58 protein-coding genes and 2 pseudogenes (2 of these 60 only partly in view) are annotated in these 54,635 nt (G+C 63.5%); 37 read left to right on the top strand and 23 right to left on the bottom strand.

Going from position 1 to position 54,635, the window contains the following annotated elements; all coding sequences use genetic code 11:
- Positions 1-356, bottom strand: the 5' portion of a protein-coding gene (locus BDK61_RS15875) for an amidohydrolase (protein ID WP_121303725.1). Its footprint begins 1,141 nt before the window's first position; 356 of the gene's 1,497 nt are visible here — the first part of the coding sequence; the start codon lies at positions 354-356; its stop codon lies off the left edge, out of view.
- A gap of 81 nt (positions 357-437) precedes the next feature.
- On the opposite strand from BDK61_RS15875, the gene hmgA reads away from it, so the two are divergent.
- Entirely contained in the window at positions 438-1,655 is a 1,218-nt protein-coding gene (hmgA, locus tag BDK61_RS15870; RefSeq protein WP_004963852.1) for a hydroxymethylglutaryl-CoA reductase (NADPH), read from the top strand.
- A gap of 24 nt (positions 1,656-1,679) precedes the next feature.
- Here hmgA and BDK61_RS15865 read toward each other — a convergent pair whose 3' ends face one another.
- Positions 1,680-2,030: a hypothetical protein gene (locus tag BDK61_RS15865; protein ID WP_004963847.1), complete on the bottom strand. Its 351-nt coding sequence runs from the start codon at positions 2,028-2,030 to the stop codon at positions 1,680-1,682.
- Positions 2,027-2,551, bottom strand: coding sequence for a DUF5817 domain-containing protein (locus BDK61_RS15860; RefSeq protein WP_007189056.1), 525 nt, complete (start codon positions 2,549-2,551; stop codon positions 2,027-2,029). The genes BDK61_RS15865 and BDK61_RS15860 overlap by 4 nt, the downstream gene beginning before the upstream one ends.
- A 92-nt stretch (positions 2,552-2,643) precedes the next feature.
- On the opposite strand from BDK61_RS15860, the gene BDK61_RS15855 reads away from it, so the two are divergent.
- Positions 2,644-2,982, top strand: a complete 339-nt coding sequence (locus tag BDK61_RS15855; RefSeq protein ID WP_004963841.1) for a cupin domain-containing protein — start codon at positions 2,644-2,646, stop codon at positions 2,980-2,982.
- A gap of 37 nt (positions 2,983-3,019) precedes the next feature.
- Entirely contained in the window at positions 3,020-3,817 is a 798-nt protein-coding gene (locus BDK61_RS15850) for a hypothetical protein (protein ID WP_121303724.1), read from the top strand.
- A gap of 21 nt (positions 3,818-3,838) precedes the next feature.
- Here the strand turns inward: BDK61_RS15850 and BDK61_RS15845 are convergent, their stop codons facing one another.
- Entirely contained in the window at positions 3,839-4,063 is a 225-nt protein-coding gene (locus BDK61_RS15845) for a hypothetical protein (protein ID WP_004963836.1), read from the bottom strand.
- Between the two features lie 81 nt (positions 4,064-4,144).
- On the opposite strand from BDK61_RS15845, the gene BDK61_RS15840 reads away from it, so the two are divergent.
- Positions 4,145-4,372, top strand: coding sequence for a DUF7860 family protein (locus BDK61_RS15840; protein ID WP_007189053.1), 228 nt, complete (start codon positions 4,145-4,147; stop codon positions 4,370-4,372).
- A 197-nt stretch (positions 4,373-4,569) separates the two neighbouring features.
- Here BDK61_RS15840 and icd read toward each other — a convergent pair whose 3' ends face one another.
- Positions 4,570-5,832, bottom strand: a complete 1,263-nt coding sequence (gene icd, locus BDK61_RS15835; RefSeq protein WP_004963830.1) for an isocitrate dehydrogenase (NADP(+)) — start codon at positions 5,830-5,832, stop codon at positions 4,570-4,572.
- A gap of 150 nt (positions 5,833-5,982) precedes the next feature.
- On the opposite strand from icd, the gene BDK61_RS15830 reads away from it, so the two are divergent.
- Complete coding sequence (locus BDK61_RS15830) at positions 5,983-6,825, top strand: isoaspartyl peptidase/L-asparaginase (protein WP_004963827.1); 843 nt, start codon at positions 5,983-5,985, stop codon at positions 6,823-6,825.
- Between the two features lie 42 nt (positions 6,826-6,867).
- Positions 6,868-7,764 carry a type II methionyl aminopeptidase gene (gene map, locus BDK61_RS15825; RefSeq protein ID WP_121303723.1) on the top strand — a complete coding sequence of 299 codons (897 nt, stop codon included), beginning with the start codon at positions 6,868-6,870 and terminating at the stop codon, positions 7,762-7,764.
- Positions 7,765-7,980: 216 nt separating this feature from the next.
- Here the strand turns inward: map and BDK61_RS23875 are convergent, their stop codons facing one another.
- Positions 7,981-8,178, bottom strand: a complete 198-nt coding sequence (locus tag BDK61_RS23875) for a DUF7835 family putative zinc beta-ribbon protein (protein WP_004518623.1) — start codon at positions 8,176-8,178, stop codon at positions 7,981-7,983.
- Between the two features lie 243 nt (positions 8,179-8,421).
- Between BDK61_RS23875 and BDK61_RS15815 the strand changes: the two genes are divergently transcribed.
- The 4 genes from BDK61_RS15815 to BDK61_RS15800 all read left to right on the top strand — a co-directional run bounded on the left by BDK61_RS15815 (position 8,422) and on the right by BDK61_RS15800 (position 11,360).
- On the top strand, positions 8,422-8,958 hold the full coding sequence (locus BDK61_RS15815) for an HIT family protein (protein ID WP_004963820.1): 537 nt from the start codon (positions 8,422-8,424) through the stop codon (positions 8,956-8,958).
- A 133-nt stretch (positions 8,959-9,091) separates the two neighbouring features.
- Positions 9,092-9,979 (top strand): Rieske 2Fe-2S domain-containing protein, encoded by an 888-nt coding sequence (locus tag BDK61_RS15810; protein ID WP_121303722.1) that lies wholly within the window; start codon positions 9,092-9,094, stop codon positions 9,977-9,979.
- Between the two features lie 46 nt (positions 9,980-10,025).
- Complete coding sequence (locus BDK61_RS15805; RefSeq protein WP_011224795.1) at positions 10,026-10,940, top strand: cation diffusion facilitator family transporter; 915 nt, start codon at positions 10,026-10,028, stop codon at positions 10,938-10,940.
- Positions 10,941-10,973: 33 nt separating this feature from the next.
- Complete coding sequence (locus BDK61_RS15800; protein ID WP_004963811.1) at positions 10,974-11,360, top strand: DoxX family protein; 387 nt, start codon at positions 10,974-10,976, stop codon at positions 11,358-11,360.
- A gap of 37 nt (positions 11,361-11,397) precedes the next feature.
- Here BDK61_RS15800 and BDK61_RS15795 read toward each other — a convergent pair whose 3' ends face one another.
- Both BDK61_RS15795 and deoC read right to left on the bottom strand, forming a co-directional pair.
- Positions 11,398-12,681, bottom strand: coding sequence for a tRNA (N(6)-L-threonylcarbamoyladenosine(37)-C(2))-methylthiotransferase (locus tag BDK61_RS15795; protein WP_121303721.1), 1,284 nt, complete (start codon positions 12,679-12,681; stop codon positions 11,398-11,400).
- A 50-nt stretch (positions 12,682-12,731) separates the two neighbouring features.
- Complete coding sequence (gene deoC, locus BDK61_RS15790) at positions 12,732-13,427, bottom strand: deoxyribose-phosphate aldolase (protein WP_007189048.1); 696 nt, start codon at positions 13,425-13,427, stop codon at positions 12,732-12,734.
- Positions 13,428-13,591: 164 nt separating this feature from the next.
- On the opposite strand from deoC, the gene BDK61_RS15785 reads away from it, so the two are divergent.
- On the top strand, positions 13,592-14,428 hold the full coding sequence (locus tag BDK61_RS15785) for a DUF63 family protein (RefSeq protein ID WP_121303720.1): 837 nt from the start codon (positions 13,592-13,594) through the stop codon (positions 14,426-14,428).
- A 6-nt stretch (positions 14,429-14,434) separates the two neighbouring features.
- Here the strand turns inward: BDK61_RS15785 and BDK61_RS15780 are convergent, their stop codons facing one another.
- Positions 14,435-14,848: a hypothetical protein gene (locus BDK61_RS15780; RefSeq protein WP_121303719.1), complete on the bottom strand. Its 414-nt coding sequence runs from the start codon at positions 14,846-14,848 to the stop codon at positions 14,435-14,437.
- Positions 14,849-15,081: 233 nt separating this feature from the next.
- Here BDK61_RS15780 and BDK61_RS15775 point away from each other — a divergent pair, with 233 nt between their 5' ends.
- Positions 15,082-15,591, top strand: coding sequence for a hypothetical protein (locus BDK61_RS15775; protein ID WP_121303718.1), 510 nt, complete (start codon positions 15,082-15,084; stop codon positions 15,589-15,591).
- Between the two features lies 1 nt (position 15,592).
- On the opposite strand, the gene BDK61_RS15770 is transcribed toward BDK61_RS15775, so the two are convergent.
- Positions 15,593-15,814: a hypothetical protein gene (locus tag BDK61_RS15770; protein WP_004963795.1), complete on the bottom strand. Its 222-nt coding sequence runs from the start codon at positions 15,812-15,814 to the stop codon at positions 15,593-15,595.
- Positions 15,815-15,900: 86 nt separating this feature from the next.
- Here BDK61_RS15770 and BDK61_RS15765 point away from each other — a divergent pair, with 86 nt between their 5' ends.
- Positions 15,901-16,626: a nucleoside phosphorylase gene (locus BDK61_RS15765; RefSeq protein WP_121303717.1), complete on the top strand. Its 726-nt coding sequence runs from the start codon at positions 15,901-15,903 to the stop codon at positions 16,624-16,626.
- Between the two features lie 117 nt (positions 16,627-16,743).
- Entirely contained in the window at positions 16,744-18,258 is a 1,515-nt protein-coding gene (locus BDK61_RS15760; RefSeq protein ID WP_121303716.1) for an HPP family protein, read from the top strand.
- Here the strand turns inward: BDK61_RS15760 and BDK61_RS15755 are convergent.
- Entirely contained in the window at positions 18,255-19,463 is a 1,209-nt protein-coding gene (locus BDK61_RS15755) for an NAD-binding protein (protein ID WP_121303715.1), read from the bottom strand. The genes BDK61_RS15760 and BDK61_RS15755 overlap by 4 nt on opposite strands.
- A 29-nt stretch (positions 19,464-19,492) precedes the next feature.
- On the opposite strand from BDK61_RS15755, the gene BDK61_RS15750 reads away from it, so the two are divergent.
- The 3 genes from BDK61_RS15750 (at position 19,493) to BDK61_RS15740 (ending at position 22,991) form a co-directional block, all read left to right on the top strand.
- Positions 19,493-20,773, top strand: a complete 1,281-nt coding sequence (locus BDK61_RS15750; protein ID WP_121303714.1) for a potassium channel family protein — start codon at positions 19,493-19,495, stop codon at positions 20,771-20,773.
- On the top strand, positions 20,770-22,590 hold the full coding sequence (locus BDK61_RS15745; protein WP_121303713.1) for a potassium transporter TrkA: 1,821 nt from the start codon (positions 20,770-20,772) through the stop codon (positions 22,588-22,590). Before BDK61_RS15750 ends, BDK61_RS15745 begins: the two co-directional genes overlap by 4 nt.
- A 122-nt stretch (positions 22,591-22,712) precedes the next feature.
- Positions 22,713-22,991, top strand: coding sequence for a ubiquitin-like small modifier protein 1 (locus BDK61_RS15740; RefSeq protein WP_004963775.1), 279 nt, complete (start codon positions 22,713-22,715; stop codon positions 22,989-22,991).
- Between the two features lie 18 nt (positions 22,992-23,009).
- Here BDK61_RS15740 and BDK61_RS15735 read toward each other — a convergent pair.
- Positions 23,010-24,308 (bottom strand): annotated as a pseudogene (locus BDK61_RS15735) (histidine kinase N-terminal 7TM domain-containing protein); the annotation flags it as partial.
- A gap of 67 nt (positions 24,309-24,375) precedes the next feature.
- Between BDK61_RS15735 and BDK61_RS15730 the strand changes: the two are divergent.
- Complete coding sequence (locus BDK61_RS15730; RefSeq protein ID WP_121303712.1) at positions 24,376-25,341, top strand: IS1595 family transposase; 966 nt, start codon at positions 24,376-24,378, stop codon at positions 25,339-25,341.
- 14 nt (positions 25,342-25,355) lie between these two features.
- Here the strand turns inward: BDK61_RS15730 and BDK61_RS15725 are convergent.
- From BDK61_RS15725 to gatD, 3 genes and pseudogenes are all read right to left on the bottom strand, one after another.
- Positions 25,356-25,619, bottom strand: a pseudogene (locus tag BDK61_RS15725) (histidine kinase N-terminal 7TM domain-containing protein); the annotation flags it as partial.
- Between the two features lie 150 nt (positions 25,620-25,769).
- Positions 25,770-26,663, bottom strand: a complete 894-nt coding sequence (locus BDK61_RS15720) for a GNAT family N-acetyltransferase (protein WP_121303711.1) — start codon at positions 26,661-26,663, stop codon at positions 25,770-25,772.
- Between the two features lie 93 nt (positions 26,664-26,756).
- On the bottom strand, positions 26,757-28,004 hold the full coding sequence (gene gatD / locus BDK61_RS15715; RefSeq protein WP_121303710.1) for a Glu-tRNA(Gln) amidotransferase subunit GatD: 1,248 nt from the start codon (positions 28,002-28,004) through the stop codon (positions 26,757-26,759).
- A 195-nt stretch (positions 28,005-28,199) separates the two neighbouring features.
- On the opposite strand from gatD, the gene BDK61_RS15710 reads away from it, so the two are divergent.
- The 3 genes from BDK61_RS15710 to BDK61_RS15700 all read left to right on the top strand — a co-directional run bounded on the left by BDK61_RS15710 (position 28,200) and on the right by BDK61_RS15700 (position 31,297).
- Positions 28,200-28,799, top strand: coding sequence for a DUF5789 family protein (locus tag BDK61_RS15710; RefSeq protein WP_011224806.1), 600 nt, complete (start codon positions 28,200-28,202; stop codon positions 28,797-28,799).
- A gap of 73 nt (positions 28,800-28,872) precedes the next feature.
- Positions 28,873-29,382: a hypothetical protein gene (locus BDK61_RS15705; protein ID WP_121303709.1), complete on the top strand. Its 510-nt coding sequence runs from the start codon at positions 28,873-28,875 to the stop codon at positions 29,380-29,382.
- Between the two features lie 349 nt (positions 29,383-29,731).
- Positions 29,732-31,297 (top strand): Na+/H+ antiporter NhaC family protein, encoded by a 1,566-nt coding sequence (locus BDK61_RS15700; RefSeq protein ID WP_004963755.1) that lies wholly within the window; start codon positions 29,732-29,734, stop codon positions 31,295-31,297.
- Between the two features lie 33 nt (positions 31,298-31,330).
- Here BDK61_RS15700 and BDK61_RS15695 read toward each other — a convergent pair whose 3' ends face one another.
- The 3 genes from BDK61_RS15695 to BDK61_RS15685 all read right to left on the bottom strand — a co-directional run bounded on the left by BDK61_RS15695 (position 31,331) and on the right by BDK61_RS15685 (position 34,021).
- A complete protein-coding gene (locus BDK61_RS15695; RefSeq protein WP_004963752.1) occupies positions 31,331-31,978 on the bottom strand; it encodes an ArsR/SmtB family transcription factor in 648 nt (215 codons plus the stop codon).
- A 69-nt stretch (positions 31,979-32,047) separates the two neighbouring features.
- Positions 32,048-33,280 carry a hypothetical protein gene (locus BDK61_RS15690; RefSeq protein WP_121303708.1) on the bottom strand — a complete coding sequence of 411 codons (1,233 nt, stop codon included), beginning with the start codon at positions 33,278-33,280 and terminating at the stop codon, positions 32,048-32,050.
- Positions 33,281-33,376: 96 nt separating this feature from the next.
- Entirely contained in the window at positions 33,377-34,021 is a 645-nt protein-coding gene (locus tag BDK61_RS15685; protein ID WP_121303707.1) for a DUF1405 domain-containing protein, read from the bottom strand.
- A 149-nt stretch (positions 34,022-34,170) separates the two neighbouring features.
- Here BDK61_RS15685 and BDK61_RS15680 point away from each other — a divergent pair, with 149 nt between their 5' ends.
- The 5 genes from BDK61_RS15680 (at position 34,171) to BDK61_RS15660 (ending at position 38,802) form a co-directional block, all read left to right on the top strand.
- Positions 34,171-34,536, top strand: coding sequence for a DUF5802 family protein (locus tag BDK61_RS15680; RefSeq protein WP_121303706.1), 366 nt, complete (start codon positions 34,171-34,173; stop codon positions 34,534-34,536).
- Positions 34,537-35,051: 515 nt separating this feature from the next.
- Positions 35,052-35,717, top strand: coding sequence for a helix-turn-helix domain-containing protein (locus BDK61_RS15675; protein ID WP_011224811.1), 666 nt, complete (start codon positions 35,052-35,054; stop codon positions 35,715-35,717).
- Positions 35,718-35,788: 71 nt separating this feature from the next.
- Entirely contained in the window at positions 35,789-36,682 is an 894-nt protein-coding gene (locus tag BDK61_RS15670; RefSeq protein WP_121303705.1) for a Vms1/Ankzf1 family peptidyl-tRNA hydrolase, read from the top strand.
- Between the two features lie 75 nt (positions 36,683-36,757).
- Positions 36,758-37,768: a DUF1611 domain-containing protein gene (locus BDK61_RS15665; protein ID WP_121303704.1), complete on the top strand. Its 1,011-nt coding sequence runs from the start codon at positions 36,758-36,760 to the stop codon at positions 37,766-37,768.
- Positions 37,765-38,802, top strand: a complete 1,038-nt coding sequence (locus tag BDK61_RS15660; protein ID WP_121303703.1) for a dipeptide epimerase — start codon at positions 37,765-37,767, stop codon at positions 38,800-38,802. Before BDK61_RS15665 ends, BDK61_RS15660 begins: the two co-directional genes overlap by 4 nt.
- Positions 38,803-38,846: 44 nt before the next feature.
- Here the strand turns inward: BDK61_RS15660 and BDK61_RS15655 are convergent, their stop codons facing one another.
- The 4 genes from BDK61_RS15655 to BDK61_RS15640 all read right to left on the bottom strand — a co-directional run bounded on the left by BDK61_RS15655 (position 38,847) and on the right by BDK61_RS15640 (position 42,461).
- On the bottom strand, positions 38,847-39,320 hold the full coding sequence (locus tag BDK61_RS15655) for a peroxiredoxin (protein ID WP_121303702.1): 474 nt from the start codon (positions 39,318-39,320) through the stop codon (positions 38,847-38,849).
- An 85-nt stretch (positions 39,321-39,405) separates the two neighbouring features.
- Positions 39,406-41,349 (bottom strand): ICP22 family protein, encoded by a 1,944-nt coding sequence (locus BDK61_RS15650; RefSeq protein WP_121303701.1) that lies wholly within the window; start codon positions 41,347-41,349, stop codon positions 39,406-39,408.
- A 56-nt stretch (positions 41,350-41,405) separates the two neighbouring features.
- The gene (locus tag BDK61_RS15645) at positions 41,406-41,918 is read right to left on the bottom strand and encodes a gamma carbonic anhydrase family protein (protein ID WP_004963719.1); all 513 of its coding nucleotides are present in this window, start codon (positions 41,916-41,918) and stop codon (positions 41,406-41,408) included.
- A gap of 111 nt (positions 41,919-42,029) precedes the next feature.
- The gene (locus BDK61_RS15640; protein ID WP_004963716.1) at positions 42,030-42,461 is read right to left on the bottom strand and encodes a universal stress protein; all 432 of its coding nucleotides are present in this window, start codon (positions 42,459-42,461) and stop codon (positions 42,030-42,032) included.
- Positions 42,462-42,642: 181 nt separating this feature from the next.
- Between BDK61_RS15640 and BDK61_RS15635 the strand changes: the two genes are divergently transcribed.
- The 6 genes from BDK61_RS15635 to BDK61_RS15610 all read left to right on the top strand — a co-directional run bounded on the left by BDK61_RS15635 (position 42,643) and on the right by BDK61_RS15610 (position 50,001).
- On the top strand, positions 42,643-43,209 hold the full coding sequence (locus tag BDK61_RS15635) for an HTH domain-containing protein (RefSeq protein ID WP_121303700.1): 567 nt from the start codon (positions 42,643-42,645) through the stop codon (positions 43,207-43,209).
- A 58-nt stretch (positions 43,210-43,267) separates the two neighbouring features.
- On the top strand, positions 43,268-45,196 hold the full coding sequence (gene thrS / locus BDK61_RS15630) for a threonine--tRNA ligase (protein ID WP_121303699.1): 1,929 nt from the start codon (positions 43,268-43,270) through the stop codon (positions 45,194-45,196).
- Between the two features lie 68 nt (positions 45,197-45,264).
- Positions 45,265-45,720 carry an NUDIX hydrolase gene (locus BDK61_RS15625; protein ID WP_121303698.1) on the top strand — a complete coding sequence of 152 codons (456 nt, stop codon included), beginning with the start codon at positions 45,265-45,267 and terminating at the stop codon, positions 45,718-45,720.
- Positions 45,721-46,007: 287 nt separating this feature from the next.
- Positions 46,008-47,015 carry a hypothetical protein gene (locus tag BDK61_RS15620; RefSeq protein WP_121303953.1) on the top strand — a complete coding sequence of 336 codons (1,008 nt, stop codon included), beginning with the start codon at positions 46,008-46,010 and terminating at the stop codon, positions 47,013-47,015.
- 49 nt (positions 47,016-47,064) lie between these two features.
- Entirely contained in the window at positions 47,065-47,967 is a 903-nt protein-coding gene (locus BDK61_RS15615; RefSeq protein WP_208644676.1) for a diacylglycerol/lipid kinase family protein, read from the top strand.
- A gap of 105 nt (positions 47,968-48,072) precedes the next feature.
- Positions 48,073-50,001: an SLC13 family permease gene (locus BDK61_RS15610; protein WP_121303696.1), complete on the top strand. Its 1,929-nt coding sequence runs from the start codon at positions 48,073-48,075 to the stop codon at positions 49,999-50,001.
- Positions 50,002-50,020: 19 nt separating this feature from the next.
- On the opposite strand, the gene BDK61_RS15605 is transcribed toward BDK61_RS15610, so the two are convergent.
- On the bottom strand, positions 50,021-50,887 hold the full coding sequence (locus tag BDK61_RS15605) for a PspA/IM30 family protein (RefSeq protein WP_121303695.1): 867 nt from the start codon (positions 50,885-50,887) through the stop codon (positions 50,021-50,023).
- A gap of 60 nt (positions 50,888-50,947) precedes the next feature.
- Here BDK61_RS15605 and BDK61_RS15600 point away from each other — a divergent pair, with 60 nt between their 5' ends.
- From BDK61_RS15600 to guaA, 5 genes are all read left to right on the top strand, one after another.
- Complete coding sequence (locus BDK61_RS15600; RefSeq protein ID WP_121303694.1) at positions 50,948-51,541, top strand: alpha/beta hydrolase; 594 nt, start codon at positions 50,948-50,950, stop codon at positions 51,539-51,541.
- A gap of 134 nt (positions 51,542-51,675) precedes the next feature.
- Positions 51,676-51,849 (top strand): hypothetical protein, encoded by a 174-nt coding sequence (locus BDK61_RS23520; RefSeq protein ID WP_004963694.1) that lies wholly within the window; start codon positions 51,676-51,678, stop codon positions 51,847-51,849.
- Positions 51,850-51,915: 66 nt separating this feature from the next.
- Complete coding sequence (locus BDK61_RS15595) at positions 51,916-52,107, top strand: hypothetical protein (protein WP_121303693.1); 192 nt, start codon at positions 51,916-51,918, stop codon at positions 52,105-52,107.
- A gap of 77 nt (positions 52,108-52,184) precedes the next feature.
- Positions 52,185-53,846 carry a CTP synthase gene (locus BDK61_RS15590; RefSeq protein ID WP_004963688.1) on the top strand — a complete coding sequence of 554 codons (1,662 nt, stop codon included), beginning with the start codon at positions 52,185-52,187 and terminating at the stop codon, positions 53,844-53,846.
- On the top strand, positions 53,846-54,635 hold the 5' portion of the coding sequence (gene guaA, locus BDK61_RS15585) for a glutamine-hydrolyzing GMP synthase (RefSeq protein ID WP_004963685.1). 128 nt of this gene lie beyond the right edge of the window; 790 of the gene's 918 nt are visible here — the first part of the coding sequence; it begins with the start codon at positions 53,846-53,848; its stop codon lies off the right edge, out of view. Before BDK61_RS15590 ends, guaA begins: the two co-directional genes overlap by 1 nt.

The following is a 54,635-nucleotide window of genomic DNA, read 5'->3' as shown; positions in this document are numbered from 1 at the left end:
GTCGCCGCCTGCAGCAGCTCGCCGTCCCAGTCGCTCTCGTCGTAGCCAAAGCCCAGAACCCAGCCCTCGCCGTCGTCGGCCGCCAGCAGCCGGTCGATGCAGTTGTCCGGGCCGTCTGCCCCGGCGAGGTCGGCTTCGACCGCACGCCGGCCGACGATGTCAAGATGCGTGTGGGCGTCGACGAAGCCGGGCAACAGCACGCCACCGCGACAATCGACGGTCTCAGCACCCGCTGTCAAGAGTTCGTCCGGGTCACCGACGGCGGTAACCGTGCCGTCCGTCACTGCAACCGCGGACGCCGGGTCGTCGCCGGATAGCGGCCGTACCTCACAGTTCGTGAATACGCGGTCGACCATACAGACTCCGGGCGCGGCGACTGCAAAACGCTTGGCCCGCCAAGAGCAACTGTTAGGAGTCCCGAAGCCACACCGGTCAGTATGACCGACTCCGACGTCGTTGCGCTCGCAGAGCGCGTTCGTGACGGTGAGTTGCGGCTCTACGAACTGGAAGACCACGCCGAGCCCGACGTTGCGGCGGCGGCCCGCAGACACCTGCTGGCCGAGGAGACCGACACGGACCTCTCTGCGGTCGGCGACTACACCTTCGACGCCGCCGACGCCGAGAGCAACATCGAGAACATGGTCGGCGCGGCGCAGGTCCCGATGGGTGTTGTCGGCCCGCTGCCCGTCGACGGCGGGGCCGCCGAGGGTGACCACCACCTCCCGCTGGCGACCAGCGAGGGCGCGCTGCTGGCCTCGGTTAACCGCGGCGTCTCGACCATCCGCAACGCCGGCGGCGCGACCGCCCGCGTCCTCAAATCCGGAATGACCCGCGCGCCGGTGTTCCGCGTCGAGGACGTGGCCGAGGCGGGCGAGGTGTCGGCCTGGGTCCGCGAACACGTCGATGTCCTCGCCGACGCCGCCGAGTCCACGACCAGCCACGGCGAACTGCAGGATGTGACACCCTACGTCGTCGGCGACAGCGTCTTCCTGCGGTTCTCCTACGACACCAAGGATGCGATGGGGATGAACATGGCGACCATCGCAACAGAGGCGGCCTGCGATGTCGTCGAGACCGAGACGCCGGCCGACCTCGTGGCGCTCTCGGGCAACCTCTGTTCGGATAAGAAGCCCGCTGCCATCAACGCCGTCGAGGGGCGTGGCCGCACCGTCGCCGCGGACGTGTTGATTCCCCATGAGCAGGTCGAGGACCGACTCGATACGACCTCCGACGCCATCGTCGAGGCCAACACCCGAAAGAACCTCGTCGGCTCCGCAAAGGCCGGTGCGTTAGGATTCAACGCTCACGCCGCCAACGTCGTCGCCGCCGCCTTCCTCGCGCTCGGGCAGGATATGGCACAGGTCGTCGAAGGGAGCAACGCTATCACGACGGTCGACGCCCGCAAGGACGGCCTGTACGCCTCGGTCACCATCGCATCGCTGGAAGTCGGGACCGTCGGCGGCGGGACGGGCCTGCCAACCCAGTCCGAAGCGCTGGACGTGCTGGGGTACAGCGGTGGCGGCGACCCCGCCGGGAGCAACGCCGACGCGCTCGCCGAAGTTATTGCCGCCGGCGCGCTGGCCGGCGAACTCTCTTTGCTTGCGGCGCTGTCCTCGCGCCACCTCTCCTCGGCGCACGCTGACCTCGGGCGGTAGTCCCGGCTTCGGGGCGGTCTGTCATCACTGCCGGCTCTGACTCACCAGAAAGCCGGCACCCGCAACGAGCACGACGACGCCGGCGAGCAGGAGTGCTTCCTCGCCCAACAACGGACCGAGCACGAGCAGCGCCCACGCGACGGCGAAGACACCGTGTGCGATGGCGAACAGCCGGCGGCCCCGGCGAGCGAACACGACCGTGCCCAGCGCGAACCCGAGCGTGAGAACGACCGCCGAGAGCGCAACCGTGCTCACCCGCAACGAGCCGACTGCGACGGGTTCGACGACTGGCGTGAGCAAGAACAGCAGTCCCGAGAGACCGACGAGCGTCCCGACTGCGACCGGTCCGGGCTCGAAATCCAGTGTTGCGGTCATAGCAGCCGGTAGTGCCCCCGACTCTCCGATGCCTCGCCGGCACGAACCAGCTTTTTCAACGCCTTCCGGGTGTACGACGCCGGGACGCCACGCTCCTCGGCGTAGCCCACGATATCGTCTTCGGTCGGCTCATCCAGTGCCCGCAACGCGTTCGTGACCGTCTCCTTACGGCTCGACCCGCCCGTCGCTCCCTGTTCGGCGCGGTCGGCAGCTGCCGACACGGCGTCGGTGTCCACCCCCGAATCTTCGAGATACGTCTCATCGTCCACGCCTGCGTCGTCGACCTGCCGCTCCATCTCGGCGTAGGAGTCCAACTCCGCGAAGGCGTCGCCCTCCCCCTGGCGGTTCGCAAGCATCGACGCCCGAACCTCTCGGGCGTGGGCCTCGTCGTCCGTCTCGACGAACTTCCGACGCTTCTCGTGTTTGCGGCGCGTGCCACACCGCGGGCACTGGGTCGTCTCCGGTCGCCCCTCGGTGACCCACAGCGCGCTGCACTCACTACACCCGACGACCGCATACATACCTCCCCGTCAGGGCCGGACGGTACTGAATCCACCGACGTCCGATGCCGGGGGACGAAGGCTCAGGTGCGGCGGACATGACATAGCTGAGCATGGAAGAAGTACCACAGGCGGCCTGTGAGACAGTCGAAGCAGTCGACGGCGTGCACCTGACACAGATGGCCGTCGGAGAGGAGATGAGCGTCCAGCAGTTTCATATCGAACCCGGCGCGGCCGTTCCGGAGCACAGCCACCGCCACGAGCAGGTCGGCTACGTTGTGAAGGGAACTTTTACCTTCCACGTTAACGGCGAGGAGTACGTCATTGGTCCCGGTGACTCCTACGTGGTCCCGAGCGAGGAACCACACGAGGCGCGCAACGACGGCGAGGAGCCGGTCCGTGGTATCGACGTGTTTAGTCCGCCGAGGCCGAATCCGGACTGGCAGGACTAACCACAACTGTTTGAGTCCTCCGGCCGTATGGTAACCAATGACGCGAGCAGTGGTTGCTATCGTGACGCTCGCGCTCGTACTCGCCGGCTGTTCTGGGTTCGTCCAGCAAGACAGTCCCGAGACGGTCACGCCGGCAGCGGTGCCGACCGACGGGGTCGGGTATCCGCCGGGCGTGAGCGACGACGCAGTGGTTCCGTCAACGCTGGCCAGCACCCACGAGCGGACGCTTGCGACGACGAATTACACGCTAGTCACTCGCCAGTGGGTCACTGACAGCAACGGGACAGTACTCCGGCGGTCCAACCACACCCGCTACGTCGCGGTGAACAAGACGACGTACGCAGGTCGGTTCCGCCAGAACGGCACGGAGTTGAACACGTTCACCACCCGCATTGACTACTGGACTAACGGTTCCATCGTTGCGGCCCAGTACGACGAGCGAGTGAACCGCCGCAGCCAGGTCAAGTGGTCTGTCCGCGACGACGGCCCGGTCTCGGACCTCTCGGAGCGCCGGACGATACGTGGCGTCGGAGAAGCCGTCGCTCTCTCCGTTGCAGACCGAAGTGACAGCGGCGTCGTCCTCGTCGGCACCCGCTTTCGGAACCCTGACAGACTCAACACACCGCTGTTCGTGAGCGACCCCCGCAACGTCTCCGTCCGACTTCGCGTCAATCACGATGGCACCGTTTCCGCGTTTCGGCTGGCCTTCGATGCTAAACGGAGCGACCGACAGGTTCGTGTCACCCAAGAGATGCGGCTCCGACACATCGGGTCGACGACAGTGAGACAGCCAGAGTGGGTCGAAAATACAACTCAGCGGTCGCTTCAGGACTAAGAGTCTGCCTGCAGCGAACACTCAAGCGCTGCCGAGCGCGGGAAACACTCGCCGCGATGCGAGGGTATAGCCGGCGTACAGGAGGACCAGGCCCATGTACACCTCCCAGGTAGCGAACGCGGAGACGCCGCCGGACAGGTCGGCGAGAGCGGCCTGTTCGGTGAGTGCCCCGCCAACGGTTAGCCCGGCTGCGAGCAGCGTCGAGAGCAGGAGTTCAAGTAGCTCTGGAATCGATTCTGAGACCATGTGTGCCCAGATATCATTCCGAACGCATTTGTAGCTCTTTCGATCCGAGAGAGCTTAGTAGGTCCACGAGGACGGACCTGTATGAGTCAAAACTGGAACGCGGACTACGCGACACTCGCGAAGCGCGGGTTCATGCTTGGGGCAGGGCTGTTCCTCCTCGGCATCGCGGGCGAAGTCGCCGGAAGCGCCGTTCTCGGGACGCTCCCCGCCTGGGGCGACACCCTGCTAGTCGACATGGAAATGCTCGGTATTCTCGTCGGACTTCTCTCGCCGCTCGTGTTTGGCGTAGTTATGCCGCTGACCGAGTAACGCTTCTCGGACGGCTGTGCTGCATAAGAAACGCAACTCCCAAGAGATAGCGCTATTCTCCAAATGATACTCGCCTGTGTCGTCACTTTCGGGCTGTAACGCGCACTAAAAATGCAGAGTTCGGGTGGTCAGCGCGACTCGCTTATGCGAGCTTCTCGATGTTCTGGCGGCTTTGCCGCCAGAGCCCAGAAACTTGCTTATGCAAGTTTCTCGATATTCTCGACGACCTTCTCGGCGAACTCGCTGGTGGCGAGCTTCGTACCGCCTTCGATCTGGCGTTCGAGGTCGTAGGTGACGTTGCCAGAGGAGATGGTCTCCTCGACGGCGTCACGAACGAGCTGGCCGGCGTCCTTCCAGCCCATGTATTCGAGCATGAGGCGGCCGGAGAGGATCATTGCGGTCGGGTTGACCTTGTCCTCGCCGGCGTACTTCGGCGCGGAGCCGTGGACCGGCTCTGCGAGACAGCGGGCCGAACCGAAGTTCGCACCGGGGGCGATGCCGAGGCCGCCGATCTGTGCGCCGGCAGCGTCGGACATGTAGTCCCCGTTGAGGTTCATCGTCGCGATGACGTCGTACTCGTCGGTCCGGGTCAGGAGCTGCTGGAGCATGTTGTCGGCGATGCGGTCGTTAACGACCAGTGAGTCCTCGGGCGCCTCGCCGTCGTACTCGTCCCACAGCTCGTCCTCGGTGATGACGTGCTCGCCGTACTCCTCTTCGGCGACCTCGTAGCCCCAGTCACGGAAGGCTCCCTCAGTGAACTTCATGATATTACCCTTGTGGACCAGCGTGACGCTGTCGCGGTCCTCTTCGAGGGCGTAGTCGATGGCCTCACGGACGAGGCGCTTGGTCCCGAACTCGGTGATCGGCTTGACGCCGATGCCGACCGGGCCGTCGTGGATGGTCTCGTCGAAGTTCATCTCGTCCTCGACGAACTCCTTGACCTCCTCGACTTCGTCGGTGCCGGCCTCCCACTCGATGCCGGCGTAGACGTCCTCGGTGTTCTCCCGGAAGGTGACCATGTCCATCTCCTCGGGGTCTTTGACCGGTGACGGGACGCCCTCGATGTGATAGGTCGGGCGAACGTTCGCGTAGAGGTCGAGCGTCTTGCGAAGTGCGACGTTCAGCGAGCGGAAGCCAGCGCCGACCGGTGTCGTTAGCGGGCCCTTGATAGCGACGTTGAACTCTTTGATGGCTTCGACGGTGTCATCAGGGAGGTTCTCGTCGTACTTGTCTCGGGCGGACTGGCCGGCGTAGATGCGCATCCAAGAGATGTCACGACCGGTTGCGTTCGCGGCGGCTTCGAGCACTTTCTGTGCGGCCGGACCCACGTCGGTCCCGATACCGTCCCCGTGGATGATAGGGATAATCGGGTTCTCCGGAACGTCGAGTTCGTCGTCCTCCGTGACCTGAATCTGCTGTCCCTCGTCGGGAACCTCCACTTTGTCGTAATCGTAGCCCATATTCCGCCAATTGACAGTCGCCCCTAAAGGCGTGCCGCTTTCCCTCAGACGTGGTAACACAGTGCGTAAAGAAAGGTCACGACCGCACGCCGGCACGTCACTATCGCAATGGTCGGAGGTGATATGCCTTTCGTGTGTCAACGGGTCCGCATGCACGTCATCGTCCACGGCGGCGCGGGCAGTCCACCAGAGTCACCGGCCACCCGACAGAAAACGCTTACCGATGCCGCTGAACAGGCAACGGAGGCGGCGCGTCCGATGGGCGCGGTGCTGGCCGCGCTTCGGCCACTTGAATCAGACTCAGCATTCAATGCCGGCGTCGGTGGGGCAATCCAGAGCGACGGCGAAGTCCGGACTGACGCTGGACTGATGACCGACGACGGCGGGGTCGGAGCGGCGTGTGCAATGTCTGGCGTTGTACACGCCGCGGATGTAGCCCATACTGTGGCAACTGAGACGCCACACGTCCTCCTTGCCGGCGACGAGGCCGTTGAGTTCGCGGCTGGCACAGGTGTCGAAACCGGCCGGGACCTCACGACTGCAGAGACGCGACAGCGATACGAGCGGGCGGACCCGCCCGACGGTGGCCCCGCTGACCACCTCGACTGGGTTCGTGAGCATTTCAGCGGCACTGACACCGTCGGCGCTGTCGCAACCGACGGGGACCGGCTTGCCGCGGCGACGTCGACCGCCGGGCGCTGGTACGCGCTGGCCGGTCGAGTCGGCGATGTGCCACAGGTCGGGGCCGGCTTCTACGCGGACGGCCGCGGTGGTGCGAGCGCGACCGGCGAAGGGGAGGCTATCGCCCGGTTCGGGGTGGCTCGCCGCGCTGTCGAACTACTGGACACGTACGGCCCGAAACAGGCCGCCGAAGAAGCCATCGCCGAGTTCGAGGACGCGACCGGTGGACGTGCCGGCGTCATCGTTCTCGACCATGCCGGCCATACCGGGGCCGAACGGAACACCGCCGCAATGCAGACCGCGACGAAATAGCAGAGGGAAACCCCTTTGCCCGCCACCGACTAACCGGCGTGCATGACTGACGTGGACTTCGATTCCGAGCAGTACGAGAAATGCCGCGAAGCGGGCGAAATTCTGGCACAGGTACGCGACGAGGCGGCCGAACGCGTTGAGGAGGGCGTCTCTCACCTCGAAGTCGCCCAGTGGGCCGAGGACAAGATCCGGGAACTGGGCGGCAAGCCGGCGTTCCCGGTGAACATCTCTATCGACGAGGAGGCCGCTCACGCTACTCCCGAGCGCGACGACGACGCGACGTTCGGCGAAGAGATGGTCAACCTCGACATCGGCGTCCACGTCGATGGGTGGCTTGCCGACACCGCCGTGACGGTCGACCTCTCCGGGCAGGACGAACTCGCCAAAGCCCCCGAAGAGGCCTTGGACGCCGCGCTGGACGTTGCCGGCCCGGGTGTTGATGTGGGCCAGATCGGCGCAGCCGTCGAGGAGGTCATCGAAGGGTACGGCTACAACCCCGTCGTGAATCTCACCGGCCACGGACTCGGTCACTGGGAACAGCACACGTCGCCGAACATCCCGAACCGCGAAGTGGCACAGGGTGCGACGCTCGACGTGGGTGACGTGGTCGCTATCGAGCCGTTCGCCACCGACGGCCGCGGCAAAGTGCAGGAAGGGGCTGACGAGGAGATTTTCGCCCTCGAACGGGAAGGATCAGTCCGGAACCGGCAGGCCCGACAGGTCCTCGAACAGATCACCGATGAGTACCGAACACTGCCGTTCGCCGCCCGCTGGCTCGACTCGCCGCGAGCGGAGATGGCGCTTCGCCGCCTGAAACAGCAGGATATCGTCCACGGCTACCCCGTACTCAAAGAGCAGGACGGCGCGTACGTCAGCCAGAAGGAGCACACCGTCATCATCACCGAGGACGGCTGTGAAGTAACGACGCGCTCGCGGTAACGCGACACCGACTTCGAACCCGCCGGGTGATACCGGACTACTGTTTTCGAGCAGCAGTGCTATCGCTCTGGGATTCGCGTGAAAGGTGGGGTGGGGTGTGTGGCCACGCAGTCAGAGACCGCGTGGCGTACGGAAAGGGTGGGGTGGGGGGTGTGTGGCCACGCAGTCAGAGACCGCGTGGCGTACGGAAAGGGTGGGGTGGGGGGTGTGGGATGGTTAAGCGTTGTTCATCCGTGTCGACGTGGTTGTCCCACAGATTTGACACTCGCTAACCCGATACGGCTCTCGGGAAAACGCCGCGTTTTCGCGTTTATCGGATTCTGTCTGTATCTGGACACGCACGGCGTGCGGCGTCTCACGGTCACACGTCGAACAGTGTTCGGCCATGTCAACGCCGTCGTTTATCGCTGCCATCCCGTCTGATACAAGCCGGGTAGAGAGTATAAAAACCACCATCAGTTCTGGTCCGTTTAGCACTGTTTATCGCCAGACAGAAGTCGATTTCTGCCGAAGGAGAGCTTAGGTGCGCCGAGAATGTTTAAAAGCCTTCCTGAGCCCACAAAACCCGGTCAGCTTGCGTGAACGGCCAACACTTTTATATACTACATTCGCGGTATCGGTCATGTCGTTTTTGCTGGTGGGTCGACAACTGGCGGTATGGACAAGGTGTTTGCGCCGTGGCGCATCGAGTGGGTCGAACGCGAAAAGACGAACCCTGATGTCGACTGCGTGTTCTGTGCGTTTCAGGCACAGGACGACGACCGAGCGAACAACCTCGTGGCGCGAAGCGACCACGCTTTTGTCCTCCTGAACAACTACCCGTACAACCCCGGACACGTGATGGTTATTCCCCATACTCACACCGGCGAGTACGGTGACCTTGACGACGAGACCCTGCTCGATCACGGCCGACTGAAACAACGGACCTTCGACGCTCTCGAAACTGCACTCTCCCCGGACGCGTTCAACGCAGGGCTGAATCTCGGCGGCTCGGCGGCCGGCGGCTCGATTGACGACCACCTCCACACCCACATCGTGCCGCGGTGGAACGGCGACACCAACTTTATGCCGGTCATCAGTGATACGAAAGTCATCGTCGAGGCTGTCGAAGAGACGTACGACCGGCTCTACGCTGCGTTCGCGTCACAGGACGGAACGACCGCTCCGGAGGACGGAGCTGTCCGAATCGAGTAGCCCTGGCCGTCCCGGCCGTACCGACCGAGATGCCGTCTTCGTCTGTAGAGATGCGGTGAAACAGCCGATTTCCGGTAGCTGAAAAGCATCGGGTGGGCCTTTTTCAGTGGCTGCCAAACTGTCGCATGGTCCTATGACGCAAGAAGGCCTTCCAAATCACGGCCAGCGTGACAAGTACCCAGCCCCGTCCGGTCGCCGCCGCTTCGTCAAAGGACTGGTCGGCGCCAGTGCGCTGTCAGGGGTGACGACTGTCGGCGGCCTCGCAGTCGACGCAACGACCGACCAAGGTGGCATCGGTGGCGGTACTGTGTCCTATGTCGGCATCCGGAATATCGCTGGCCCAGCGAACCGGCCGATGCCGATTGTCCCCCTGGAGATATCCGATGGCGCACTCCGCGGGATGTGGCCGTCCGTATCAGAAGTGACAGCGGGCGGTGATACCTTCCGTCTCGCCAGGGGTGAACTGGGCGGCGTGACGTACTCTCAGCAGTGGTTCCAGTACTGCGGGCTCGAAGTCGCCCCGGGACTCGAACCGGACCCCGAGCGCGACGGGTTTCTCAGGTCGAAGACGACGTATGACTGGCAATCTGACCTGCCCGATGGAGAGAAACTCCGTGTCGAGCACTTCGAGAACTACGAGTTGTGGGGAAACAACATCGGTAGCGACGGTCTCGGCAAGCCAGCGGTCGCGACCTGGCGTTCACAGGGCGAGGACGTCAAGGAGATTCAGGTTCAGGTGCTCCGGACACCCGCTGTCTCGAAGATGGTCGCCGGTGAAGACGAGTATGCTGACCTCGCCGGTGAGATACGTGACTTTCTGGACGCGGCCACTGCCGAGGATTTCATCGCATGGGTGAACCGCTGTACGCACCTCTGCTGTAATCCCGGGTACAAAAAGACGCCTGGAAGCGCGAAATTCGAGGCCGCCGACAAGGTGTACTGTAACTGCCACCAGTCGGTATACGACCCGTTTTCGCCAGCGATGGCAACCTTCGCGTCTCGGCCTCGGCCACAGGAGTAGCCCAGTGTCGAAGCGGCTTTGACGGCGGCCCAACAACGGAGGGGCAATGTCACGCCGCACGACGCTCAGGCGAGTCGGCCTGCTCGTTCTCGGCGTCAACCTTCTCCTCGTGCTGCTGAAAGCCGGCGTCTGGCTCACTACCGGAAGCTTCGCCGTCCAGTCCGAGGCGGTCAACAGCGCCGCTGACACCGCCTACTCGCTGGTCATCGTTGCCGGGCTGTACCTGACGACGCGCCCGCCTGACTTCGAGCACCCCCACGGCCACGAACGCATCGAGCCGTTCGTCTCGCTGTTCGTTGCCGCGGGTATCTTCGCCGCTGGCGGGTTCGTCCTCTGGAACGCCGGGACTGCCCTGCTGACCGGGAACATCTCGGTAACACAGGGGCCAGCCGCCGTGCTCGTGCTCGCCTTCTCGGCCGTCGCGAAGTACGCCCTCTACCGCTACTGTCTCCGCGCGGGCACGGACCGTAACTCCCCGGCGCTCATTGCGACGGCGAAGGACAACCGCAACGACATCCTCACCGCGGGAGCGGCGCTGGTCGGCGTCGGTGGTGCGATGGCCGGTTACCCCATCGCCGACCCGCTGGCTGCGCTCGTCGTCGCCATCGGCATCATCTACACCGGCATCGAGGTCGTACAGGAAAACGTCACGTATCTCGTCGGCGGCGCACCGCCAGAGGACCTTCGGCGCGAAATTCTTCGCCGCGCGCTGGACCACCCCAAGGTCAGCGGCGCACATGACGTTATCGCCCACTACGTCGGCCCTGAAATCGACGTGAGCCTCCACATCGAGGTGGAAGGTGACCTGACGCTGTTTGAGGCCCACGACATCGAGACGGCGGTCATCAAATCAATCGAGGAGCTTCCGGAGGTCGACGACGCGTTCATTCACGTCGACCCGAAGGAACTCGGCGAGTGGAAAGACGACGAAGAAGTGGAACGACTCGCTGACTTGGAGTGACGTTTTAATAGCTGTCGTGCCATGCGATAGCATATGGGTGACGACTCATCACGTAGCTGGCTTGCACTTGGACGACTGTTGTTCGGCCTTGGCGTGGCCCTTCAGGCCGCTGAGGACTTCCGGGACATGGAAGACGCTATTGAGTACGCTGAGTCGGCGGGTGTCCCCGCGCCAGACTTGCTGGCCCCGCTGGCCTCGGGGATGATGCTGGTCGGCGGGCTCGGGACGGCATTCTGGCGGCTTCCTCGTGTTTCGACCGGTGCCGTCGCCACGTTCCTTGCCGTCGTGACCCCGACGATGCACGACTTCTGGAACGCTGACCCGGACGATCAGAGCGGCGAGCGTCTGGCTTTCTTCGGGAACCTTGCGATGTTCGGCGGAGCGGTAACGTTCCTTCGCAAAGCCTACAGTGGCGACTGAGCGGCTGGTCAGTCCTGACTGAAAATGTGGGGACCCGTCAGTCCGCTATCTGGGCCCGCTCGATCGGCTCGCCGAAGGCGTACACGGTGTTGTGGCTCGTGATCTCCACGTCAACCGTGTCGCCGATTTCCAGGCCCCGCTCCTGTGCGTCGGCAATGACAACCTGCCGGTAGGCCTCGTCGTAGCCCACCAGCGACTCGTCGGTGCCGTCCTCGACGAGCAACACCGAGGACGTGTGGCCGACCATCTCCTCGTAGGCCTCGGCCATCAGCTCCATCTTCGCCTCGCTCATCTCCTTCGAGCGGTCCTTCTTGATCTGGCCGCCGAGCCCTTTCATGTCGTCGGCGTCGGTACCGGGCCGCTTCGAGAAGCGCGTGACGTTGATCTTCTCGGGGCGGGTCTCGCGCAGCAGCGCCATCGATTGCTCGTGGTCGGCCGGCTCCTCGGTCGGGAAGCCGACGATGAAGTCCGTCGACAGTGTCCAGTAGTCCAGCTGGTCGTCCAGCGTCTCGACGACCTCCAGATACTCCGAAACGGCGTGTTGCCGGCGCATATCGGCCAGCACGTCGTCGCTGCCGGACTGGACCGGCGCGTGGATGAAGTTGTACAGTTCGTCGTGTTCGGCAAACACCGCTGCGAGTTCCTCACGGACGCCGTGGAGTCCCTTCGGGTTCGCCATGCCGACACGAACTCGGAAATCGCCGTCGATGTCGGAGCAGATGCGGTCGAGTAGCTCCGGTAGAAGGCTCGTGCCCTGATTCGTATCCCAGCCGTAGACGCCCGTATCTTGGCCGGTGATACGGATTTCCTTCGCGCCGGCGTGGACGAGCGCGCGGGCCTTCTCAACGTTCTCCTCGACAGAGGGCGATTCGATTCGCCCGGTCGCCTGCTTGGTGATGCAGTAGGAGCAGTCTGACATACAGCCCCGAGCGATGGGGAGGATGCCGACGACGCCGTTGAGCACCGTCTCGGTATCCGGCGTGATCGTCGGGCATTCTCCGTTAAGAACGTACTGTGGGACATCGTCCCAGTGGAGCACCTCGGCGTCGATGTCGGCGCTCTGGAACTCCTCACCCTGCGCGAGCGCCATACAGCCCGTGATGACGAGGTCGGCCGGCGTTTCGCTATCGAGTTCTTTGGCCCGCGCGAGCATGTTGCGTTCGGTTTTCTCAAGCACCGTACAGGTGTTGAGGATCGCCACGTCGGCGGACTCCGGCCCGTCGGCGGGGTGGTGCCCGCCCTCCCGGAGCGCCTGCTCGATCTGCTGGGTCTCACCTCTGTTCGAGGTACACCCGTACGTCTCGATGTGATACCGGGCCATTCATCCAAACACTATCGCCAGGGCGGCAAAAGGGCGACGGATTGGACCGGTCAGTAGCCGTCGGTCGTGTCCGCGCCGTCCCGGTCTGATTCCGGCTCGGTCACGGTTTCGCCCGCCGTTTCGGCCTGCCACTCTCGAACGATGGTATCGCCACTCGACGCGCCGATCCGCTCGGCCCCGGCCTCGAACATCGCCTTGGCGTCAGCCCACGACCCGACGCCGCCGCTGGCTTTCACCGGGAGGTACTTGCTGAGAATCTCCACGTCGTGGACCGTCGCGCCGCCCTCGCTGAACCCCGTCGCAGTCTTGAGATATGCGGCGTCGGCATCAGCCACGAGTTGCCCGACCCGTTCGAGTTCGGCATCAGAAAGCAGCGGCGCTTCGACGATGACCTTCACGGGAACTGGGACGCTGGCGACGACTTCGGTGATGTGGTCCCGAACGGCGTCGTCCTCGCCGGCTTTTAACAACCCAACGTTACACACCATATCCAGTTCGTCGGCCCCAGCGTCCCAGGCCAGTTTGGCCGCCTGACAGACGCTATCGGTCTGACCCTGACCGTGTGGGAAGTCGATGACGGCCGTGAGCGGGACGTTTGCGTATTCAGTCGCCAGCGGGACCGCCCACGGGGGGATGCACGCCCGCATTCCGTACTGTAGCGCCTCGTCGAGGCAAGTTCGCACGTCGGCCGGTGTCGTCGTCGGTCCGAGGACCGTATGTTCGATGCGGTCTGGTATATCGTCCATGCCGCGGGGTGACACGTGGTGTCTACGTAAAGACGGCGGGCGGCAGACGGTAGCCAGTTCACTATCTCTCTGTCCTCGGCGTCCAGCGGTCGCCGCTCAGGCTGTGAGTACCTCCGTCAGTCTCGTTCGGAAGGTTTTCCCTCATAGGAGTCGGCGTGGGGGACATGGTACTGCCTTCGGGGTTAGCGCTCCCGCCGCTTGAGTACACTGTGGCGCTGCTTGCGGGCACGCTCGTGGTGACAGCGCTGTTGTACGCCCTCGAACCACCGATCAACCAGCGGACCGTGGTCGCCCTGACGCCGTGGATGGCGCTCGGCGGCGCACTCCACGCGTTCCATCAGCCACCGATTGAAGCGTACCGGCCGGTGGTCACACCGCTGTTTGGCGCGCCGGCGGTGTATCTTACGACGTTCGTCACGCTGGGCGTCGTCTGGGTTACGCTGACGCTGTTCAGCGTTCGACGCGGCCACAGCGAGACGATATCGCGGAATCTGGGGTATATCGGCATCGGACTCCTGACGGTACTTCTCGTCATCGCTGTCGTGATGGCACTGGAGTCCGGCCTGCTGGGGCTTATCTGGCCAACTATCGCTGTCATCGTCGCGACTGTCGTCACCGCGGTGACGGTGCTTGTGGTTGCGCTGTGGCGGACACCGGTCGTGGTTCGGATGCGCTATGCGGCCCCGACGGTCGTGTTCGCGCACATGCTTGACGGCGTCTCGACGGCGGTTGGCGCTGACGTTATTGGGATCACGGAACGAACACCGATCCCGGCCCGAATCATGGAGTTCGCCGGCACGCTCCCGACGGCCCCGTATCTCGGCAAAGGCTGGCTGTTCGTGTTCGTCAAGCTGCTTGTGGCGATTGGGGTTGTCTTCCTGCTGGATGACTATCTTGAAGAAGATCCCGTCGAAGCGAGCCTCTTGCTCGCGGTCGTGACGGCCGTCGGCATCGGCCCGGCCACGAACAATATCGTCCTGTTCCTGTTCAGTCCGGTCTGAGGGCGGCTACTCTGTGACCGAATCGTCGAAGCGCTCCTGCCGTTCCCGTTCGAGCCGTTGACACCCGAACACGAGCGAGTCCGGAACGCCCGTCGCGTTGGACTGTAGCGAGTCGATCACGACGCCCACCTCATCGAACCGCGGGCCGCGACCGGCAACCAATGGCTCGCTTTCCCACGTAATGAACTCGTGGTCGGACAGCATCGGCAGATGACAGTGGTACAGCTCCTGCCGAAGAACCTCCAGGTCCTGTGGAACGTTTGGGTTTATCGCACTTTCGGGGAGGGGGACTGTCTCGTCGGGGTGGGCATCCAACAACGCGACGATGAGCTGTCGCCGCGGCTCAACGGCAACAGCCTTGAAAACTTCGTCCCAGCGTCTGATCACCTGCTTCCCGTTCTGATAGCGCTGCTGTGTCATGGTGTAACTTGCAACATGTTTCTGCACGACGACATATATACTATCGTGGTGTACTATATTGAGTGAATTGAACTCTGACGATGGTCGCTCCGAGACGACACTGCCGCGGATGCTGCAACAGGCTTGCTGGCGCTCGGTGAGACACCCGGTGCAACTCTCCTGATAGCGGGCCGTTCTGGCCTCGGACCCGTTCTTGGAACTGTCCCGCTGTGCCTCCACGGTCGCATGACACAATGCTCATTGGCACCGCGAGCAAGGGGAGACACGTGCTTGATTACCCCCTCACGCAGTGGGCGTTCGTCTGTGTCGTCGCCGGCGCGGTCGTCGGCCTGTTGTTGAACATCCCGATGGTGACACAGGACGAGGGGTACCTGCCGGCGTACGTTGCCGCGGCCGGACTCACCCGCACTGACCCGAGTGCAGTGAGTCGTCCCCTCGTCGTCGTCGTCCATCACGGCACCGCCCCCGTCGCGGCGCTGCTGTACAGCGCGGTTGTCGCTGGCCTCTCGTTCGTGCTTCCGACGGCGATCTCACTCAACGGCGTCCCGCTGATTCCACATACCATCGGTGCTGTGGGCATCTCCGCGTTCATCTACTACTTTTTCGCTCGCATCGCCATGCCTCGATTCGGTGGCAGTCTCCGAGACGACGCTGACGAGATCATCCAACAGTGGGCACTCACGGCGTTCATTTTCGGAGCGGCGCTTGCGCTGTTCATCCCAGTGCTCGTCACCTGGCTGTAAGCTACGTGTCCCGGACCCGCTTCGAGAGGTTTCTGTAGGCCCCGAGATACAGGAAGACGCTGGCAAGCAGCGCGAACGGGACGACGAGAGTCCACGAGGGGCCGTCCGGTGTTCCTGCGCCGACGGTATAGCCGGTCAGCAGTCCGAGGACGATTCCAGCGGCGATAGCGATACCCGCCGGCCCTCGCATCCGTCTGTCGAACAGCGAGATATTGTCTGCCATACATCCTCTCTGTTGGGCGTCCTACCTCACTGTTGCGACCGACGGGAATCCACTGACTACTAAATAGTTCCGTGCGACTGGCCTGTATGGCGAAACAACCCCATCTACTCGTCGAACCGGGTGACCTGACAGACATCGCGCTCGTGCCGGGCGACCCCGGACGCGTCGACCGCATTGCTGGCCTCTGTGACGACCACGAGGTCGTCGCGGAGAACCGCGAGTACAAACTCGTCAACGCGACCTATGAGGGCCGCGAACTGACGATCTGTTCGACCGGCATCGGTTCGCCGTCGACGGCCATCGCCGTCGAGGAACTCGAGGCGGTCGGCGTCGAGACGCTCATCCGCGTCGGGACGACCGGCGCGCTGCAGGAAGGCATCGAGATCGGCGACATGGTCGTCGCCAACGGCGCGGCCAAGGACGAGGGAACGTCCCAGCGCTACGAATCCAAGGCTGTCCCGGCCGTGCCGGACTACGACGTACTCTCATCGCTGGTCGACGCCGCCGAGGCGAACGACGAGGACGTTCACGTCGGTCCCATCGCCACGGACGACGCCTTCTACGCCGAGACGGATGAATACATCAACGACTGGGAGGCCGCCGGCCTGCTGGCCGTCGAGATGGAGGCCGCCGCGCTGTTCTCCCTGTGTCGCCGTAAGGGCCTGCGCTCAGGCGCTATCTGTACCGTCGACGGAAACCTCATCGAGGGGACACAGAAGGGCGAAACCGAGGACGAGGAACTCCCAGAGAAAGCCAAGAACAACGTCGAGCGCGCCATCGAAATCAGTCTGACGGCGGCCGCGTCGCTGTAGGCGTCGGAGTGACTGTCTCTTTGAGAGCCGCCGACGGTGCTATCGAACCGGAATGCGCGGCCGCTCGCGCCGCGCTCCGGCGGAGGGCTTAACAGACGCTCTCCCGTGGGAAACTGTATGCTCGACCAGTTCCGGAAGCGACTCCGTGCGGCGGCAAGGCGACTCCGGCGGGTCGAGCGCCGCGAACTACAGGACTTCAGACGCTGGGCCGAGGTGACTGAAAACCTTGTCCACCTTTCGATGCTGGTGTTCGTCCCGCTTGCTATCGTGCTGGTGACGACGCTGGCAAACGCCGTCCCACGACTGAGTTTCCTGCTGTTTCCGCCGCTCGCAGCGGGGTCGTACACGCTGTTCGTCGACCCGACGAGCAAGTACTCCGACCCGAAGCGGTTCGTCGCGGGGCTCACCATCGGCGCGGTCTGTGGACTGGGCGCACTTGCCGTTTCGAACAGTTACCTCACAGCGCCGGGCGGCCAGTTCGGCGTCAACGCGCTCGGTGCCGGCCTGGCCGTCTTTGCGACTGGCGTTGTCACATGGCCGCTGGACATCGAGGAGCCGTCGTCGTACTCCACCGCCCTGCTGGCGCTGCTGGTCGAACCGAACCAGCGGGCGACGTTCGTTGCTAGCATCTTCCTCGCCAGTGTACTTGTGGCGGTCCTCTTTATCATCTGGCGCGAGCAGTTCTACGAGCAGCGAGCGACGTACCTGTACGAGTCGATGTCCGGTGACGACCACGTGCTGGTCCCGATGCGTGGCGACTCGGCAGGACAGACAGCGATGCTGGGCGCACGGCTCGCGGCCGCCCACGAAGCCGGAAAAGTCGTCCTGCTCGACATGGTTGCAGACAGCGACGCCGCCACGACCAAGCAATCGCTCACGCGGGACACGATACAGCTCGATATCCGGTCAGAAAATGGCTCAGAGTCGCCGCCAGCCCGGACCCGCCTCATCGGCGATGGCGGTGACCCGGCCACTGCGGGGGTGTCGCCCGACAAGACTGACCTCGAAGCGGAGGTCGACTGGCTGGAGACCCACGCCGACCGAATCGAGACGCGAACGGGCGTGTCCTGCCAGGTCGTCGTTGCGAGCGACGATGGCTCGCCGGCCAAGACGACGCTGCAAACCGCGGCCGAAACCAACTGTGACCTCATCGTCGCGCCCTACGAGAGCCAACACGGAGCGCTGACGCCGTATCTGCAGCGGCTGTTTCGAAGCAAGAGCGATATTGTCGTCCATCGGTCCCGGAGCGACCGGACCCGCTGGAAACAGGTCATCGTCCCCGTCCGGTCCGTCAGCGATGTAGCCCACAACATGGTCGACTTCGCAACGCGACTGGCCGGTCGGAGCGGGCGGGTCGCCGTCGCAACCTGTATCGGTTCTCGCGGGGACCGCCGCCGGGCCGAAGAGATGCTTGCGGACCTCATCGAACCGTACGAGGGCGCGTTCGAGACAAGGGTTCCGCGGACAAGCATCCAGACGTTTCTGTCCGATACTGCATCGCAATACGACCTCGTCATGATCGGAGCAAGCCGTGACCGGAGCAAGGCGTCGCGGTTCATTTCGCCACCGACGTTCGAACGACTGGAGGACGTGGAAACAGACATCGCTATCGTCGACCGCGGCCGGGCCTAGATATCTGCGTCGTCCTCGTCGTTCACATCGAGCAGGTGGTCGGCGATATTTTCCATCCCCTCCCGGCCCAGCGCCGACTGGACGATGAGGTGGCCACCCAGCACTGCCGGGCTGATGACCGTGTCCGCGCCCGCTCGTCGGAGTTTCTCGATGTTCTCGCGGTCGGTCGCCGCAGCGACGATGTTAACCTCGGGGTTGAGCGTCTGTGCCGTCAGTATCGCTAGCGCGTCCTGTGCGTCGTCGTTCGTCGCTGCGACGACCGCCACAGCGTCCTCGATACCGGCCCGTTGCATGGGTTCCTCGTCACTCGGGTCCGCAGTCAGGACGGCGATATCCTGTTGCTGGAGCCGTGTCGCTGTTTCCGTGTCCGGCGTGATGACCACGAAATCGATTGCGCCGGTCAGTTCTTCGATAATCGGTTCCGTCAGGTCGCCGTGGCCGAGCACCAGTACGTGGTTCTCGAGCAAGTCCAGTTGTGCGTCAGTCATGTTTCCGAGTGCCTCCGAAAGCCGCTTCTCGATTGCCGGGCCCAGCAGCGACCCAAGCGCGATGGCGAAACTGGCCGTCCCGAGGACGACCACGGACATCCCGAATAGTTTCGCCTGCTGGCTCTGTGGGGTCACGTCGCCGTACCCGACGGTACTGGCCGTGACCAGTGTGTAGTAGAACGCATCGGTCGCTGTCGAGAGATTAGTGAAATCGTCCCGGAGCGCGTACGAGCCCGCCGTTCCGTACATAAGCGAACCGAGGAGTGCCGCGCCAGCGGCCAGTTGCGCTGTCGAGAGGTCGATTGGTCGGTCGAACCGCCGCTGGTTCAGCAACATTGCCGGGAGCGAAATCAGCGAGAGCACCACGAGCGGAATCGACACCGCCGAACTCGGCACGGGGCCGACGAACGGAAGCGTCACCGCCGAGTTCTGTACCAGCCCCTGAACCGCCGCCACGGGCAGTAAGACGATGGTCGCGTACCACGCGATTCGCAGGCGGCGTCGGAGTCCGACGACGCTAACGAGTAGCGTGAATCCGGTGAGCGCACCGGTAAATCCGGCGGTACGCTGGATGCTTCGCGGAATGAGGTCTCCGAGCGGTCCGCTGATCGATACGGCACTGATGTTGACCACACCAGTGACGAACGACAGCACCGCCACAAGCACCGGCAAGAGGATTGTCGTGCGCGCTCCCAACCAGTTCCGCGGCCTGTCCATACCCATCCAGATTACAGCGGTCGGTGTAAATGTACTGTCCGCGGGCCGGAAGCGATTTACTACCGGCCACGCAGGATGTGGACATGGCTTCGCTCCCGGTCGAGGTGTTGATGGGGATCTATCTGGGGTTGTTGGTGGGAGTGATACCGGCGCTCGTGTCGTGGGCGCTTGGGTTCAGTTTCAAGTATTTTACCGGCATTACCGTGCCGGGGTTCGGTGTTGTCGTGCTGGCAATCGCACTTGCCGGCGTCAGCGGCGGCCTCATGGCACTGGCAGACAAGTCGATTACGCAGGCCCCCAACGCCGAGCGAATCATTACTGCAATCGTTCTCGTCGGGATGGTGTCGCTGTACGCTCACAGCAAGGGCGACCAGCTCGGGGCGGAGTTCCCGAAGCGGCTCTCTTTCCAGGGGCTCCGCGAGAAGAAACTCTCCGCCGATGTGGTCGAATTTGTCGGCGGCCGCGACGAAGTCCGTATTCGCATCGTCGGCGACGTGGCCGACATGGAAGGATATCCTGCGCTTGCGGAGCCGCTCCGGGCCGAAATCCGCAGCGAGGAGTGGCGGTTCCCGGCCGACCTCCGCATCGGCGAACTCGAACGCCGGATGGAGGAGCGGCTGAAATCGGAGTTCGACCTCGGCGACGCCGCCGTCTCCATCGACGAGCAGGGGCGAGCGACGGTTGTCGCCGCGCCGCCGTTTTCGGGCCTGTCGAAGCGTGTGGGCGACAACCGCCACGCCGTTTCGGTGGACGCGCTGTTGCCGACCGGGCTGGCCCGAAACGATGAGGTGACAGTGCTGACTGAGGACGCACAAGTTCGGGGAACCGTCGTCAGTGCCCGGTCGACGCCGTCGGCCGACGAGACACCAGCCGAGACCCCGACGGAACCGGAAATCGCCGACTCCGAGGCGCCCCCAACGCCGGTACAGGCACCGACGACTGACGGCGGCGAGGGCCGGCTCACGGTCGCCGTGACCCGGACGGACGTGCAACCACTCCTGCGGTCGGCTCAGCCAAAGGTCGTGGTCGAACCCCGCGGAACCCATCGGGAGTACGAACTCGTCTCCCTGCTCCGTCGGGCCGGAAGCCGGTTTCGCCGTCTCACAGTTCGCGCCGACGGCCCGCTTGACGGGACGACGCTCCGGGACGCCCACGTTCGGGAGGCCTACGACGTTGCCATCGTCGCTATCCGGACGCCGGACGGCTGGCAGGTCGCACCACGCGGCGACGCGGCCGTCGAAGCCGGCAACGAACTGTACGCGATTGGCCGCCGCACCGACCTTGATGCCTTCGTGGAGGCGGTCGCATGACGCCGCTCGGCACGCCACTCCTCGCACAGATCGGTGCGAACCTGCAACTGGGGATAGTGTCACGAACGCTGGTTGAGGGCGTTGTCTGGCTCCTCGCCATTGCGGTCCTCGCCGCGACGCCGGCTGGTGCTATCGCCGTTTTCTACCGCTGGTACGTCCGGGAACGAATTCAGACCGGGCTGGCGCTCCTGTTCGGGCTGACTGCAGTTGTCCTCGTTATCGGCGCAACGACCGCGCTCAGCGAGGTTATCCTCGGTGACGAGGATGTGCTGGCGGCCGGTGTCGTCCTGTTGAATCTCGCTGCGTTCCTTGCCGGCGGCGTCGGGGCCTACGGTGGGATGCGCATTGGGGACCGGCTGGGCGTCGACCTCTTTGCCGCGACTGGCGGCCGGAACATCGACGCCGACGTGAGCGAGATCGTCCAGACTGTCGGTCGCGTCACGTCTGTCCGCCTCCCTGAGGATATCGATGACATCATCGGCTACGACCCGATGCCCGACGAGACTAAAGAGACACTTGCGAACCGCCGCTTTCTCTTCCCCCGGCGGCTGACAAAAGACGAACTCCGGGACCGGCTGGTTGGCCGGCTCAAGACCGACTACGGCGTCGGCCACGTGGACGTTGAACTGGCCGACGACGGCACCGTGGACTACCTTGCGGTCGGGTCGCGGGCGGCCGGTATCGGCCCGACGCTGCCGCCCTCGACGAACGCCGTCGCCATTCAGGCTGACCCGGCCCATGCTGCAAGCGCTGGCGATCTGGTTCAGGTCTGGGAGCAAGCGCCGGCGAAACGCGTGCTCACCGGCGAACTCCGGGGCGTCGCCGACGATGTGGTAACGGTCGCTATCGACGCCGCCGACACGCCGAAACTTGACCCGCAAACGCGGTACAAGCTTGTCACGCTCCCAGTGCAGGACCGCTCCGACCGAGAGTTCGCTTCGCTGCTCCGTGCGGCCGACGAGACGATGGGAACCACCACTGTTGAACCGGGGAGCACGCTTGACGGCGCGCCGGTCGGCAGCCTGGCAGTCTCGGTGGTCGCGATCACCCGCGACGACACAGCGCCGGAGACAATCCCATCCCGCGAACGCGTCCTCGCGGCCGGTGACACAATCTACGCAATCGCCACCCCAGACGCGCTGCGGCGGCTGGAACAGGCAACGGAGGGGACAGGCGAACCGGGCACGACGGCGGCTGTGACGGACGAGTTGGACGGCGATACTGATGCCGGGGATGGCCAGTCAGGCGCGTCCGACGCTGTTGCCCGGAACGAGCAGACTGACGGGACGGAAGAACCGGCGGCTGATGCGACTGCTGCCACGGCTAACGACGGCGCTCCGAATGCCGACGCGACCGAGACTGAGGCTAATGACACGGCAAACGCTGATGCCGACACATCCACGGCCGACACCGCCGCTGCCGACGAGCCGACTGAGACCGCTGTTGAGGATGAGTCGGCGGCGACCAGCGACGGCGCGGATGCACCAGCAGACGCCGAAGCTGAAGCCATGGCGGACACTGCCGACAGCGACGAGTCCCCGGACGACGACCCGCTAGAAGCACTCCGGAACACCGACATGGAAGAGCCAAGCGACGATCTGACTGCGGACGAGGCGTTCGACGACCTGCCGGCGGACGACGGCGACGACACTGTCGAGGTGTGGGACCCAGAAGAGCGAATCGCCGAGGCGGACGGCGAGCCGGCCGCCGACGAAGCCAACGACAGCGACTCGATAGCCTCTGAAGCACCGACCGAGGACGGAGACGACGAAGATGACGAATCAACTGCTGGTGACGATTCGGAGAAACCAAACTGAGGCGAGTATCGGTACTACCGGACACCCCGTCACAGACTGTCCCTCTCCTGCCTGCCCGAACCGGCCGGACCGGACACACCGTGGTCCGGAACCCTCTTTTGCCGGACGCTCGGAATACGGCTATGGAGTGGAAACTGTTCGCACACCTCCGGGACGCGGCTGACGGCCAGTCGGTCAGCGTTGATATTGAGGGGGACGCCACGGTCGAAACGGCGCTCGACGCGCTGCTTGCGACGCGACCGGCGCTCGCTGAGGAGGTGCTCGACGAGAACGAAGAGTTGGCCGACCACATCCGGGTGCTCGTCGACGGTGAAGACCCGTTCGCCGCCGGCGAAGGGCTGGCGACGGCAGTCGATGAGGAAACGGAACTGGCGCTGTTCCCGCCGGTCAGCGGCGGTTGAGACGGATCGTTGGCCGGGTCAGCTTTCCACCGGTCGCGCCACTGTCACGTTCGAGATGACGACGCGAACGCCGTCCTGATATTCAGTATCGAGTGTCACGTCCCAGCCGTGGGTCCGTGCAAGCATCCGCAAGTTCGGGAGCGTCATCCCGGCCGCGGCGTCCGGTATCGCGCCGCCGTACTCGAAAAAGGCCTCCGACGCTGTCTCGCCCGCCGGGGTCCCGTCGTCGGTGATGACGATCTCGTCGGCCTCCCGCGAAACGGTGACCATCGACGCGTCGTTGTGTGCCGCGAACGTGAACCCGCTCTCGAAGAGGTCCCGCAAGCGTGTCGGGTCGGCGATGACCTGTCCCTCCACGTCGGCCGCCATGGTGAGCCCGTCAGTGTCGGCACGGTCCCAGGCTCCTTCGACGACTGGCTGGAGGTCGACAGGCATTGTTTCGTCGATCGTCTGCCCATGTCGAGCCAGCGTCGCGAGTCCGTCGACGATTTCGGACATCCGGTCGGCTGTCTCAGACGTTGACTGGAGGGATTCCTTCGCCAAGTCGACGTCCCCGCGGTTCAGGGCGTCGCCGGCGGCGGAGACGCGGCCGGTGACTATCTGGAGCGTGTTCAGCAGTTCGTGTCTGATTGCAGTGGCGAACCCTTCCAATTGCTCGTTCTGCCGGTCAAGTTCGCGCCGACGCCGCTCGCTCTCGGTCACGTCGGTAAACACGAGCATCCGACCGATATCGACCTGGCCCAGTGAAAACGAGGTGTCGCTGACGAGGTAATACTCCGCTCCGCCACCTCGGTTTCGTTCGAGAATCTGCTCGTCCGTCTGCAGTATCTCCGTGACGGCCGGCAACACCGTCTCAAGATTTTGTCCGCGGCTCCCGGATAGTGCTGGGAAGAGCCGCTGTGCCTTGCCGTTTGACTCCTTGATGTGGCCGTCATCGTCGAGATACACCACGGCATCATCGACGCCGTCGGTCAACTGTACGGCGAGAAACGCTTCGTCGTACACGTAGAGGACACCGAACGCGAACAGTGCCACGCCAAGCGGTTCGTGGTTGATATCGAGGAGGAAATCGCTGACGTACCCGACGATATCGAGCGTCACCGGGAGCGCGGTAATACCGACGAGAACACCAAGCGGGCGGGTGTCGTAGTCGGCTTCGAGGAACAACTCGAACAGCATGAAGAAGCCGACAGTGACGAGCGCATAGGAAAGCCCCGTCACGACCCAGTGGAACAAACCGTGTGTGATCGCCAGATGCGGGAACGGGTCGGCGACGAACCGCGTGGCGAAGTAGAGCCCGTGCAGCGGATTGGTCAGCGGCTCTTACCGAACTGAGTGAAACAGTACCCCGAGAATTACAGCATCCCGCCGTAGGCTAGTTGCTATGTACAATCAAACAGCCTTCGGCGGGATGCTACAGGATATTGTTGAGCTCACGTCAATAGTGTTGCGCCCAGAGCCGCTCGATAAGGAAATCGAGCGGCGCTGTAAGCAGGCATGGGAACAAGCTCCTTGCCCGGAGTGTGGTGAAACCGCCATCCAGTCCGGGGACGGCAGTCCCCGGGTCTGGTGCACCAACTGCCGCTATGTCTTCTCCTACACCCGCAACACGCCCTTCGAAGGCCGCACTCTCTCTCCTGGCGAAATCGTCATTGCGTTCGTCCTCTATGCCGACACACTTCTCAGCATCCACCAAATCACCCAGCTCTTCGAAGCGGTCTACGACACGGTTCATTCCACGATTCGAGAGGTAGAAGCCGCCTTCCAGCGCGGCTTCTACCTCGTCTGGGAGCGCATCCAACACGCTATCGACGGCCCAACTCAGATCGACGAAACCGGCCACAAGTGCTCTGGTTACAAGGGACAGACGCCGCCGCGGGATGGGCTTTCCCGCGGCGGCTCTGGGGAAGGGGGGCGATCACGGTGGGAAGGAGCACCTGGCGATACCATGACGCTGATCGGTGCCTGTCGTGATGTACTTCGTGTAATTCGCGCCGAGCCAGGTGCTCAACCGGAAGAACTCAAACCAGCACTTGATGAGGTAGAGATTCTCTCAGGGAAACTGGATGAGGTCTGGCACGACGGGTGGCGCGGGTACGCGCCACTCGTCTACAAGAACGAGCAGACCGTTGTTCACTCCGAAGAATTTGTCACTGATGACGGCGTCCACATCAACCAAGTCGAATGCCTCTGGTCGCTAGTGAATCCATGGCTACAGAAGTTCCGCGGCCTCTCCAAGCCTGGATTGGAGCAGTCCGTCCGAACCTACGGGTTCGTACGGACGTTAAACCTCGCTGGAGCACCACTACACGGCCTTCTTGACTGCTTCGTCGTCAACGTGTTTCGCTGAGTTATGTAAGAGCCGGTCAGCTTTACGATGACGATACTGAGATACGTGCTCACAGCGACCACACGGTACGACCTGTTCCGGTGGAAGGCCCGACCGGTGTACGCCGAACAGAAGTACAGCCACGCGCCGACCGTCGCAAGCCCGACGATGAGGCTGCCGAGGTAGAACGCGTACCCCAGCGTCCCGGGCGTGATCAGGAAGCCGAGCTCCAGCGCCGCCCAGCCACCGCTACAGACGAGGAGTCCGACCATCCCTCGGCGGGTATCGGGGTCTTCCATGCGAGTCGCTCTGTAGAGCCCGATACCACAACCGACCGCCGCGAGAGCGTACGCCGCGACATACGCAAGAAACGCTGGAGGGCTCCCGAACAAATTCATCTACCCATGGTATGGGGAGTATTTCTATGAGTGTTGTGACCGCGTTATCGGTTATGATAACTCTTCGAGGCCGTCTATCTCGAGCACGAAGTCCGGGCACTCATCGATGTTCCCGCTGGCGTACGCGGCCTGGGCGACGTGGCGCGGTGTCTCGGGAATGAGTACCCGCGTTCCGTCGACGCCAAGGGTCGCTGCGTCGGCGGCTATCGCAGTGAACAAGGCCCGTGCAGCGTCGACATCGCTCCACACTCCGACTGCGTACTCCGCAAGTTGCTCGCCGTCAGCGTCTGTCGTTCGGACCCGACAGGCCATCCCCTGTGGCCCGTCATCCCCGACAGTGAGGACAGTCTGGTCGGCCGCCAGCCGGTCGAGTGTTTCCCGCGTCAGCGTCGAGAGCGCCCAGCTCTCCCCACTGTCGAGCGCAAGCCCGGACAGGACACCTCGGCCATCGCTCTCCTGCCAGTAGCGCCACGCTGTCGTGGGGTCGTTCCGGACAGTCATTTCGGGCGTCTCGTCCGCCGGATCGGGGTGCGCCCAGCGGAACGACGTGACCGCTTCGAAGCCAGCAGCCAGCGACTGGCCGAGCCCAGCCTCGTTCCAGGAAAACACCATGCTTCGACCGACTGACGCGCCGGCATCGGCCGCCCATTCGATGAGGTGCTCGGTCAGCAGCGACCCGAACCCCTTCCCCCGGTGATCCGAGTCGACACGCATGCCCTGGAACCATGCCTCAGTCTCGGTGAGTATGACGGCCTGCGCGAGGCCGACGGCGTGGCCGTCAACGTCGACGACGAGGGTTTTCCGGTTGGGGCCGTCATCGTCGACCCAGTCACGGAACACGTCGGGGATGTAATCAGCCATCGCACGGTCGGCCCAGACATCGCTGGTCAGGTCCACAATATCGTCGTAGTCGTCGTGACGAGCCGTCCGAACAGTCGGCGACATACCGGGAGACTCGCCCGCGACAATAAAAAAGAGGCGCTCCGATGGCGAGGTCAGTGTTTGCACCGTGACCGAGCCACTGCGCCAGTTCCAGTGCTACAACCAGGGCGTCGAGCGCTGCTGAATCTCGCCAGCAAGGGGCTCCTGCATCGTATCGGCTACGTCGTCGCTGTTTGCCAGCGCCCACATGAGCTTGACCTTCGCTGTGCCGGGGAGCATATCCTCGCCCTCGATGACGCCGGCGTCGAGCAGGTCCCGACCGGTGTCGTAGACGCGGTCACAGACCCGGCCTTCGAGGCACTGGCTGGTCATGACAAGCGGGATGTCCAGTTCCTCGATGGTCCCGATCCAGTCGGTGTTGACGTGACCGAGCCCCGTCCCTTCGATGACAATGCCTTCGCTGCCTTCGGCGGCGGCTTCAAGCAGTGACGGGTCCATCCCCGGCGAGAACTTCAGGAGTTCCACGTCCGTCTCGATGTTGTCATGCAGTGCTAGGTCGACGGCGTCCCGTTCGGTGTACTCGCGGTGGAACGTGACAGTGCTCTCGCCGTCGATGTCGTAGTCGACCTCGCCGAGTGGCTTCGCGCCGACGGTCTCGAAGGCGTCCCGGCGCGAGGTGTGGTTCTTCCGGACGCGAGTGCCCCGGTGGAGCGCACAGCGGTCGTCGGACTCATCGGCGTGCATACAGACCAGCACTTCCGCACAGTCGCTCGTCGCAGCCTCGACAGCGGAGACGGCGTTCATCACGTTATCAGAGGACGGCCGGTCCGCCGACCGCTGGCTGCCCGTGAACACGATCGGAACCGGCGTGTCGAGCATGAACGACAGCGCCGACGCGGAGTGCTGCATCGTGTCGGTGCCGTGCATGACGACGATACCGTCCGCCCCGTTCTCGATTTCCTCGTGGACTGCCTGCGCAAGGTCCTGCCAGACTGCCGGGGTCATGTTCTCCGAGAGGATATTTGCGACGACGCGGCCGCGGTAGTTCGCCATCCCGGCCAGGTCTGGGACCGCCCGTAGCACGTCCTCGGCGTCGAACTGGGCTGTCACTGCCCCGGTCCGGTAATCGACTGTCGAGGCGATGGTTCCGCCAGTGGAAATAAGAGAGACCGTCGGGAGGTCATCGTCAAATTCGATTGCCGACTGGCTCTGTTCGTCCTGTGCGCTCTCGACATCGTACACATCCGACTCCAGCACGTCGATAGACGCATCTTCGCGGTCGATGCCAACGTTGTACCCGCCGTCGAGTTTGACGACGAGGTGGTCGGGCGTACTCGATGGGAGCAACACGCCCTCGTATGTCTGGGCCGCGCGTTCGACGCGGACCCGGTCGCCTGCGTTCATGGGCGGCACTTTCCGCCGGTGGGACTTGAACCCACTCGTTTCGGCGAGCGCGCTCGACCATATGCTGGACCTGCCGACTGGGCGGCGACTTCGGTGTCCACCGCGGTTGCACTCCGAGGCATCGCCATTTGTTACGCTGGCTTTCAAGCGGTACCGGACCACAATGTTATCTCACTCGACATTCTTCTAACAGGTATGGCAGACAACAAGAACGGCCGCGAAGCCCAGGCCCAGAATGAGGAGCGTCGCCAGCGGGAGCGTGCTATCGCCGAGGAACTCAAGCGCGCGGACGAACCTGAGCCGCCGGTTGACCCGACGGAACTCGCGTACTTCGAGACAGAACTCGAAACGCTCGAATTCCCGGCGACTGCGGCTGAAGTGGTCGCTACGGTCGGCGACCACGAGATCGAGTCGGCCGACGAGACGTACACTGTCGCGGACCTCCTGCCCGATACAGAGGTCGAGTCTTTCGACTCGCCAGCCGAGGTCCGGGCCAGAGTCCAGCGACCGACGGTGGCCGAGGCGATGAAACGCGTCGTGGCGGCCGCCGACGAACACCAGAGCGCGTCGTTCGGGGCCTCACAGCGTGATGGCTACGAGCGGACGTTCCGGGAGCTACAGGCTATCGACGCGGATGACGACGACGAGGGCATTCGGGCCATCGCCGACTGGATTATTGAGCACATTCACGAGAACGAGAAGCTTCCCGGGTCCCGCGACGTTCGCCGTGAAGCGGCGGAGTTCTGCCGGTCGAACGGCTACTCGGTTCGCAACGACGAGTGGCTCGGCATCTGAGCGCCACACCATCGTATCCCTGACTGCCGGCAGACCCCACAAGGACCATACTACTCGCGGTCCCACACTCTGTATGGCCGAACGAACCGAGGAGCGGACCCGCGACGCGGACGCGAAATCGGGCAGTGACCCCGGCGTCGATGTCGGCACGACCGAGTCGGTCGAGACGGACGTTGCTGTCGGGGAATCGCGCGGCGCGGAGTCGTCTGTCACCGAAACGTCCACGACAGACAGCGGCAGCTACTTTTCACTGCGGGCGCTGCTGTTCGCCTTCGGCGCGGTCGGCGGCGGCATGGTGCTCGGCGGGCTGATACCGCTCGTCCCGTTCACTGAACTGGTCGGCATCCTGCTTGGCGGATTCGTCTACGGACTGCTCGCCAGCGAGCGCCGATACGCCGAACTGGGGCTGGCGGGTGGTGTCAGTGGCGGTGCGACGGCTGTTCTGTCTCTCCTCCCCCAGCTCGCCGCAGGATTGAGCGGGACCAGACTGTTCGCTATCGCCGGCGGTGTCGGTCTCGTGCTCGCGCTTGTCGGGCACTACTTCGGCCGAGACCTTCGCAGCGGACTCACGAAAGACCTGTAGCTCTCTCGACGGCAGATTCGGGTCAGTGCCGCGACCGCCTTTCTGGCTTACTGCACTGTATTCGATGGTCCTCCCGTCCGATGCCGCATATCGGTTGCCCGGCCAAACGATGTCGGTGTTTTCGCGGTAGCCTGCCTACAAAAGTGCCCGATAGCAGTATCGCCGTGAACGGACTTCCTGTCACGTAATATCGACTGTACTGGTCTTGTCATATGGTGGTAAAATAAACCTATGTCTCCAGAATATCGGCCTATATCTGACCATCTGATTCACTTTCCGGCGTTTCTATCACAGTGTCTTGAGTTGATAACGCTTATAACTCTCGTATGTAAATCCCGGAATAGAACGCATGGCACCAGAAACGTACGGGCTTATCAGCCTGTTTCCGGCGATGCTCGCCATTGTACTGACGTTGTTCACTCGCCAAGTACTGCTCTCGCTGTTTGCAGGTATCTGGATCGGTGCGACGGTTCTCGTCGGCTGGAACCCGGCCGCCGGAGCCGCTCGAAGCCTCCAGTTTGTCGTGGATAACGTGACTGAGCCGTTTAATGTCAAACTGCTCTTGTTCACGTTCCTTATCGGGGCAATGCTGGGGATGATCTTCCTCTCCGGCGGGATGAATGCGCTGGCGTCACAGATGGTCAAGCGCATTCGAACCCGTCGGCAGGCGGCGCTTGGCACGTCGCTACTGGGGATGACGATCTTCGTCGACTCGTACGCCTCGACAATGATTACCGGGTCGGTCATGCGGCCGATCACCGATAAGTTCGACATCAGTCGCGAGAAGTTGGCGTACATCCTTGACTCAACCACTGCCCCGACCGCATCGATATCAGTTGTCTCGACGTGGCTCGGATTCGAGGTCGGCCTCATCGCCGAGCAACTGACCACAATTGGGGTGGACCGAAGCGCGTTCCTGCTGTTCCTCGAATCGATTCCCTATCGGTTCTACAGCCTGCTTGCACTTGCAATGGTATTCATTGTTGTCATCGCCGACCTCGACTTCGGCCCGATGGCGGAGGCCGAACGCAGAGCCAGAGAAGAGGGGAAGGTCCTCGGCGACAACGCCGACCCGCTGATGGAAACACAGGAAGACGATATCGTGACGCCCGACCACGTTGAGCCGCGGTGGTGGTACTTCGCCGCGCCAATCATCGCACTCGTGGGGGTAACCGGGTTCTCGCTGTACTACTCCGGCGGTGGATTCGCTGGCCGGGGCCTTACCGACGCGCTGTCGAACGCGGCCACTGCGGATGCCATCGTCTGGGCCTCGTTCTCGGCCTGTCTGGTCATTTTGACCATTCTCGTCGGGCACGCACGAATCGCAGTTGACGAAGTGAGCGACGCTATCTTCGAGGGGTTCAAGATGGTGATGTTCCCCGTCGCGGTGCTCTCGCTCGCGTGGTCTATCGGTGCCGTGAGCCAGGCACTCGGTGTCGGTCCATACGTCATCGCCATCAGCGAGGGAATTATCACGGCTGGGATGTTGCCCGCCGTCATTTTCGTCAGCGCGGTGATTATCAGCTTCAGCATCGGCACGTCCTGGGGGACGATGGGTATCCTGTTCCCGGTCGCAATCCCGCTCGGACACGCGCTCGGTGCGCCGCTGGCACCGGCTATCGCGGCGATTCTGACCGGCGCGCTGTTCGGTGACCACTGTTCGCCGATCTCGGACACCACGGTGATGTCGAGTATGTTCGCCGCGAGCGACCACGTCGACCACGTGAACACCCAGATTCCCTACGCGGTGCTGGCCGGCATCGTCGCAACGGGACTGTTCCTGATGGCCGGCTACGGCGTCCCGGCGTACATCGCGCTTCCGATCGGACTGGCCGCTGTCGGGTCCGTGACGTACCTGCTCTCAGAACAGTTGTCCGTCGAGGTCCCGAGTTCGTACGGGTCGAAAGCGGACTGAGACGGTCCGCTTTCTGAAGTGCTGTCGTCTCGTCTAAACGATTTCCCAGCCGTCGTCGGTCCGCTCGACCACGTTATCGTCCGCGAGTCGAGTGAGTGCTTCCTCGACGATCTCCGGCGGCGCTTCGATCTCTCTGGCCAGCGCCGGCACCGTGTCGATACCGTTTGCGAGCCCGCTGACCAGTTCTGCGTACAGTCGTCCGTCGCCGTTCTCGAAGCCGGAGTCGATGCGGTCCCGCACGTCCGTCAGACGGGCCTGCACCCACCGCTGGGCCAGCGACAGTTCGTTCTCTAGCTGCTGGAGATGCTCCAGTTCGCGTGCCAGGTCGTGAAAATTCCCGCCAGCTTCCTCGCCTACATCTATCGAGAGGTGACGGCAGGAGGGCATCTCGAACTCGGGATTTGCCGGATAGGCGCTCTTGGTGCCGAACTCATAGGGAGAGACACGGACCTCCAGACGGAGGTTCCGGGCGATAGAGAAGTACTTCCGGCGCTGGTCGTCTGTCCGGGAGTCGATGAGCCCGGCGTCTTCGAGCTTCTGGAGGTGGTCGATGACGGCTTTCGGGCTAACGCCGATGTATTCGCTGATTTCGGTGACGTAGCAGGGTTTGTGTGCGAGTAGTTTGAGAATCCGCCGGCGGTTGGCGTTTCCAAGGAGATTGAGTAACTCGGCGGAGTCCATCGACACGTAGGTAGCGGGTCACGGTTCAAAAGGGTGACTCTCGTCGGGCGGTTTGCTAGCGTCACCTGCCTACGATAGCTGGTCTATCCACGACGCGCCCTGTGAGCCGCTGTTGCCGCTCCCCTGACCGCTTCCGCCATTACCGCTCTGTCCGCCGTCTTTCCCCTGCCCACCATCATTTCCGCCGCCATTTGCGTTGTCGTTGTTACCGCCGGACGCGCCGCCAGAATCATCAGCACCGTTACTATCAGAGGTGTCGTCAGCACCGTCACTGCCAGAATTTCCGTCAGAGCCATCGGCACTGCCACTGTCAGAACTTCCGTCAGAGCCATCGGCACTGCCACTGTCAGAACTGTCGTCCGAGTCCGATGTACCGGCTGAATCATCCTCCCCACCACTGTCGGCTTCATCTGAACCGCTGTCGTCTCCTGCGGTATTGTCGCCGCTGTCACTGCCGTCCCCATTCCCGTTGCCTTTGTCGTTGCCCTGTTCAGCCCCGTTTCCCTGTGTGGACTCCCCGGTTTCGTTTCCGCTGTCGTCAGGCCCGTCGTCCGGTGGCCCCTGGTCGCTCTCGTTTCGTTGTTGTCCGGGTGCGTCAGCAGGCGGTCCCTGTTCGCTCTGGTTTGCACCCCGTTCGGACGTGTTGGCTGGTGGTCCCTGTTCGCTCTGGTTGGTTCCAACGCCGTCCGGCGGCCCCTGCTCACTTCGGTTGACTCCGGCGTCGTCCGGTGGCCCCTGATCATCCGGGCCGGCGGTCTCTGGCGGTCCGGCGATGCCGCGAGCAATCGATGCGACCTGCTGACCGGAGAGCTTGCTGGCGTTCTGTTTCAGGCGCTCCAGTGCGGTGTTGTTCACACCGGTCTGTTCGGCGGCCGTGTCAGTGTCGTTGATGGCGGTCTGCAGGCCCGCGATTTCTGTCGTGAGCCGGCTTCGCTGCGCCACGTAGGCTTGCTCACTGATATTTCCGTTTTCGTATCGCTGTTCAAGCGTGGCGTTGCGCTCCTGCAGTCGTTCGAGTCGGCGCTCAAGTGAGCCGGTTCGGTCCGTGACCAGTTCGGCTCGTTCGGTTCCGTTGGACTGGTTGTATGCCGACCGCCACATCCCGTTTTCCACTGTGTCGTTCGCGGCGGCGGAGTTCGACTGCAAGAACGCAGTGAGTTGCGCTCCCATCCCGCTGGCAGAGTTGTTCTGCGTGGCCACTGTCTCCGTCGCGGTCTCCTGTGCTGTCACGGCCGGGAGGCCGACAGCGACAGTCCCGACGATGACCAGCACGGTGAGGAGCGTGGCCTGGCGTGGGCTCATTCCTATCCCTGCCTCTGTCCTCCCTCATCAAAAAGAAACGCCTTCGTTCGCGTCGTTCATCGACGCCTGAGACCCCCTCAAATAGTCCAAGAGTGTTTAAGCTGTCTTTTTACTCGGCACTTGCATCGGCAGCAGCCGCCAGGCGATTCCCACCGATAGCACCGAAAGTGCGACGGTCGCGAGCGGCAACACCACCCCTGGGTCGTATCGCAACGGCGGATGGTAGCCCAAGCCGTAATCGAGGACGTCGTTAGCGAGTGCCAGCACCAGCGCAGTCACGAGCGCGCCCTTCGTCGTTCGGGCGTAGTGTGGGACTAACAGTCCCTCGGCGACGAAGCCGAGGTGGGTAATGATGATGCCGAAATACGCCCACGGAGCCGGGAAGTAGGCGTCGAAGCCGATGTTTAACGCCACGACAGTCCACAGCCCCATCTTGACCAGCCAGACCAGCGCAATCGTGTGGAGGTACGCGAGCGGCACCGTCAGCGGAACCTCGTCGAGCGACTTGCCGAGGAATGGCAGGAGGGTCGCTACCGACAGCGTCATCAGGAACAGCGCGGCCGGCGAATCGGCGTACAGCGGCCAGAGAAACGTCGACACTTCGGGCATTGTTTCGACGTAGAACCGGACGCCAACGAGCATCGCGACAGCGTTGACAACCAGCAGCCACACGAGACTCGGCGTCTGTTCCAGATAGTACCGCGCGTACCGACGTGGCAACGGCCCCCGCTGCTCGCTCATAGGTCGACTCGGGGCCGGCCGTGGCAAAGCCCTGTCGGACGGGAGTCGGCATCGGGTCACCGGCCCCCCGAATCCGCGCTGTTTGCACGACGGCAAAAGGTTGCCGGCGAACACTTATGTATGTGAGTGTCACACATACACTTGCACCGATGTTCGAACAGTTTTCGCGGGGATACTACCTCGGCCGCCTCTACGTCGAACGGAGAGACGACGCGGCGGCCGCGATGTGTCGCGAGCAGCACGAACGAGTGAACGAACAGTTGTACGCCTCCGGAGACGGGGTTGAGCGCACAGACTATCCGCTGGTAATGAAACTCGGTTCCCAGCATTTCGCCGTCCACGGGGACGAAGAGGTCCCGGCGGACACACTCGTCGTTCCCGAACCGATGCTCGAAGACGCCAACGTCCGGAACCCGCCCAGCCTCGAAGAAGTGTTTCTGGCGAAAGCGGACCACGCCGCACAACTGCTCTCTATCTCCGAGGGGACGCCGACACTGCCCGACACCGCTGTCTGAGGGGGCACAACTCCGTTTTACTGTCTTTTCTCCGTCCACCGAGTGGGCGAAATGCTTGAAACGCGGGATAAGTAGGTTATACGCTTAAGCTACAGACCAATGCGGTTCAGGGGCTTCTAGTTCCCTGTATGTCACAGCGAAGTCACACCGACAACTGGGACAGCGCTACAGAATCCAAATTCTACCTCCCCGCCGGGGTCACCCCGTCGTCCGAAGCCAGTTGGTCCGAGCGGCTCTGGGCCATGCTATTCAATCATCGCGTCTGAGTCGGCGACATCACTGCACGGGAACCCCTTGCCCAGCGGGCGAGTCCCTCTCTCAAGCCGACCTGCACAGACGGGAAATAAAATCCGCATTGCCTCCGTACTCAGAACTCACGACCAACCGACTCAGTTAAGCCACCGCACGACCACCTTCACTCAGTAACGAGAATTTGAGACAAAGCTGCCACAGACATCTCGAACGAACACTGTAATTGCACGTTTTGCCACACTCACACCACTACCCTACAACTAATGACCGATATCAAGGCGGTCGTCCGGGTCGAGCACCCTGACATCGTGCTTACAGAGACCGTGACCCACGCCCCAGATTCGAACGTCAGGTCCGTGTCAGAGGCGGGTACGGACCCGACGTCGGGCAGGTTCTTTTACCATATCGAATCGCCTGATTTCCAGCAGTTCGAGGCCGGGTTACAGAACGACAGCACTATCGGCGAATTCGAGCGCGTCATCGAAACCAGAGACAACGAGGCCATCTACAGCTTTGAGTACACTGACGAGGCGAAGATTCTCTCTCCCGTCATCTCATCCGCGAATGGGGTTATCCTCGACATGGAAAACGACGGGAGCGCATGGATACTGACGATATGGATGCCAGAGCGAACGGCTCTCGCTCATCTCTGGGACTATGCTCAAGAGAACGACATCGACATCGACCTGCTGCGCGTGAACGAATACGCCAGTCTGGGCAACACGGATGCGGGGTTGACTGATAGCCAGCGGGAAGCGCTTCTCGTCGCACTCGAGACGGGGTATTTCGAAGAACCACGGAACGCGACCCTCAGCGACGTTGCCGCCGACCTAGACATCTCTCAGCCTGCGGCCAGCGGTCTCCTTCGACGCGGCATCAAGCGGCTCATCATCTCCTCGCTGAGAGATGACGACGGACCGCCGAACTGAGCGGGAGCGTTCCGATGCAGCGACGGTTCGGGAAGTCACTTTTAAGCCCGTCCCCGTCTGCCATCCAGTCGATGCTTGACCGGTTGCTGGGACGGGCGTCGCTGAAGGAGCGAGTAGCCGAACTTGAGGAGGCAAACCACCACCTCGAACGACAGCTCGACGCCGAGAAGGAGCGCCGCGCCGACGCAGCGACCGAGCGCCAGCGGGCCGAGGCCGAGGTCAATCGGCTGGAGGACCGCGTCGCCGAACTTCAGGACCGAGTCGAACGCCTGCAAGACGAGGAGGGAGAATCGACGTTCCGAGCCGAGGAAACGCTCAGTCGGGCGCGACTGAGTGAGGTCCTCGACCGGCTGGAATCCGTCGAGACAGAACCAGAGGGGGTCTTTACCGCCTACGTCGATGCGGAGCGCTCCCTGCCGGGTCCAGTCCGGGACGCCTTCGGTGACCGCGCGTCGCTGGTCGCCAGCGCCGCACCGTGTCTCGCAGTCACCGACGACGCCGGCCTCCTGTCGGCGTGTCTGTCCGTCCCTGCGCCGCCGTCGCCGTTCACCGGGTGGGCCGACACGGTCCAGCTGGAGCGGTCGTGGTTCGAACCGACCGGCGAGCACGTCGTCGCGCTGGTTCGCTCGGACCTGTTCGCCATGGGCGAGTACGACGGCCGGGAGCAAACTGCGTTCCACGGGTTCGACTCGGAGCTAAAGAGCCAGCACTCCAAGGGCGGCTTCTCACAGAGCCGGTTCGAGCGGCTCCGGGACCAGCAGATCGACTCCCATCTTGACCGCTGCCGGGCCGCTATCGAGGAGGTGTCCCCCGACCGGCTGTACGTCGTCGGCGAGGGGTCGGTTATCCACGAGTTCGAGGACCTCTCGACGGCGATGAAACCAGTCGACGCGACTGGGGAGCCCGACGCAGCACTTGACGATGCCGTCCGGTCACTGTGGACCGTTCGGTTGCGCGTGCCGTAGTTTGGGCCCTGTTCATTCCGGCACCCTCGGTGCCGGTTCCGTAGCTTTTTCGCGGGGCGGTGATTCTGTCCGGCCATGGCCGTAGCCATCTTAACACACGACGCCTTCCCCGACCGAGCCAAAACGGCCGTCGGGCTGTTGCGGTACGGTGACCGAACGGTACGCGCGCTTATCGACCGCGAGCGGGCCGGCCAGCGCGTCCACGACTCGCTGCCGGACGTACAGGACGCGCCAGTCGTCGCATCGATGGCCGACGCACCCGAGGTGGACGCGCTCGTCATCGGCATCTCGCCTATCGGCGGTGAGTTCGACGAGTCCTGGCGTGAGGATGTCCGCACGGCGCTCGAACGCGGCTGTGACGTGTATTCTGGACTGCACGACTTCTTGGCTGACGACGATGAGTTCGCCCGCCTCGCCGCGGAACACGGCGCTGAACTGCACGACCTGCGCAAGCCGCCTGAAGACCTGACCGTGGCAGCGGGGACCGCCGGCGACGTGGACGCGACAGTCGTCACGACCGTCGGGACCGACTGCTCGACGGGGAAGATGACTGCCTCGTTCGAGATTCGCGATGCGGCGCGGGAACGCGGCCTTGACGCCGCTGTCGTCCCGACCGGCCAGACCGGCATCGCCATCTCCGACCGGGGTATCGTCATCGACCGCGTCATTGCCGACTACGCTGCCGGCGCGGTGGAACGGTTGGTCGAAGAAGCGCAGGCGGCAGACCTCCTCGTCGTCGAAGGACAGGGCGCGCTGGCCCATCCGGCCTACTCGGGTGTGACGACGAGTATCCTCCACGGGTCGGTCCCGGATGCGCTCGTCATGTGTCACGAGGCTGGCCGGGAGGCCATCCACGGCTACGAGTCGTTCGATATTCCACCGCTCCCCGAGTACGTCGATATCTACGAGCGTCTGGCCGCCCCAATCTCTGATGCGTCCGTCGTCGCGGGCATGTTGAACACGCGCCACCTCGACGACGATGCGGCCGCGGATGCTGTTGCAGAGTACAGCGCCACTCTGGATGCACCGGCGACTGACCCGGTCCGCCACGGCATCCCCGACGAGGTACTGGACGCCATCCTATGAACTGGACCGTCGACCGCCACGACCTGCCGCTGTCGAACCCATTCGGCATCTCGCGGGAGACCAGTGAGACCAGCGAGACCGCCACAGTCGAACTCACCCACGAGGGAACCACCGGCATTGGAGCCGTCACGCCGTCGGCCTACTACGACGAGAGCGCCCAGTCGGTGGCTCAAACGCTGCCGTTGCTCTGTGAGACCGTCGACGGCATCGGTGACCCACACGCCCAGCAACGCATTGAGCGGGACCTCGCCGAGCAAGCGCCGGACCAGCCAGCCGCTCGGATGGCACTCTCTATCGCCGTCCACGACCTCGCCGCTCGGCAACTGGACCTGCCGCTGTACCGCCAGTGGGGGCTCGACCCCGACGCGGTTCCGCCGACCACCTACACGGTCGGCATCGACTCGCCCGAGCGGATGGCCGAGAAAGCAAGGCAGGCGGCCGACAGCGGCTTCGGCCATCTGAAGGTCAAACTTGGGACTGGGGACGACCGGGCGCGGCTGGACGCGGTCCGGGACGCGGCCCCCGATGCCGAACTACGTGTCGACGCCAACGCCGCCTGGACTGCACAGGAGGCTATAGACAATGCGGACTGGCTTGCCGACGCTGGCGTCACGATGCTGGAACAGCCGGTTGAGGCCCACGATATCGACGGCCTCCGCCGCGTGACCGACGCGACCGAAATCCCCGTCGCCGCCGACGAGTCCTGCGTGACTGCGTCGGACGTGCCGCGGGTCGCTGACGCCTGTGATATTGTCAACGCCAAACTCGTCAAATGCGGCGGCCTCCGGCCCGCAACCCGACTGCTCAACGCCGCCGACGCCCACGGCCTCGACCTGATGCTCGGGTGTATGGTCGAGTCCAACGCCAGTATCGCCGCGGCGGTCCACCTCGCACCGCTTGTCGACTACGTTGACCTCGATGGTGCGCTCTTGCTGGCGGCAGACCCCTACGACGGCGTGTCGCTCGACGGCGACGTGTTCGACCTCACTGCAGTATCGGCCGGCACCGGGGTCCGGCGGATGCGAGATGCGTAGCTGCGAAGTCACACAATAAAAAATCAGGTTCGGCCGACGACCGCTTACGCCGACTCGGCGGCGTCCAGCAGTTCGTCGTAGTCCGGCTCGTTGGTCGGGTCATCGGCGACCCAGCTGTAGGCGACTTCGCCGTCGTCGTCGACGACGAACACGGCGCGGTTTGCGACGCCGAGCAGCCCGAGGTCTTCGATGTTAATTTCGAGACCGTAGTCCTGAATCGCCGACCGGCCCATGTCGCTGAGCAGGTCGAACTCCAGCCCGTGCTCATCACGGAAGGAGTTCAGCGAGAACGCCGAGTCGGCGCTGAGGCCGAGGACCGTCGCGCCGGCGTCGTGGAAGTCACCGAGGTGCTCCTGCAGGGCGACCATCTCGTTGGAGCACGGCGGTGTGAACGCGCCCGGGAAGAAAGTCAGCACGACCGGCCCGTCGCCTAGGTGGTCGCTCAGTTCGAAGTCCTCTACCTCACCGTTCGCGATTGTCGCCGAGATGTCCGGCGCTGTGTCGCCTGTGGATACCATCACCCGAATATAACGGCGTCATCCGAATAAATACCCGCCATCCGGCAGGGGACTCCCGGACTCCGCTCTACCAAGTGCCGGCCGCTCACAGCCACTCCTCGAAGGAATGGTGCTCACGACTTGCCGCAATGTAGTCCCGCTGCATTGACTGGATGGCTGTTGAGAGGTCGTCGCCGTCATCAAGATACTCACGGACGCGAGCGATCTTCCAGTCGCTTGGGGTCATGCCGGCATCGTAGCGGACCTCGATAGAGCCGAGGTACTCGTCGATGCGGGCCTCCGAGATGTCCTGTTCGGCCAACCCCAGACGAGCGTACTCAAAAACCTCGTCGTAGATGGCGTCGTGGTCGGCCGTTCGCTCGCCCTGCGCCGTCACCCACGAGAGGTCGGCCTCTAGACCATCGTCCGCAGCGTTGTAGAAACTCCGCCGGGCCTCCTGCCAGGGCAGTTCCGCAACAGGGTGGTCGGCGACGACAAGGCCGCGGATGAGGCCGACCGTCAGCGCCTGTAGCCCGATCATGTCCTTGGCGTGGGGCTGGGTCGGGAGCGGGCGATACTCGATGCGGAGCGACTTTTCAGTGCTTGCCCCGTCGACGGGGGCTCCGCCGACGACACAGCGGAGCCAGCGCCAGTAGGTCCCACGCTTGTGGTCGAACTCCCAGAAATCGTCTTCGAATTCTGTCCGGTCGTCATCGTGCAGGAATTCCCGCAGGAACGGCGCGAACAGGTCGTCGTCGACGACGCGACCGACGACATCCGTCGTGTCGTCGAGGTCTTGCGGGACTCGGACCTTTGGGTTCTCACTGGTGTTGACCGACTGTTCGAAGGCCGCGATACGGAGTTCGTGATGGGTGGTCTCACAGAGCCACTCGCCGTCGGTGTCACCGTACATATCGGCGGGGAGGAACGGCGAGTTCACCGATAGCGCGAGCAGTGGCCCGAGCGTCCGTATCGCGGCGTTGTAGTACTCGGGGAACGCCTCGGCATCCGGAACCTGAAGGTGTGGCTGGATCGAGGTGGCCAGCGACTCGAACAGAATCGTCGGGAACGACCCGCTGTGCCCCGGCACGTCGAAGTTGATGCTGCCGCCAGCGTGGTCCAGCGCTTCGTTGTCTAGTGCCACGTATCTGGGAGCCTGCCGCATGTTGTCCGCGAGGACGACCCCGTCGTTCATCTCGTGCGCCGAGAGATACTCTTTGCTGCCTTCCTCGGGCGGAATGGTCCACATCGCGTCAAGGACGAGTTCGCAGTTGTGCTTGCTCGCCTGCTGGCGGGCCTGTTTCGTCTGCATCTCTACTGCCGTCGTCTGGACCTCCATTCCGGTCTGGTCGAAGCTGTTCGGTTTGGTGTTGACTTCGGCGTTGTGCAGACCCAGTTCCTTGTTGGCCTCGCCCTCGAACACCACGTCGGGCAGGCGGGTCAGTCGCCCTTCCCAGTCTTCGGGGTCCATGTACGGCTCGTCGTCTTCTTCCTCGACCGACGACTCAACGGCCGACTCGGCCTCGTTTTCGGGTGTCTCAGGTTCGTCGTCGGCCAGCGGGCTGTCCGGGTCGATGTCGAGCGACGGCCCCTCCCCGGGACCAAACGCGTCGTCGGACTCGTCAGCGGCGTCGCCGGTGTCTTGATCCAGTGACTCATCTCCAGCGGGTTCCAGCGGATCGCCCTCGTCTGGCTCCAGCGACGCCCCGCCGCCGTTTGGCTCCAGTGATGCGCCACCGCCGTTTTCGGGCTCCGCCGGCGCGTCGAGCGACCCGCTCCAGGCAGCCTCGCTCGATCCGCTCAGGTCGTCGTTCAGGTCCGCCTCGGTGGCTTCCTCGCTGTCTTCCGCATCGTCCGGTTCGGGCGGGTCCGGCTCGGCGTTGATGGCGTACAGCTCGATCTCCAGGCCGACGGAGAACGCCTCGTTGTCGAACTCCCCGGATTCGATGGCTCTTCGGAGCTGCATCGCCTGCTCGTCGACCCGCTCAGTGAACGCCGCGGCAGTCTCGTCAGCGAGCGACCGGGTCACCAGGTCGACGATATCGTCCATGCACGGTACTGTGTGTGTTCTTCCATTATAAGTGACCCGTCGTGTCCGGCGTGACGTTACTCGAAGAGGTCCTCGTGGCGAGCCGCGAGGTTGGCGTAATCGCCGGAGCTGAACGCTTCGAACACTTCGTTGGGGTCGATCGTGGTCTCGGACAGCGGCGTCACTGTGGCCGGGCTCCCGCGGACAAAGGACTCCGCGGGCACCTCGTAGCCTGGTGGAACAACCGTCCCCATCGCGACGATAGAGCCCTCGCCGATGGTGGCGTCGCTGACCGTCGAATTGAACCCAACGAGCGCCCCGTCGCGTACATGGGCGTCGTTGAGGACGGCTCCGTGGCCGACCATCACCTTCTCGCCGACGGTCGAGGCGTGGACGATGGCCCCGTCACCGATCGCCGATTCGCGGCCCACCTCGACGGGGGCCACGTCGCCGCGCAACACGACACCGGGCCAGACGTTCGCGTTCGGGCCGATGGTGACATCACCCACCAGTGTCGCCTCGCGGCTGACGTGGGCGTATCCGTGGATATCTGGCGTGGCTCCTTCGAAGGCGTACTCTCGGCTGTCCATACTGCCACCATCGTGTCGGCGGCTCGAAAAGATACCGGTCAGAACGGGGTGCTACCGGTAGTATAGCTGCTATCGAGCACGTCCGTCCCGCAACCGCCAGCGACACCTGGACTATTCGATGTGGACGACGAGAACGGGGACGGGCGCGCTCTGGACGACCCGTTCGGTGACACTCCCGAGATTGGCGACCCGGTCTCGTCCGGTTCGGCCGTGGGTCCCCATCACGATGACATCAATGTCTTCCTCCTCGGCGTAGTCGGTGATTGTCTTGTGGGGAATCCCTTCTGCCATGGTCGTGACGACTTCGACGCCGGCTTCCTCGCCGCCGACCACGATGTCGTCAAGCGCGACATCTCCCTCTTCCTCCAGCGACTGACGCACCTCGTCTTGATTGGCCTTGTCGGCCGCGACGTAGAGCCGCCTGTCCACGACGTACAGTCCATGGAGAGTCGCGTCGTTGTCACGCGCGATCGAGGTGGCGTGTGCGAGCGTCTCTGTCGTTCCCGAACTGCCGTCTGTGGCCACGAGCACCGAATCGTACATATCCGGCTTCTCATGCGAACCGTGCCCACATAGTACTCCCTATCACGCTGACACGGCCCGTGACTGTCCAGCCGACGGTGTAACCGTCGATTCAGTTTCCGTCGTTCAGTGTATAACTGTTCTAACCATTATTTGTCAACAAGAATACTTTTGCCAGTCCCTGCGCATTAACTTCTATACGATGCAGGGGAGCACGCAGCCAGATGATACACGGGCAGAACTGTACGTTCGTTCACTGCTGCCCGACGGGCACACGCAGCAACAGGCTGCGGTTATCGACCGAATTAAGGGGTTGTCGGACACTGATGTTTTGTCGGACTTTAGGGTTCAGGTCATTGGTCGGCAGATACCGTCCACACCAGCGGAGGCACGGACCGAACTGGGACTCTTCGCACTCAACCGGGTGAGCGTCTTTCAGGAATGGGCAAAACGCAACAAATGTTCACTCGAACCTGCGTTTCAGGTCCGGTCAGTTGACTCTGAGATGTCGGGGGAGCAGTACCGGGCGATCGTGTTCCCGGTCCAACTATTAGCCGAGTACACCGGGTCGGAACTCAGGTGCGTGACGCCGCATACGGCCGACGGGGAGACTGTCACTGTCATGGACCGGCTTACCATGCTTGAAGGCGAGGAAGAACTGGCGCTCTCATCGCTGGAGCGGGCAAGCGCAGCACGGCCACCGGCCCAGTCTGACCTGCCGGCGGCCGACACTGTCGATGAGGATTCGGACCCGCCGTTGCCAGAGTAACACCAGCGTCGCCCGCGTCTCAATACACTTATCCCCGGCCGCCGTCGTATCCTCGGATATGAGTACGGTCACGGTCACGCTGCCCGACGGGACCCCACTAGAGGTCGAACGCGGCAGCACGGTCGAGGATGTCGCCTACGAAATCGGGCCAGGGCTGGGTGACGACACGGTCGCCGGCGTTGTCGACGGCGACCTTGTCGACAAACACGCGCCGTTGACAGCGGACGTCGAACTCGAAATCGTCACCGAGAGCAGTGACGAGTATCTCGATGTGCTTCGTCACTCCGCTGCCCACGTCTTCGCACAGGCCCTGCAGCGCCTCTACTCCGACGCGAAGCTCACAATCGGGCCGTGGACCGACAACGGGTTCTACTACGACATCACCGGCGTCGACATCGACGAGGACGACCTCGAAGCCATCGAGGCCGAAGCCGAGGAGATCATCGAGGAGGACCTCGACATCGAACGCGAACTTGTCGACCGCGACGATGCCTTCGAGCGCTACGAGGACAATCAGTTCAAACAGGACATCCTCGAAACTGAGGCCGCGGACGACGAGGAGGTCTCTTTCTACACCCAGGGCGAGTTCGAGGACCTCTGTCAGGGCCCCCACGTCGAATCGACCGGCGAAATCGGCGGCTTCGCGCTGCTTGAAATCTCGGCGGCCTTCTGGCGCGGCGAGGAAGAGAACGAGACGCTGACTCGTGTGTACGGAACCGCCTTCCCGACGGAGGACGCGCTCGCTGAGTTCCTCGAACAGCGCCGCAAGGCCGAGGAGCGCGACCACCGCAAGATCGGCCAGGAAATGGACCTGTTCTCCATCGACGAGACGACCGGGCCGGGCCTGCCGCTGTACGAACCCAACGGCAAGAAGATCCTCAACGAACTCTCGGACTATGTTGCTGGCCTCAACCGTGACGCCGGCTACGACGAGGTCGAGACGCCCCACGTCTTCCGCACCGAACTCTGGAAGAAGTCGGGCCACTACGAGAACTACGTTGACGACATGTTCCTGCTCGATGTCAACGACGAGGAGTACGGCCTGAAGCCGATGAACTGTCCCGGCCACGCCACCATCTTCGAGCAGAATTCCTGGAGCTACCGGGACCTACCGGTGCGGTACTTCGAGGACGGGAAGGTGTACCGCAAAGAGCAGCGCGGCGAACTCTCCGGGCTCTCCCGGACCTGGGCCTTCACCATCGACGACGGCCACCTGTTCGTCCGCCCGGACCAGATTGAGGAGGAAGTGCTGGCGACGGTCGACATCATCCTCGATACGCTTGACACCTTCAATCTCGACTACACCGTCCAGTTCGCCACCCGGCCCGAGAAGTCCGTCGGCGGCGACGAGATCTGGGAGAAAGCCGAATCCCAGCTTGAATCTGTCCTTGAGGAGCAGGACATCGACTACGTCGTTGAGGAGGGCGACGGTGCCTTCTACGGCCCGAAGATCGACTTTGCCTTCGAGGACGCGCTCGGTCGCCACTGGGACGGCCCGACCGTTCAGCTGGACTTCAATATGCCCGAGCGGTTCGACCTCTCCTACACCGGTGAGGACAACGAGGAGCACCGCCCGGTGATGATCCACCGCGCGCTGTATGGCTCCTACGAACGGTTCTTCATGGTGCTGACCGAGCACTACAACGGGAAGTTCCCGCCGTGGCTCGCCCCCGAACAGATCCGTCTGCTGCCAGTCAGCGACGACAACATCGCCTACTGCGAGGAGATTCAGGATGAACTCGATGACTTCCGGGTCACTATCGAGGACCGTTCCTGGACTGTCGGCAAGAAGATTCAGCAGGCCCACGACGACCGCGTTCCCTACATGTGTGTCATCGGCGACAACGAGGAGGAAGCGGGGACCATCTCGGTTCGTGACCGCAAGGAACGCGAGGAGAAGGACATCGACATCGCCGAGTTCCGCGACCACCTCGAAACCGAGGTTGAGCAGCAGCGAACCGCTGTGACGTTCCTCGCCGGACGGTAGCTCTGAACCGGTCCCTGTTCGCCGCGTTTGCTCTATTAGACGGAAACTACTAATGTGGTTGTCTCGCGATGGTTGAGTTCCACGTGTCGAAACCAACCGTCAACCCAACGACCAGTGACCCCGTGACCGGTGGCCGCCTCCGTTCCGGCGCAAAAGCCCTCATCCGGTCGTCGGATCTGGTCCTGCTGGTCAAAGAGCACCACGCCGACGGAACGCCGTTCTGGACGCTCCCCGGTGGCGGGATTCAGGCAGGTGAGGACGACCGGGAGGCGCTCGAACGCGAACTCGCCGAGGAACTTGGTTGTCGGAGTGTGATCCGCGGACCGGTAGCGACCGTCTACTACGCTCACCACAGTTGCTCGCAGACACTCTCAGCCTATCGTGTGTTCGGGTGTCAGTTGCTGGATCAACCCACTCCGAACGCCGCGGAGGGGATTCAGACCGCTCGTTGGGTCCGGCCGGAATCGCCGCCGGCACAGACGCTGCCGCAAGTCCGGTGGGTACTGCGGACCCACTACTGGTGACTGACGTCAAGACGACGAGCCGAACGCGGTGGCATTCCGGACCGAGGCAGTCGAGACGCAGGTGTGCGTCCGGGCACGTCGGTCACCGTCCCGGTGCTGTTTACACCAACGTCGCAGGGAGTGAAATCTGGGTCGCTGGAACTGACGACGGACGACACTGACGACAACTGACGACGACTGACTGGCCTATTCAGGGGTGACGTTGCCCCGACCGGGGGCTTTTTTGCCTGGCAGGAGTCCGGGACGGTGTGCCATCCCCCTCTGCTGGGAGCCAGTCGAGCGACACCATGCGAAAGCGCGCCGCCGGTGACACCCGGCTCCTCTGGCTCCTCCTCGATGCGAACCGCTGGCTCGTCACCACCCTCCTCTCGGCTGTCCTGTTCTGTGGGCTTCTCGCCGTCGGGCTTTTGCATCCCGAACCGGCCATGACGCTGTTGACTCGTGGCGACCCGGTTGAAACGCTGTTTCAGGCGCTGATTACGGGGACTGTAACCGCCGTTACGCTGGTCCTGACACTGAATCAGCTCGTCCTGTCTCAGGAGCTCGGTGCGGTGGGCGATCAGCGCGAGCGGATGGACGGGGCGATGCAGTTCCGCGCCGACGTTGCTGACGCCGTCGACACGGCAGTCAGTCCGGCAGCGCCCTCGGCGTTCCTCCGGTCGCTGGTTCGCGGGACCTCCGAACGGGCCAAGAACACCCAGAACGCTGTCGACGAGACGGCACTCGATGACGACCTGACGGCGTTGCTGTCGAACTATCTGGAGGATGTGCGAACAAACGCCGACAGCGTTACCGACCAGCTTGAGGGCGGGACCTTCGGCGAGTTCGATGTCGTCAAGGCCGCGCTGAACTACAACTACTCCTGGAAGCTGTATGCCGGTCGACGTATCCGTGAAGCGTACGCCGACGAACTCACTGACGAGATCGACGACTCGCTTGCGGAACTCGTCGAGACGCTCGAACTGTTCGGCCCGGCCCGGGAACACTTCAAGACGCTGTATTTCCAGTGGGAACTGTCCGACCTCTCCCGGACACTGCTCTACGTCGCTATCCCGGCGCTTACCGTCGCAATCACCTCGTTGTTGTTCCTCGATGTGCAGGATTTCGTCGGCGTCACAGCCGGCGTCCCCGACGCGTTGTGGTTCCTCGCCGTGACGACGACAGCATCCCTGCTTCCGTTCACAGTCCTGATATCGTACATCCTCCGTATTGTCACGATAACCAAACGAACGCTCGCAATCGGCCCGTTCATTCTCCGCGAGACGAACCGGAGTGTCGACGTCGACTGGGAGTGACGCCGGCACATCACCACGGTATAAGTGCCGGTCCGGACTCGCTATGATTATGCAGATTGGTTCGCGTCGGTGTATCCTCAACCCCGTCAGCGGCGACGGCGAGCACGCCGACTACGTTCCGCGGCTGATGGAGGCACGCGGGTTCGAGGTGTACGAAACTCAGGCGGCGGGCGACGCGGTCGAACTCGGCCGCGAGGCCGGGCGGGCTGAGGCCTCTGAGGTCGCCGTCTGTGGCGGCGACGGGACGGTGAACGAGGTTGTCCGCGGACTCAACGACGCCGGCCACCTCGACTCGGTGACGCTGAGCGTCATCCCGGCCGGGACGGCGAACCTTCTGGCCGGGAACATCGGCGTCACAGACATCCAACACGGTGTCGAAATCGCCGATATCGGAGAGACGCGACCGGTCGACGTGGGCGTCGCCGACGAGGAGCCGTTTCTCGTCTCCTGTATCGCCGGCCTCCCCGCCGACGCCAGCGTTTCGACTCCGGGCGACCTCAAAGAGCGGTTCGGCACGCTGGCGTTTCTGCTCACCGGCGCACAGGAGGCGCTTCGTTTCGACGGGCTCGATATCACCATCGCGGCTGTCGGGGAGGATGGACCGTTCACCTGGTCCGGCGAGGCCACCTGCCTGCTGGTGGGCAACGCCCGCAAGTTCGTCGCCGAAGGTGGGCAAGCAAACATGGAAGACGGCCTGCTCGACGTGGCTATCGTTGAACAGATGCCAACAGGGAACCTCGTCGCGGAGGCCATCGGCCAGCGACTACTGGCGCTTGATACCGACGGCGTGACCCACGTTCGAGCGGACGAGATTACTATCGCCGGACACGGCAAGGAACTCACGTTCAGTCGCGACGGCGAACTCAGCACACACGAGACGCTGTCGCTGTCGGTGCGTGAGACCACACTGACGCTGCGAGTCGGGCCGGGCTACGAGCCGGACCCAGTGTGACGAGACGGCGCGACCGACGGGCAGTGGTGAGTGAGCCGCGTCCGCTTGCGAAATTCCCTGATAGCGCCCCGGATGTTTTTATCGCCGTCCGTCGAGGGAACTGGTATGCCCTCGCTCTCGATGGGCGCGCTCGTGGTCTTCGCGCTCGTCGTTGCCGCCCTGACGCTGTTCGTCACCGAGTGGCTCTCGCCTGATATGACGGCCATCGCTGTCCTCGTCGCGCTGGTCGTGCTGGAACCGTACACCGGCGTCCCGGCGCGGACAGCTATCGAAGGGTTCGCCAGCCCGGCGGTGGTTACCATCGTCGCGATGTACATCCTCAGCGCCGGTGTCGAATCGGCCGGCGTTGTCGACTGGCTGGCCGGACGGCTCGCGGCGCTGACGGGCGGCGACGAACGGCGTCTGCTGACCGCCATCGTCGGCACGACGGGCGTCAGCGCGGGCTTCGTCAACAACACGCCGGTTGTCGCCGTCTTCATCCCGCTGGTCACCGGCCTCTCGGAACGGTACGGTATCTCGCCGTCGAACCTGCTGTTGCCGCTCTCTTTCGCCGCGATGCTCGGTGGGACGCTCACGCTGGTCGGCACCGCGACAAACCTGCTCGCGAGCGACCTCTCGGCGCAGTTGCTCGGCCGGCCGTTCTCCATGTTCACGCTGACGCCTGTCGGTGTCGTCGTCCTCGCTGTCGGCGTGGGCTACCTGCTGACGGTGGGTCGGGCGCTCGTCCCCGAACGGGTCCATCCCGCGGCCGACTTCACTGAGGAGTTCGAGATGGACCGCCATCTGGCGCAGTTACGGGTTCGCGAGGCGTCCCCACTGGTCGGGCTGACGGTTCGAGAAGCGCTCGAAGGCAGCGTCTCCGACGACGCAGTCGAGGCGGTCGTTGACGTGGTCGACGCGGGGGAGTCACTGCCGACCGAGGCCACCGTCGAACAGGTCCTCGCCGTGAGTGGCCCGCTTGACGTCGACGTGCTCCAGATCGACCGCGACGGCGAGTCGTTCTTTGCGACAGCCACCGACCGCCCGCTCGAACCTGGCGACGTGCTGACGGTCCGTGGCAACCGCCAAGCTGTCAACCAACTCGCTCAGACGCTTGACCTTCGGGACCTCGCCCGTGAGTCTGTTACGGCGGACTTGCTGGCGGAAAGCGGGCACCCGGGCGTCCTCGCGGAGGCCGTCATCGACAGGGAGTCGCGGCTCCGCGGGCGAACGCTTGCCGACGTGCAACTCCGCAGTCGATTCGACGTGACGGTCCTCGCTGTCCGCCGCGGCGACGAGGTCATTCACGAGGATCTCACGGCGGTCGAACTGTCCGCTGGCGACTTACTCTTACTCCAGACGCCCCTTGACAAGATGGGGCACCTCCAGGACGAGGGCTACCTGACCCTGACCGAGGGCCCACCGGAGCTGTTCGATGCGCTTGAGGGCGGCCCACCCTCGCTTGACGCCGCTGCGGCGGTCCCGCTTGCGACCCTGCTCGCCGTCATCGCGCTCGCAGCGCTGGACCTGCTGCCCATCTATATTGCCGCGCTGGGTGGCGTCGTCGCCACGGTCGCCACCGGCACACTGAGCGCCTCGAAGGCCTACGATGCGGTGAGCTGGAACGTCGTGTTCCTGCTCGCCGGCCTGCTCCCCCTGGGCCAGGCGATGCAGGCCACCGGCGGAGCCGCGTTCGTCGGCGGGCTCCTTGTCGACGCCGCCGGCGTCCTCCCGCCGCTCGCGCTGCTAGCGCTGGTGTATCTCCTGACTGCTGTCCTCGCCAGCGCCATCACCCCGGCCGCGACCGTCGTGTTGATGATCCCGATTGCCGTCGCCACTGCCACGGAGATCGGCGCTTCTGGGTTCCCGTTCCTCGTCGCCGTGACGTTCGCGGTCGCGACGGCCTTCCTGACACCCATCGGCTACCAGACGAACCTGATGGTGTACGGTCCCGGCGGCTACCGCTTCACTGACTTCGCGCGCGTCGGCGGACCGCTACAGCTGCTTCTGTGTGCCGTGACGTCGCTCTCGGTGTCGGTCGTCTGGCCGCTGTAAAAGTCCCGCGTTGCCGGCGTTACTGCTCGTCTTCTTTCAGCTCGTCCAGCTCCGACTCAACCTCGCTCTCGTCGACGTCGACCTGCGTACTCTCGTCGACGTCGACCTGCGTACTCTCGTCGGCGAGTTCCTGTTCCAGTTCGGTTTCGGAGACATCTGCGTCGCTCGACCCGCTGTCGCCGTCCTCGGCTTTCCCCATCTCGGCTTTTAGCGTGTCGAGTTCGGCGTCGACTGACCCTTTCTGTCGGACTTCCTCAAGCTCCCGCTCCAGTGAACTCTCGTCCGATATCTGACTTTCGAGGACGCCGTCCTCGCGGAGTTCGTCCATCGCCTGCGAACGGGCTTCCATGTCCTCGGTTCGTTCCTCCGCGCGCTCGATAGCCTGATTGATATCCTGCATCTCGTCGCCCGCGCCGGTCATCGCTTCGTTGACGCGCGCCGACGCCTTGGCGGCCTCGTGGCGAGCCTTCATCGTCTCCTTCTTCGTCCGGAACTGCTCGATCTGTTTCTGGAGTTCGTCTTTCTGCTCGACCAGCTGGTCCTGCTGGCTCTGTAAGTCCTGTATCTGGCCTTCCAGGTCCTCGATCTGACTCATTTTCTGCTTTTTCTTTTCCAGCGCCTGGCGGGCGAGGTCTTCGCGGTCCTGCTCGACGGCCTGGCGCGCCTGTTCGTTGTGCTTCTCGACGTTTTCTTCGAGACGGCGCTTCTGTATCTCCAGTCGCTTCTTCTGGGTCGTCAGGTCCGCAATGCCCTGCTTGACGTCCTGCAGTTCGTCACGCAACTGCTCGTAGCTGTAGTCGAGGGTCTCTGTCGGGTCCTCCGCTCGGTTCAGGACGGCGTTGAGCTTGGAGCGGATGACGTACGACGCGCGCGAGAGGATTCCCATGTATGCGCATTGGTCTCTCCAACCTTAAATTTCTTACAGAGGGCTGGCGAGTGAACACGTATGACTACCGTCGGGATACCGGGTGGGCGAGACGTCACCGCGTCGCTTGACCGGCCAGCATCGGACACCGTCATCGTTGCGTGCCCGCCCCACCCGCAGTACGGCGGCTCCCGGTCTGACAGCCGGCTCAAGGCGGTCAGCGACGCGCTGGCCCCCGACATCAGCTGTCTCCGGTTCGACTACGGCGCGTGGGACGAGGGCCGTGGCGAGCGGGCCGACGCCGAGAACGCGCTGGCGTGGGCCGACGAGCGCTACGACGCAGTTGGCCTGTTTGGCTACAGTTTTGGCGCGGCTGTGGCGCTCTGTACGGCCGCTGCACACGACACTGCGGCCGACCCGGCGGCCGTGTCAGTGCTCGCCCCACCGGCCGGCGTGACCGCGCATCTCGATGCGGCCGCTGCGCTTGACGCCATCGACTGCCCGGTACAGGTCGTGGTCGGGGAGCGCGATGCGACAGTCGACTGGGAACCGGTCGTTGACCGGGCTACCGAGCTGGGCCAGACGGTTGAGCGCCTGCCAGCCGACCACCATTTCGTCGGGCAGAGCGGCCGTATCGGCGAGACGGTTGGGCCGTTTCTCCGCGACCACCTGTAGCTGCTGGGAACCCGGTATTCAGAGTCCGTAGTCGATTCCTGTCGCCGGTTCAGTACCAAGTGAAAGTATAGCTCAGCCCCACACCTGCTGGACAGTATCGAAAGACAGAGGCGCTGTCGGCTCGACCTCATACTATGGACCGTCCGCTCTCGTTCGCTGCCGTGTCGTTTCTCGCCACGCTGGTGACGCTGTTAGTACTGATGCAGACGGCACTCGTCGCGGGCGGGCCGCTCCGGGCACTCGTGCTCGCCTCGGTTGGTGCCATCGGGACGTACTTCGCCATCCGGTCCGGCGTCCTCAAGTCCTGACCGTCGCCGAACCTCCCCACCAATACCGAAGATACATTTATACTATATAACAATAAATAATGTTGTATGTCAACGCGAACCGGAGCGTCGGTGTCTCACTCGACGCGGCACGGCGTCGTCTCGCTTCTGGGGGGGTTCATCGCCGGGTACCTGTTGTTTATCGCCATCGGCTCCAGTCCCAGTGATGCGGTGTTTTCGGCGCTGTCACTTGCCGCGCTCGTAGCTGCGTGGCGCGTCCTCACGCAGCCCTCACTGTAGCCGCGTTGACACTGCGACGGGGTGGCGAACAGTGCGCGCTCCGAAACCGTTTAGACTACGCGGGGTTCACCGTCGGTATGCCGACCGAACCCGAAACGGACTACGACCCGGAACTGGGTCGGAAGTTCATCTTCGTCACCGGTGGCGTGATGTCTGGCCTGGGGAAGGGCATCACTGCCGCCAGCACAGGTAGATTACTCAAAAACGCCGGGTTCGACGTTACAGCGGTCAAGATTGACCCGTATCTGAACGTCGACGCCGGTACGATGAATCCCTTCCAGCACGGCGAGGTGTACGTGCTCAAAGACGGCGGGGAGGTCGACCTCGACCTGGGGAACTACGAGCGGTTCCTCGACATCGACATGACCTTCGACCACAACGTCACCACGGGGAAGACTTACCAGCACGTCATCGAGAAGGAGCGGTCCGGCGACTACCTCGGTCGCACGGTCCAGATTATCCCGCATATCACCGACGACATCAAGCGCCGTATCCGCGAGGCCGCCGAAGGCAACGACGTCTGTATCATCGAAGTCGGCGGCACGGTCGGGGACATCGAAGGGATGCCGTATCTCGAAGCGCTCCGGCAGTTCGCCCACGAAGAGGACGAGGACGATATTCTCTTTACCCACGTCACGCTCGTCCCATACTCGAAAAACGGCGAGCAAAAGACCAAGCCGACCCAACACTCCGTGAAGGAACTGCGCTCTATCGGTCTTCAGCCCGACATTCTGGTCGGCCGCTGCTCGGACAAACTCGATATCGACACCAAGGAGAAGATCGGGTTGTTCTGTGACGTGCCGACGGAAGCCGTCTTCTCGAACCCCGATGTCGACGACATCTACCACGTCCCGCTGATGGTCGAGGAGGAAGGACTCGACCAGTACGTGATGGAAGAACTCGACATCGCCTCGGAGGCACTGCCCGAAGACGAGCGGGAGAACCGCTGGCGCGACCTCGTCACCCAGAACACAGAGGGCGAGGTCGAAGTCGCGCTCGTCGGCAAGTACGACCTCGAAGACGCCTACATGTCCGTCCACGAGGCGCTGAAACACGCCGGCCTTGAGAAAAACGTCGACGTGAACGTCCGGTGGGTCAACTCCGAGAAGATGAATGACCACCACGCAGACCGGATGCGCGAGGCCGACGCCATCGTCGTGCCGGGCGGCTTCGGTGCCCGCGGCACGGAGGGCAAAATCGAGGCGATCCGGTACGCCCGCGAGAATGACATTCCGTTCCTCGGCCTGTGTCTCGGCTTTCAGATGGCTGTTGTCGAGTACGCCCGCAACGTACTGGACCTTGACGATGCCCACTCGGCGGAACTGGAGGAAGATACGCCACATCCCGTCATCGACATCCTCCCCGAGCAGTACGAGATCGAGGACATGGGCGGGACGATGCGGCTGGGTGCCCATGAAACTGAAATCAACGCGAACACGCTCGCCGCGACGCTGTACGGCGGCGAGTCCTGTACCGAACGGCACCGCCACCGATACGAGGTTAACCCCGAGTACATCGACGACCTCGAAGCCGCTGGGCTGAAGTTCTCCGGCCGCGCCGGGAATCGTATGGAGATACTCGAACTCGGACCCGAGGACCACCCGTACTTCATCGGGACGCAGTTCCATCCGGAGTTCCGCTCCCGACCGACGCGTGCCAGCCCGCCGTTTGTTGGACTGCTCGAAGCGGTCCTCGGCGACGACCCCCACACTGCGACGACTGAGGAGGTGAGCCACTGATGGTGAACGTTGACGAGTTCATTGAGGAGGCGAAAGCCGAAATCGCCGAGGAGATCGGGGACAAGCACGCCGTCATCGGGCTCTCCGGCGGTGTCGACTCCTCGACGGCCGCCGCGCTGGCTTACGAGGCTATCGGCGACCAGCTCACCGCCGTGTACGTCGACACCGGGCTGATGCGGAAAGGCGAGACCGACGAGATCCGCGAGACGTTCGATTACATGGACTCGCTGCGCATCGTCGAGGCGCAGGACCGCTTCCTCGACGAACTCGAAGGCGAGACCGACCCCGAAGAGAAACGCCACATCATCGGCGAGCAGTTCATCCGGGAGTTCGAGACGGTCGCCCGCGAGGTTGACGCCGACTACCTGGTGCAGGGGACCATCTACCCCGACCGCATCGAGAGTGAGGGAACCATCAAGTCCCACCACAACGTCGGCGGTCTCCCCGAGCGCATCGACTTCGACGGCATTGTCGAGCCGATGCGGGACCTCTACAAGGACGAGGTCCGCGAGGTCGCCCGCGCGCTTGACCTCGAAGAGATCATCTCTGAACGGATGCCGTTCCCCGGTCCCGGGCTTGCCGTCCGAATCATCGGGGAAGTGACCGAGGAGAAACTGGCGGTGGCCCGCGAGGCCAACCACGTCGTCGAAGAGGAACTGGAGGAGTACGAGCCGTGGCAGGCGCTCGCTGCCGTCATCGGCAAAGCGACGGGTGTCAAAGGCGATAACCGCGTCCACGGCTGGGTCGTCGCCGTCCGCTCCGTTGAGAGCCGGGACGGCATGACCGCCC

Source organism: Haloarcula quadrata (assembly GCF_003634715.1).
Lineage (GTDB): Archaea > Halobacteriota > Halobacteria > Halobacteriales > Haloarculaceae > Haloarcula > Haloarcula marismortui.
The sequence above is the reverse complement of the archived record's forward strand: the minus strand, read 5'-3'. Positions and strand labels throughout refer to the sequence as shown.

Bases quoted from the DNA above. Each gene is read 5' to 3' on its own strand.
- hmgA (WP_004963852.1), top strand. From the start codon at position 438: ATGACCGACTCCGACGTCGTTGCGCTCGCAGAGCGCGTTCGTGACGGT.
- BDK61_RS15865 (WP_004963847.1), bottom strand. From the start codon at position 2,030: ATGACCGCAACACTGGATTTCGAGCCCGGACCGGTCGCAGTCGGGACG.
- BDK61_RS15860 (WP_007189056.1), bottom strand. From the start codon at position 2,551: ATGTATGCGGTCGTCGGGTGTAGTGAGTGCAGCGCGCTGTGGGTCACC.
- BDK61_RS15855 (WP_004963841.1), top strand. From the start codon at position 2,644: ATGGAAGAAGTACCACAGGCGGCCTGTGAGACAGTCGAAGCAGTCGAC.
- BDK61_RS15850 (WP_121303724.1), top strand. From the start codon at position 3,020: ATGACGCGAGCAGTGGTTGCTATCGTGACGCTCGCGCTCGTACTCGCC.
- BDK61_RS15845 (WP_004963836.1), bottom strand. From the start codon at position 4,063: ATGGTCTCAGAATCGATTCCAGAGCTACTTGAACTCCTGCTCTCGACG.
- BDK61_RS15840 (WP_007189053.1), top strand. From the start codon at position 4,145: ATGAGTCAAAACTGGAACGCGGACTACGCGACACTCGCGAAGCGCGGG.
- icd (WP_004963830.1), bottom strand. From the start codon at position 5,832: ATGGGCTACGATTACGACAAAGTGGAGGTTCCCGACGAGGGACAGCAG.
- BDK61_RS15830 (WP_004963827.1), top strand. From the start codon at position 5,983: ATGCACGTCATCGTCCACGGCGGCGCGGGCAGTCCACCAGAGTCACCG.
- map (WP_121303723.1), top strand. From the start codon at position 6,868: ATGACTGACGTGGACTTCGATTCCGAGCAGTACGAGAAATGCCGCGAA.
- BDK61_RS23875 (WP_004518623.1), bottom strand. From the start codon at position 8,178: ATGGCAGCGATAAACGACGGCGTTGACATGGCCGAACACTGTTCGACG.
- BDK61_RS15815 (WP_004963820.1), top strand. From the start codon at position 8,422: ATGGACAAGGTGTTTGCGCCGTGGCGCATCGAGTGGGTCGAACGCGAA.
- BDK61_RS15810 (WP_121303722.1), top strand. From the start codon at position 9,092: ATGACGCAAGAAGGCCTTCCAAATCACGGCCAGCGTGACAAGTACCCA.
- BDK61_RS15805 (WP_011224795.1), top strand. From the start codon at position 10,026: ATGTCACGCCGCACGACGCTCAGGCGAGTCGGCCTGCTCGTTCTCGGC.
- BDK61_RS15800 (WP_004963811.1), top strand. From the start codon at position 10,974: ATGGGTGACGACTCATCACGTAGCTGGCTTGCACTTGGACGACTGTTG.
- BDK61_RS15795 (WP_121303721.1), bottom strand. From the start codon at position 12,681: ATGGCCCGGTATCACATCGAGACGTACGGGTGTACCTCGAACAGAGGT.
- deoC (WP_007189048.1), bottom strand. From the start codon at position 13,427: ATGGACGATATACCAGACCGCATCGAACATACGGTCCTCGGACCGACG.
- BDK61_RS15785 (WP_121303720.1), top strand. From the start codon at position 13,592: ATGGTACTGCCTTCGGGGTTAGCGCTCCCGCCGCTTGAGTACACTGTG.
- BDK61_RS15780 (WP_121303719.1), bottom strand. From the start codon at position 14,848: ATGACACAGCAGCGCTATCAGAACGGGAAGCAGGTGATCAGACGCTGG.
- BDK61_RS15775 (WP_121303718.1), top strand. From the start codon at position 15,082: ATGCTCATTGGCACCGCGAGCAAGGGGAGACACGTGCTTGATTACCCC.
- BDK61_RS15770 (WP_004963795.1), bottom strand. From the start codon at position 15,814: ATGGCAGACAATATCTCGCTGTTCGACAGACGGATGCGAGGGCCGGCG.
- BDK61_RS15765 (WP_121303717.1), top strand. From the start codon at position 15,901: ATGGCGAAACAACCCCATCTACTCGTCGAACCGGGTGACCTGACAGAC.
- BDK61_RS15760 (WP_121303716.1), top strand. From the start codon at position 16,744: ATGCTCGACCAGTTCCGGAAGCGACTCCGTGCGGCGGCAAGGCGACTC.
- BDK61_RS15755 (WP_121303715.1), bottom strand. From the start codon at position 19,463: ATGGACAGGCCGCGGAACTGGTTGGGAGCGCGCACGACAATCCTCTTG.
- BDK61_RS15750 (WP_121303714.1), top strand. From the start codon at position 19,493: ATGTACTGTCCGCGGGCCGGAAGCGATTTACTACCGGCCACGCAGGAT.
- BDK61_RS15745 (WP_121303713.1), top strand. From the start codon at position 20,770: ATGACGCCGCTCGGCACGCCACTCCTCGCACAGATCGGTGCGAACCTG.
- BDK61_RS15740 (WP_004963775.1), top strand. From the start codon at position 22,713: ATGGAGTGGAAACTGTTCGCACACCTCCGGGACGCGGCTGACGGCCAG.
- BDK61_RS15730 (WP_121303712.1), top strand. From the start codon at position 24,376: ATGTACAATCAAACAGCCTTCGGCGGGATGCTACAGGATATTGTTGAG.
- BDK61_RS15720 (WP_121303711.1), bottom strand. From the start codon at position 26,663: ATGTCGCCGACTGTTCGGACGGCTCGTCACGACGACTACGACGATATT.
- gatD (WP_121303710.1), bottom strand. From the start codon at position 28,004: ATGAACGCAGGCGACCGGGTCCGCGTCGAACGCGCGGCCCAGACATAC.
- BDK61_RS15710 (WP_011224806.1), top strand. From the start codon at position 28,200: ATGGCAGACAACAAGAACGGCCGCGAAGCCCAGGCCCAGAATGAGGAG.
- BDK61_RS15705 (WP_121303709.1), top strand. From the start codon at position 28,873: ATGGCCGAACGAACCGAGGAGCGGACCCGCGACGCGGACGCGAAATCG.
- BDK61_RS15700 (WP_004963755.1), top strand. From the start codon at position 29,732: ATGGCACCAGAAACGTACGGGCTTATCAGCCTGTTTCCGGCGATGCTC.
- BDK61_RS15695 (WP_004963752.1), bottom strand. From the start codon at position 31,978: ATGGACTCCGCCGAGTTACTCAATCTCCTTGGAAACGCCAACCGCCGG.
- BDK61_RS15690 (WP_121303708.1), bottom strand. From the start codon at position 33,280: ATGAGCCCACGCCAGGCCACGCTCCTCACCGTGCTGGTCATCGTCGGG.
- BDK61_RS15685 (WP_121303707.1), bottom strand. From the start codon at position 34,021: ATGAGCGAGCAGCGGGGGCCGTTGCCACGTCGGTACGCGCGGTACTAT.
- BDK61_RS15680 (WP_121303706.1), top strand. From the start codon at position 34,171: ATGTTCGAACAGTTTTCGCGGGGATACTACCTCGGCCGCCTCTACGTC.
- BDK61_RS15675 (WP_011224811.1), top strand. From the start codon at position 35,052: ATGACCGATATCAAGGCGGTCGTCCGGGTCGAGCACCCTGACATCGTG.
- BDK61_RS15670 (WP_121303705.1), top strand. From the start codon at position 35,789: ATGCTTGACCGGTTGCTGGGACGGGCGTCGCTGAAGGAGCGAGTAGCC.
- BDK61_RS15665 (WP_121303704.1), top strand. From the start codon at position 36,758: ATGGCCGTAGCCATCTTAACACACGACGCCTTCCCCGACCGAGCCAAA.
- BDK61_RS15660 (WP_121303703.1), top strand. From the start codon at position 37,765: ATGAACTGGACCGTCGACCGCCACGACCTGCCGCTGTCGAACCCATTC.
- BDK61_RS15655 (WP_121303702.1), bottom strand. From the start codon at position 39,320: ATGGTATCCACAGGCGACACAGCGCCGGACATCTCGGCGACAATCGCG.
- BDK61_RS15650 (WP_121303701.1), bottom strand. From the start codon at position 41,349: ATGGACGATATCGTCGACCTGGTGACCCGGTCGCTCGCTGACGAGACT.
- BDK61_RS15645 (WP_004963719.1), bottom strand. From the start codon at position 41,918: ATGGACAGCCGAGAGTACGCCTTCGAAGGAGCCACGCCAGATATCCAC.
- BDK61_RS15640 (WP_004963716.1), bottom strand. From the start codon at position 42,461: ATGTACGATTCGGTGCTCGTGGCCACAGACGGCAGTTCGGGAACGACA.
- BDK61_RS15635 (WP_121303700.1), top strand. From the start codon at position 42,643: ATGCAGGGGAGCACGCAGCCAGATGATACACGGGCAGAACTGTACGTT.
- thrS (WP_121303699.1), top strand. From the start codon at position 43,268: ATGAGTACGGTCACGGTCACGCTGCCCGACGGGACCCCACTAGAGGTC.
- BDK61_RS15625 (WP_121303698.1), top strand. From the start codon at position 45,265: ATGGTTGAGTTCCACGTGTCGAAACCAACCGTCAACCCAACGACCAGT.
- BDK61_RS15620 (WP_121303953.1), top strand. From the start codon at position 46,008: ATGCGAAAGCGCGCCGCCGGTGACACCCGGCTCCTCTGGCTCCTCCTC.
- BDK61_RS15615 (WP_208644676.1), top strand. From the start codon at position 47,065: ATGCAGATTGGTTCGCGTCGGTGTATCCTCAACCCCGTCAGCGGCGAC.
- BDK61_RS15610 (WP_121303696.1), top strand. From the start codon at position 48,073: ATGCCCTCGCTCTCGATGGGCGCGCTCGTGGTCTTCGCGCTCGTCGTT.
- BDK61_RS15605 (WP_121303695.1), bottom strand. From the start codon at position 50,887: ATGGGAATCCTCTCGCGCGCGTCGTACGTCATCCGCTCCAAGCTCAAC.
- BDK61_RS15600 (WP_121303694.1), top strand. From the start codon at position 50,948: ATGACTACCGTCGGGATACCGGGTGGGCGAGACGTCACCGCGTCGCTT.
- BDK61_RS23520 (WP_004963694.1), top strand. From the start codon at position 51,676: ATGGACCGTCCGCTCTCGTTCGCTGCCGTGTCGTTTCTCGCCACGCTG.
- BDK61_RS15595 (WP_121303693.1), top strand. From the start codon at position 51,916: ATGTCAACGCGAACCGGAGCGTCGGTGTCTCACTCGACGCGGCACGGC.
- BDK61_RS15590 (WP_004963688.1), top strand. From the start codon at position 52,185: ATGCCGACCGAACCCGAAACGGACTACGACCCGGAACTGGGTCGGAAG.